The sequence below is a fragment of the Pyrinomonas methylaliphatogenes genome (assembly GCF_000820845.2).
GTDB lineage: Bacteria > Acidobacteriota > Blastocatellia > Pyrinomonadales > Pyrinomonadaceae > Pyrinomonas > Pyrinomonas methylaliphatogenes.
Map to the genome: position 1 here is coordinate 1 of NZ_CBXV010000008.1, position 57,671 is coordinate 57,671.

44 protein-coding genes and 2 rRNA genes (1 of these 46 running past the window's edge) are annotated in these 57,671 nt (G+C 55.8%); 2 read left to right on the forward strand and 44 right to left on the reverse strand.

The genetic code is table 11. The features are described 5' to 3' along the window. The 3 genes from PYK22_RS11230 to PYK22_RS11240 form a co-directional block, all read right to left on the reverse strand. On the reverse strand, positions 1-913 hold a 913-nt coding region (locus PYK22_RS11230; protein ID WP_162199844.1), incomplete at its 3' end, for a hypothetical protein. 78 nt (positions 914-991) lie between these two features. Then, positions 992-1,711, reverse strand: coding sequence for a YdcF family protein (locus PYK22_RS11235; protein ID WP_157770838.1), 720 nt, complete (start codon positions 1,709-1,711; stop codon positions 992-994). A gap of 69 nt (positions 1,712-1,780) precedes the next feature. After that, positions 1,781-3,094, reverse strand: coding sequence for a nucleotide sugar dehydrogenase (locus tag PYK22_RS11240; protein WP_041977403.1), 1,314 nt, complete (start codon positions 3,092-3,094; stop codon positions 1,781-1,783). A 131-nt stretch (positions 3,095-3,225) separates the two neighbouring features. Here PYK22_RS11240 and PYK22_RS11245 point away from each other — a divergent pair, with 131 nt between their 5' ends. Beyond that, positions 3,226-4,038: an FkbM family methyltransferase gene (locus PYK22_RS11245; protein ID WP_041977406.1), complete on the forward strand. Its 813-nt coding sequence runs from the start codon at positions 3,226-3,228 to the stop codon at positions 4,036-4,038. A 24-nt stretch (positions 4,039-4,062) separates the two neighbouring features. On the opposite strand, the gene PYK22_RS11250 is transcribed toward PYK22_RS11245, so the two are convergent. From PYK22_RS11250 to PYK22_RS11395, 28 genes are all read right to left on the reverse strand, one after another. Further along, complete coding sequence (locus PYK22_RS11250; RefSeq protein WP_162199845.1) at positions 4,063-4,434, reverse strand: polysaccharide deacetylase family protein; 372 nt, start codon at positions 4,432-4,434, stop codon at positions 4,063-4,065. 302 nt (positions 4,435-4,736) lie between these two features. Continuing rightward, positions 4,737-5,678: a class I SAM-dependent methyltransferase gene (locus PYK22_RS16770; protein WP_083437797.1), complete on the reverse strand. Its 942-nt coding sequence runs from the start codon at positions 5,676-5,678 to the stop codon at positions 4,737-4,739. A 1-nt stretch (position 5,679) separates the two neighbouring features. Next, positions 5,680-6,876: a glycosyltransferase gene (locus tag PYK22_RS11260; protein WP_083437798.1), complete on the reverse strand. Its 1,197-nt coding sequence runs from the start codon at positions 6,874-6,876 to the stop codon at positions 5,680-5,682. Between the two features lie 18 nt (positions 6,877-6,894). Next, a complete protein-coding gene (locus tag PYK22_RS16775) occupies positions 6,895-8,133 on the reverse strand; it encodes a glycosyltransferase (protein ID WP_060635586.1) in 1,239 nt (412 codons plus the stop codon). 37 nt (positions 8,134-8,170) lie between these two features. Then, entirely contained in the window at positions 8,171-9,079 is a 909-nt protein-coding gene (locus PYK22_RS16780) for an FkbM family methyltransferase (protein WP_083437799.1), read from the reverse strand. A gap of 187 nt (positions 9,080-9,266) precedes the next feature. Next, positions 9,267-9,923 carry a Uma2 family endonuclease gene (locus PYK22_RS11275; protein ID WP_041977411.1) on the reverse strand — a complete coding sequence of 219 codons (657 nt, stop codon included), beginning with the start codon at positions 9,921-9,923 and terminating at the stop codon, positions 9,267-9,269. Positions 9,924-10,191: 268 nt separating this feature from the next. Further along, entirely contained in the window at positions 10,192-12,138 is a 1,947-nt protein-coding gene (gene asnB, locus PYK22_RS11280; RefSeq protein WP_041977413.1) for an asparagine synthase (glutamine-hydrolyzing), read from the reverse strand. 55 nt (positions 12,139-12,193) lie between these two features. Further along, the gene (locus tag PYK22_RS11285) at positions 12,194-14,566 is read right to left on the reverse strand and encodes a heparinase II/III family protein (protein ID WP_041977415.1); all 2,373 of its coding nucleotides are present in this window, start codon (positions 14,564-14,566) and stop codon (positions 12,194-12,196) included. Continuing rightward, positions 14,563-15,762, reverse strand: coding sequence for a glycosyltransferase family 4 protein (locus tag PYK22_RS11290; RefSeq protein WP_041977418.1), 1,200 nt, complete (start codon positions 15,760-15,762; stop codon positions 14,563-14,565). Before PYK22_RS11290 ends, PYK22_RS11285 begins: the two co-directional genes overlap by 4 nt. A gap of 28 nt (positions 15,763-15,790) precedes the next feature. Continuing rightward, complete coding sequence (locus PYK22_RS11295; RefSeq protein ID WP_041977421.1) at positions 15,791-16,978, reverse strand: glycosyltransferase; 1,188 nt, start codon at positions 16,976-16,978, stop codon at positions 15,791-15,793. A gap of 13 nt (positions 16,979-16,991) precedes the next feature. Beyond that, on the reverse strand, positions 16,992-18,908 hold the full coding sequence (gene asnB, locus PYK22_RS11300; RefSeq protein WP_060635588.1) for an asparagine synthase (glutamine-hydrolyzing): 1,917 nt from the start codon (positions 18,906-18,908) through the stop codon (positions 16,992-16,994). Positions 18,909-18,946: 38 nt separating this feature from the next. Further along, positions 18,947-20,884 (reverse strand): asparagine synthase (glutamine-hydrolyzing), encoded by a 1,938-nt coding sequence (gene asnB, locus PYK22_RS11310; protein WP_041977428.1) that lies wholly within the window; start codon positions 20,882-20,884, stop codon positions 18,947-18,949. 844 nt (positions 20,885-21,728) lie between these two features. Continuing rightward, a complete protein-coding gene (locus tag PYK22_RS11320) occupies positions 21,729-22,787 on the reverse strand; it encodes a glycosyltransferase (protein WP_157770841.1) in 1,059 nt (352 codons plus the stop codon). Between the two features lie 64 nt (positions 22,788-22,851). Continuing rightward, complete coding sequence (locus tag PYK22_RS11325; protein ID WP_211197685.1) at positions 22,852-23,697, reverse strand: class I SAM-dependent methyltransferase; 846 nt, start codon at positions 23,695-23,697, stop codon at positions 22,852-22,854. Positions 23,698-23,995: 298 nt separating this feature from the next. Then, positions 23,996-25,027: a polysaccharide deacetylase family protein gene (locus tag PYK22_RS11330; protein ID WP_060635589.1), complete on the reverse strand. Its 1,032-nt coding sequence runs from the start codon at positions 25,025-25,027 to the stop codon at positions 23,996-23,998. 2 nt (positions 25,028-25,029) lie between these two features. After that, positions 25,030-26,646, reverse strand: coding sequence for a glycosyltransferase (locus tag PYK22_RS11335; protein WP_041977434.1), 1,617 nt, complete (start codon positions 26,644-26,646; stop codon positions 25,030-25,032). Positions 26,647-26,709: 63 nt separating this feature from the next. Next, positions 26,710-27,660: a glycosyltransferase family 2 protein gene (locus PYK22_RS11340; protein ID WP_041977435.1), complete on the reverse strand. Its 951-nt coding sequence runs from the start codon at positions 27,658-27,660 to the stop codon at positions 26,710-26,712. Between the two features lie 56 nt (positions 27,661-27,716). After that, positions 27,717-28,598, reverse strand: a complete 882-nt coding sequence (locus tag PYK22_RS16785; RefSeq protein ID WP_060635590.1) for a glycosyltransferase — start codon at positions 28,596-28,598, stop codon at positions 27,717-27,719. A 197-nt stretch (positions 28,599-28,795) separates the two neighbouring features. Further along, entirely contained in the window at positions 28,796-29,722 is a 927-nt protein-coding gene (locus PYK22_RS11350; RefSeq protein WP_060635591.1) for a glycosyltransferase, read from the reverse strand. Positions 29,723-30,119: 397 nt separating this feature from the next. Then, positions 30,120-31,421 (reverse strand): glycosyltransferase, encoded by a 1,302-nt coding sequence (locus PYK22_RS17335; RefSeq protein WP_083437801.1) that lies wholly within the window; start codon positions 31,419-31,421, stop codon positions 30,120-30,122. Between the two features lie 119 nt (positions 31,422-31,540). Then, positions 31,541-32,545 carry a glycosyltransferase gene (locus PYK22_RS11360; protein ID WP_060635592.1) on the reverse strand — a complete coding sequence of 335 codons (1,005 nt, stop codon included), beginning with the start codon at positions 32,543-32,545 and terminating at the stop codon, positions 31,541-31,543. 218 nt (positions 32,546-32,763) lie between these two features. Beyond that, positions 32,764-33,567 carry a glycosyltransferase gene (locus PYK22_RS11365; RefSeq protein ID WP_060635593.1) on the reverse strand — a complete coding sequence of 268 codons (804 nt, stop codon included), beginning with the start codon at positions 33,565-33,567 and terminating at the stop codon, positions 32,764-32,766. A gap of 73 nt (positions 33,568-33,640) precedes the next feature. Next, entirely contained in the window at positions 33,641-34,837 is a 1,197-nt protein-coding gene (locus PYK22_RS11370; protein WP_041977440.1) for an ABC transporter ATP-binding protein, read from the reverse strand. 23 nt (positions 34,838-34,860) lie between these two features. Beyond that, positions 34,861-35,712 (reverse strand): ABC transporter permease, encoded by an 852-nt coding sequence (locus PYK22_RS11375; protein WP_041977442.1) that lies wholly within the window; start codon positions 35,710-35,712, stop codon positions 34,861-34,863. Positions 35,713-35,740: 28 nt separating this feature from the next. Beyond that, the gene (locus tag PYK22_RS11380; protein ID WP_041977444.1) at positions 35,741-36,922 is read right to left on the reverse strand and encodes a glycosyltransferase family 4 protein; all 1,182 of its coding nucleotides are present in this window, start codon (positions 36,920-36,922) and stop codon (positions 35,741-35,743) included. Positions 36,923-36,934: 12 nt separating this feature from the next. Then, positions 36,935-37,933: a glycosyltransferase family 2 protein gene (locus PYK22_RS16790; RefSeq protein WP_083437803.1), complete on the reverse strand. Its 999-nt coding sequence runs from the start codon at positions 37,931-37,933 to the stop codon at positions 36,935-36,937. A gap of 43 nt (positions 37,934-37,976) precedes the next feature. Continuing rightward, positions 37,977-39,554, reverse strand: a complete 1,578-nt coding sequence (locus tag PYK22_RS11390; protein WP_083437804.1) for an O-antigen ligase family protein — start codon at positions 39,552-39,554, stop codon at positions 37,977-37,979. A 156-nt stretch (positions 39,555-39,710) separates the two neighbouring features. Then, the gene (locus PYK22_RS11395; RefSeq protein WP_041977450.1) at positions 39,711-40,886 is read right to left on the reverse strand and encodes a hypothetical protein; all 1,176 of its coding nucleotides are present in this window, start codon (positions 40,884-40,886) and stop codon (positions 39,711-39,713) included. A 719-nt stretch (positions 40,887-41,605) separates the two neighbouring features. Between PYK22_RS11395 and PYK22_RS11400 the strand changes: the two genes are divergently transcribed. Then, the gene (locus PYK22_RS11400) at positions 41,606-41,944 is read left to right on the forward strand and encodes an anti-sigma factor family protein (RefSeq protein ID WP_041977452.1); all 339 of its coding nucleotides are present in this window, start codon (positions 41,606-41,608) and stop codon (positions 41,942-41,944) included. A gap of 67 nt (positions 41,945-42,011) precedes the next feature. Here the strand turns inward: PYK22_RS11400 and PYK22_RS11405 are convergent, their stop codons facing one another. From PYK22_RS11405 to PYK22_RS11465, 13 genes are all read right to left on the reverse strand, one after another. Next, entirely contained in the window at positions 42,012-43,829 is a 1,818-nt protein-coding gene (locus PYK22_RS11405) for an AMP-dependent synthetase/ligase (RefSeq protein WP_060635595.1), read from the reverse strand. Positions 43,830-44,117: 288 nt separating this feature from the next. Then, positions 44,118-45,068 (reverse strand): UDP-glucuronic acid decarboxylase family protein, encoded by a 951-nt coding sequence (locus tag PYK22_RS11410; protein ID WP_041978773.1) that lies wholly within the window; start codon positions 45,066-45,068, stop codon positions 44,118-44,120. 50 nt (positions 45,069-45,118) lie between these two features. Continuing rightward, positions 45,119-46,669: an O-antigen ligase family protein gene (locus PYK22_RS11415; RefSeq protein WP_083437806.1), complete on the reverse strand. Its 1,551-nt coding sequence runs from the start codon at positions 46,667-46,669 to the stop codon at positions 45,119-45,121. Further along, on the reverse strand, positions 46,587-47,927 hold the full coding sequence (locus PYK22_RS11420) for a tetratricopeptide repeat protein (protein ID WP_041977457.1): 1,341 nt from the start codon (positions 47,925-47,927) through the stop codon (positions 46,587-46,589). The genes PYK22_RS11415 and PYK22_RS11420 overlap by 83 nt, the downstream gene beginning before the upstream one ends. A gap of 69 nt (positions 47,928-47,996) precedes the next feature. Continuing rightward, positions 47,997-49,802, reverse strand: coding sequence for a hypothetical protein (locus PYK22_RS11425; protein WP_041978775.1), 1,806 nt, complete (start codon positions 49,800-49,802; stop codon positions 47,997-47,999). A 21-nt stretch (positions 49,803-49,823) separates the two neighbouring features. Further along, the gene (locus PYK22_RS11430; RefSeq protein WP_041977460.1) at positions 49,824-50,804 is read right to left on the reverse strand and encodes a GDP-mannose 4,6-dehydratase; all 981 of its coding nucleotides are present in this window, start codon (positions 50,802-50,804) and stop codon (positions 49,824-49,826) included. Between the two features lie 26 nt (positions 50,805-50,830). After that, entirely contained in the window at positions 50,831-52,123 is a 1,293-nt protein-coding gene (locus tag PYK22_RS11435) for a glycosyltransferase (protein ID WP_041977462.1), read from the reverse strand. Between the two features lie 24 nt (positions 52,124-52,147). Continuing rightward, positions 52,148-52,330, reverse strand: coding sequence for a hypothetical protein (locus PYK22_RS11440; protein WP_041977464.1), 183 nt, complete (start codon positions 52,328-52,330; stop codon positions 52,148-52,150). A gap of 28 nt (positions 52,331-52,358) precedes the next feature. Continuing rightward, positions 52,359-52,919: a phosphatidylglycerophosphatase A family protein gene (locus tag PYK22_RS11445; protein ID WP_211197686.1), complete on the reverse strand. Its 561-nt coding sequence runs from the start codon at positions 52,917-52,919 to the stop codon at positions 52,359-52,361. A gap of 33 nt (positions 52,920-52,952) precedes the next feature. After that, positions 52,953-54,296 carry a 30S ribosomal protein S12 methylthiotransferase RimO gene (gene rimO, locus PYK22_RS11450; RefSeq protein ID WP_041977467.1) on the reverse strand — a complete coding sequence of 448 codons (1,344 nt, stop codon included), beginning with the start codon at positions 54,294-54,296 and terminating at the stop codon, positions 52,953-52,955. 4 nt (positions 54,297-54,300) lie between these two features. Then, a complete protein-coding gene (locus tag PYK22_RS11455) occupies positions 54,301-56,481 on the reverse strand; it encodes a transglutaminase TgpA family protein (protein WP_041977469.1) in 2,181 nt (726 codons plus the stop codon). A gap of 185 nt (positions 56,482-56,666) precedes the next feature. Then, positions 56,667-56,783: ribosomal RNA gene (rrf, locus tag PYK22_RS11460) — 5S ribosomal RNA — on the reverse strand. 89 nt (positions 56,784-56,872) lie between these two features. After that, positions 56,873-57,671, reverse strand: a 23S ribosomal RNA gene (locus tag PYK22_RS11465) (it continues 2,979 nt past the right edge of the window).

Sequence of the window (57,671 nt, forward strand, 5' to 3'; positions counted from 1 at the left end):
TTATCACAATGTTCGTGGGTATCAACCCGTTGATTGCCGGCATGGCCCCGCCAAACATCACGTTCTCACCCGCACCTTCGAGATAATTGTTCTCGATGATGTACCGCCCCGTCCCGTTCCACCCCAAAATAGCTTGCGAGTCCTGCCCCTGAACCTTGAAACCGGCAATGTAGCTGTTGATGATTTGCGTGTCGGACGAGTTCAAGGCCACTCCGCGCTTGAGTCCCTGATTTGGGAAGGCGTGTATGTAGCAACGGTCAATCACAAGATGATGGGGCACTTTGCTGAGGTCGTCTTGTTGGCTGTCGCCGAAGCCGAGCAACACCAAGTCATAAATGAAAGCGTTCTCATCGACAGGGCGCATCTCCAACCCCACCAACTTGTAGTGGTGCGCACCCAACTCTGTCTGAATAGTGGGAGCAAACCCGCCTCCGGCGGAAACTATCTTCGGCATCAACGGCGCGTGCTCGGGCTTCACATAAGACTGCCAACCGAACTGATGGCGCGGAAACCGGTCCAAATTCCACAGCCCAGTTGTCGGATCGGTGGCCGCAAGTATCTCGCTCGACGTGTAGGGGGCAGTGCCTGACGGTAGCTCACCGGCGCGCGACGAGCGGATGGTGATGTAGGCTTGCTCGTCGGTCATCCCCTGCGGCACGGGTCCCTTGTTGCGCAGGATGATGGGGCCTTGGAACGTCGCCCCAGCCTCGACCACTATCTCGTCGCCATAACGAGCACGATCGATCGCGCGCTGCAGATTCTCTCCGGCTTTGACGGTGATCGTCTTCGGCAATCTTTGATTGCTCGTCTCCGCCTGAGTCTCTTTTTGCGCCGTCACGCGCCGCAAGCGCTCCTGCTCTCCGGTCCAAAACAGACCGAAAGCGATCAGCACAGTCGCAGACACAATCACCATTGCTTTCATCACGTTGCTCCGATCGAATCTCATCGAAGTTTACCACCCCTTCCGCTCTAGCGACCACTTGCGGGCAGTTTAAATTTTCGTTTCACGAGGACGATTCCCGAAAAGTGAGAAGGGAGACGCATCGAAGACGAAACGCTGCTTCAAAGATTCGTTTTGCGGAAACCATCGCCCATATTGCCAGCGATAGTAGATGATCTTCAAGTATTCCGCCGCGACGGCGCGCCAGCCGCGCAAACTCGCCCACCAAACGAACGGCGATAGCGAAGGCCGTTCGGGCGAAACGATGGTGACGCGCGTTTCACTGCCAGCGAAGATCTGATTGAAAATCCAGCGCGCACGCCTCGTGTGATAAGCGGAAGTGACGATGAGAAGCGAGCGGATCCGTCGCTCCGCGGCAAGATAGCGCAGCGCGACCGCTTCCTCGTATGTGCTCGATACTCTTTGCGGCAAAACCGCGATTCGCTCTTCCGGCACTCCAGCGCGGCGCAAAGATTCGCGAGCGCGTTCGACGAAAAAAGGATTCCGTTGCTCTTTGTTGGACCATCCTCCACGCTGTCCGTCGTTGGTCAGGAACACCATCGGAGCGTACCCGGCGTGAAACAGTTGAGCGGCATACCGCGTGCGCTCGTCGTAGGCAGCGGAACCGGCCAAGACGACCAGCGCATCGGACGCGACCGGAACGTCGCGCACGATCAATGCCCGGGCCAACGCCCAGGCCGCAAACCAAGCGAGCGCGAGCGCGGCGGCGACTAACGCCGCACTTCTTTTGAGATTTCTGACCGCTACCAACGCCTTAAAAATCATCGCAAGGCGGATGCCGCGCTCGGTCCTCGCGCCTCTTGCAGGACTAGCCGACTGCTACCAGCAAATCCCCTCGTACCAATCGCCCGACTTTTTCTCTTCGAACAGCCGGACCAGATCGATGATCTTTTGCCCATCGCGCCTCATCTTCTCGATTTCACGAAACTCCGGCGAGCGATTGCCGACGACGATCACCTCGGCTTCGTCGATCACCTCTTTCAGATCGTTGCGCATGAGCTTCGAGATGTGCGGGATCTCGCGCTCGATGTACTCCTTGTTCGCCCCGAAAAGTCGCGCCAGCGACACGTCTTTATCATAGATCGCTAGTTGCAAGCCCTTGCCAATGAGCGTTTCGATCAGCGCGACCATGGGCGATTCCCGAAGATCATCGGTGCCGGCTTTGAAGCTCATGCCGAGCACGCCGATCCTCTTCTTTCCCGTACGAAGCACCATCTCGACGGCGCGCTCGACCTGCAGCCGATTGCTCGGCAGAATGGCTGACAGCACAGGCGCTTCGACATCCAGTTCTTTGGCCTTGTACATGATCGCGCGCAGATCCTTCGGCAGGCATGAGCCGCCAAAGGCGAAACCCGGCTTCAAGTAGTAAGGCGAAAGATTGAGCTTCGTATCCCGGCAGAAGATCTCCATCACTTCGTGACTGTCGATGCCGAGCGCTTTGCAGATGTTGCCGATCTCGTTGGCGAAACTGACCTTGAGCGCATGAAAACAGTTGCACGCATATTTGACCATCTCCGCCGACTTGATGCTCGTGACGAAAAGAGGCGCCTCGATGCGCGCGTAAAGACGACTGACCATGCGCGCCGTCTCTTCGTCGTCGGCCCCGATGAGCGTAAAAGGCGGTGAGTAGAAGTCCGCGAGCGAGGATCCTTCGCGCAAGAACTCCGGATTGATGCAGATCCCGATGTCGCGCCCGACCTTTTTTCCGGAGTAAATTTCCAACGTCGGGACGACCACGCCCTCGATGGTTCCGGGAAGCATCGTGCTGCGGATGACGACCGTGTGCGGACGCGATTTGCCTTCGATGGCAGCTCCGATTTCCTCGCAGACGCGCTTGACGTAGGTCAAGTTCAAGCTGCCGTTCGGCGCGCTCGGCGTTCCGACGCAGACGAGCGAAACGTCGGAGCTTTCGATCGCTTCTTTCGCTGCCGTCGTCGCTCGCAAGCGTCCGGCGGCAACCACCTCGGCGATCAACTCGTCCATGCCAGGCTCGACGATGGGGCTACGGCCGTCGTTGATGATTTCGACTTTGGTCGGATTGACATCGACGCCGACGACTTCATGCCCTTCCTTGGCGAAACAAGCCGCCGAGACGCAACCGACGTAGCCAAGTCCGAACACACTCAGTCTCATTCGTTGATTCCCCTTATTGAAAATCTGTACAAAATCGAACGGGCAAGATTAAAATCCTCTGTGGCTGAAGCTACCTTGCGAAGACGTTCTGCGATGCCTTGCGATGGCTTCCCCTGACAGGAGAAAAAGCGATGATCCGCTCCATAGCGCTCGCCGTAGCGCGCAAAATACCAACACCGATCAAAGATCTCATCCATCACAATCGCCACTTAGATCGACTGGCGCGGCGCGCTTTTTCGCTGCTGGCTCGCGCCGATTCAGAGATCGTCCACATCGAATCCGGCCCGATGGCCGGGTTGCGCTTGGCGATCAGCGAACATACATCACACGCCCACATCAGCGGAACGTACGAACTTGAGACTCAAATAGCGATCGCAAGGCTCGTCAAGCCCGGTTTCGTCTGCTATGACATAGGCGCGAGCATCGGCTATCTCTCGCTATTGATGGCCCGTCGCGCGAGCCACGTTTACGCCTTTGAACCTGCCCCACATGCTGCCGCGGAGATCGAACGGCAGGCGACAACCAACGGCTTTTCAAACATCAGCATCATTCGCCGCCCCGTGAGCGATCAAAAGCGTTCGGTGACTTTCGCCATCACGGACGTAGCATACGGATCGGCAATCGCCCGTGGCGACACCAAGTGGCCCACCATTCAGGTTGAAACGCTCACTTTGGACAGCTTCATCAAAGATCATCCGGCGCCCGATTTCATCAAGATCGATGTCGAAGGCGAAGAGGGACGGGTGCTCGCTGGGGCGCGCGAACTTCTCCGCCATAAACGCCCGATCATCTGCTGCGAAATTCATAACGAAGAGGCCGCACATGACGTACAAGAGATCCTCTCGCAAAACTCCTACGATGTAACCGATCTAAAAGGCAATCCTTTTCAACTGAAAGGCGCCATCGTGCCCGGAGAACTTCAGATCATCGCCTTGCCGCGTTGATCATCAAACTAGAATCACCTCGCTTCATGATGACCGTGCGCGACCCTCTAGAACCGCTTGCCTGATCTTCAAGTATGCATCTCCGCCGAGCATCTTCAGTCCCTTCTTCAGATTCCAGATCGCATATTGACTCATGCGCGGAAGCCGCTCTCCCCGCGCAAGGCGCGCGACCGCAGGGGCCGAGGTCCATCTTTGCACCGTGTAGCGCCCGAACAGAAGGCAGCCATCCACCGACCATGTTCGCGCGACCGGCTCCGACGTGAAAAGGTATCTGATGCCGGCACGCGCCGCTTCTTCGGCGACGCGCCGCGAATACTGCCCGCCGGGAATGGAAGCGACACGAACGGGCTCGCCGACGCTTCGCTCTCGCTCCTCGCATATCCTAGACAGAGCCAAGCTCACTATTTGCAACAACTATAGAACTGACGATCCTCCTTGCGCTTAAGAAATGTCGAATAACTGCTCGAATCCAACGAAAGACTAGCAAGAGATGCTATCCTCACCACACTCCCAATTATCTAACCAACGCCTTCAGATACTCTGAGTGCTGATTTGGATGCTTGTATTTCGTTTAGGTGATACTTAGGTTGATACGAAGATCTTCTTCGACAACCATCACGCAATGCGATATAACTCGCTTCTACTGCGACTTCCCTATAAATAGGGGATTCTGATGCCAAGTTGATATGCTCGGATCTTCATGTATCCTCAGAGAAACTTCCCATAATAGTAATGCTAGATGCAGCCAATTTTTCAGGCTCCAGACCACGAAATCTCTCATGCAGTTTGAAGCCATTCTTCAATATCTGCAGCGAATTTTCATCGATGGCCTGTTGCTCTCTTATGATCTTGACTCCAGCACACTTAAACAACTCGATGTACTCATACGCTCGTAATCGGTTGTGGTACATAAACTGATTACCCGCGAGTTTATTCCACTCAGCTTCACCGAACTGCAGGAAATTAATCGCTGAAATTGACTTATCGCCGTGAGAAAAATGATCAGAACAATCTATGTGATGCAAGAGCAAGCCATCCGGTTTAAGTAAACGCCGAGCTTCCAATAGGATGGCTACAATCACTTCCGGCGGGATATGCTCCATGACCGTATAAGAAATATGAAAGTCGAAACTGCCCGAATCCACACTAAGATGTGCAGCATCAGCAGGTGATACATATTCGATTTGGGTCATACGGAGAAGGTCTGCAAGACCGCCATTAAAGTTTAACAATCTATCGAAGCGGCTCTGAAATAGACTATCTTTCTCTATACTATCGAAAATATTGATGACCTGATCCCGATGGTCGTGCAGAAACTTCAAAGATTCTTTAACTATTGTAGAGGAAAGATACCGATTTAAATCAACCGTTAGTACTCGGGAAGCTCCACAAAGCCAAAGTCCCAATGGCAAATCAATAGCCCGTCCTGTACCAACCTCCAAGAAGCTTTTACCAGCTACGTCACGCCCATATGATCTAATCCAGTTCACCATCTGCACCGCAGCAGTCAACCACTCACGAGGATCACGTCTGCCGGGTCGTAAACTTCCCAAGCTTCGCTGCACCAGATAATAGGTCTCGTTAGAGAATGGTAACGATGCAATAATGTTTTGGACCATAGCCTTCAAACGCCAACCCATGTCAGCTTCCTCCTATGTCCTTTCGAGAGCGCTCCGTTGCAGACAGACGACAAGGCCGGCGGAACAGCCCTAGAAGAAAACTGCCTCCCCAAACAAAATGGAGTACGAAAAAGATTATTGGAAGCAAAAAAACTAAACGAAACTCGTTAACCTTTCGTGAGAGGCTTACGGCACAAAGAAGCGCGAGCAAAACGTACAAGCCGATGGCAAAGAGGAGCCCCACTTGAGCAGGAGACCAAAAGAGCCCGGACACAAGTGTAATAATCATGTATGCGACAAAAAGGGGGGCGATTATGTGCCGCCATCTTAGTGAACGCGGATGTCGTTTGATCATCTGCGCTTTCCAACTCCCATAACGAGCGTACTGCCGGGCTAGATCCTTAATGGTAGCACGAGCGAAGTAGTCACAGTGGGCTGCTGGATCCAGCAAAACACGCCCACCACGTAGGCGTGCACGATAGTTAAAGTCGTAATCTTCGTTCGTTAGCAAGTCCTCATTAAATCCACCGAGTTCGTACCACAACTCCTTGCGGAATGCGCCGAAAGGAACCGTGTCAACAATTTGTTCAGAGCAAAGCGAATCTATCAATCGATATTTAGCATCACCTATGCCGAAGGGGTGAGATACAGCCAACGCGATAGCTTGAGCTGTCAGGGTTTCCGCCCCAGCGCGAATACACCACGGCATTCCGACGATGGCCACGTCCCCGCGCTGTAACACCTCAACACAACGGCGGATATAATTATTTGAGGCGATAGAATGAGCGTCCAGTCTTACGATGATATCGCCACGAGCCGCTTTAATACCAATATTAAGCGCAACAGGAATATTCCTCGCATGATTATCAATCAAGCGTATTTTTATATCCGGGTGAGAACTTTTGAACTTTGCGACTATCTCGCGCGTGCAATCATCAGACATTCCATCAACTATTATGATTTCATAATATCTGCTATCATATTGCTTCGCAAGATTTTCAAGGACTTCACCAATGAAACGCTCTTCGTTGTAGCAAGGGATGACTACCGAAACAAAGGGGGGCGCCGCGTCAATTGTAGCAAAGAGCTTTTGAGGTGCCTGTGCGGCATTATCCTCTCTCAAATCTTCCCATCTGTCATTCTGTATCGCGCCTTCCATATCCTCTTCTAAATCGCTGGAAACGAACTCATGAGTACTGCGAGATAAATTTCCGTCCATTTTCGCTTTAAATAAGCATTACCCTAAAATTTCCAGACTATTACCCGACCGGGCTTTAATTGCATATTCGCAAAGCTCGGCAAACTTTCTGGCTACATTCGCCCAACCGAATTGTTCACGTACTAGCATCGCTCCGCGCCGTCCTAATTCTCGTGCAAACTCCCTATCAAATAAGAGCCGTACAGTGGCCGCAGCAAATGATTCCGGATCATCCGCAAGTAGCAAATGCAAACCGTCTCTCACAGGCAACCCTTCCGCACCAACTGTTGTTGAAACAATTGGCATTTCCATTGCCATCGCTTCGTAGATCTTCAATCTCGTCCCTCCCCCAATACGGATTGGTACTACATAGACAGCGGCACGCTCCATGTACGGGCGTACGTCATCTACACGACCTGTGACGATCACAGAAGGATCGCGTTGACTGAGTTCAATGAGACTCGGGTACGGATTGCGTCCGACAACAGTCAAAGTTACGTCGGGCACGATTCTCTTAATAAGAGGCATGATATTTTCAGTAAAGTATTTGATTGCATCCTCATTCGGCAACCAATCCATTGAACCAGTAAACACAAGGTTGTGTGGCTCGCGGCAGGCGTTATTGCGTGGCCTGAAGTATTCCGTATCAACGCCAGTTGGCACGTACGCAACCGCTTTTATGCCGTACTCATGCTTCATCAATTCGGCGTCTTCATGAGATACGGCAACGACAAAATCAAATCGTTGACAAGCTGCACGTTCATAAGCTCGAGCCTTTAACCACTGACCATATAAATAAGCTTTCTTTATAAGATCCTGCTGCACCTGATAATGCCGTTTCCAGATCACCGCCTCGACATTGTGTTGGAAGAGTACACTCGCACAATTGAGTTGCGATGGCACGTTAATGCTTGGTTGCAAGAAATCGCATACGAGCACATCGTAACGTTTACTAGAAAGTAAACGTTCGATCTCGTGCCGCATCTTTTCTGATGCATATTTCTTTATAAAGTAAGGGAGCGACGAAAAAAGGTTGATTGCAAGTTCAAAGTAAAAGCCTAAGGTGAACTTGGCGTGCGTTCGATGCGGGACGACGACGAGATCATGACAGTATTCAAACGCTTGCGCGCGCGCCCTCTCGCCCCCTGAACCATCATCGAGCGTGAGATAGGTGATGCGATGCTCGCGTTTGAGTTCGCGCAGCATCTGATAGGTGCGTATCTTGCCGCCTTTATCGACCGGATGAAGTAGTTCCGTCTTGAGCCATAGAATATGCATCTTCAAAACCCGGCTTGAATACCTACGACTTGATCCATCAAAAAGATTTTCCTAAACGAGCCATCTTCGCTTGCGGAACAGCCAAGATATTAGAATGTATAGGATGCGGTTTTTCGATTGGTGATAACCTTCCTCCCTCTTGAATCTCAAAGAATTTAAATCGAGCCGAGCTCATCCCCTCCAAGAACTCTTTAGCACTCGAGACAGTTAGGCCAAAACCGCGTGTTGTGTGTACGTTAGCTTCGAAGAGGATTATGGGAGCGTCTTCACGATTGAGCGTTTGCACTCCCCCTTCAAACACCATTAATTCGGCTCCCTCAACATCACATTTCACAAAATCAGGCAAAGGTATTGTGCCGTCCGAGACGAGATCATCCAATCTAACTTGCTTACAAACAATCTCTTTCACATCTTTAAAGATCTCGGCCCAATTTACCAAACTCGCGGTAGAATGGTCTTTAGGAACAAACAACACTGTTTCCGAAGATTGATTGGATAGGGCAAAAGGGTAGAGCTCTGCGTTGCCTGCCTCTTCGACAGTTCGACTGAGAATTGGAAGGAGATCAAGATTTGGCTCGAATGAATAGACTCTTCCTCTAGGCCCAACAAGCTTCGATAACAACAAAGTATACAATCCTATGTTCGCGCCGATATCGAAAACCTTATCACCCTCTTTGACGATACGACATATAACCTTCTGCTCATCGATTTCGCGAGGGCAACTATCCCAAGGCGCCCCTTGTAACCATTCGTGCAAGCTAGCGTCCCGCAAGTCGATATACAAAGGCGACCAATCAGCGATATTTACCGGAACGGCTTGCAAACATTTGCATTTATGTGCGAGGAGAATAGTTACACGATAGCTCCCCCTCAAACCACTACGAAGATACCATCTGATTAGCTTTGCCATTAGTGGAAGCTTAACTTTTCGCGTGGTCGCCTTCATAAAAAACTAGAAGTCATCCGAAAGATGTTCGCAAGAGGATCCCGTAGCATTCGAGTAGAACAAAACCAAGGCAGTTCTAGTGGAACCAAGCTTCCCAACTTAAATCATTCAAGTTATAGACTCCAACGAAGCTGCTGGTGCCAATGAAGATTTAGTGATTCGAATCCCACCGCAAACCAGTATCACCCTATCGCGCGCCGATCCATTCATCGAACGCGAGCAACGCTTGTAATTCCCCTTCACGCCGTAAACGCTCAAGAAATCCTGTCACCGCCTCGCTCGTCAGCACGGGCAATGCTTGACTTCGCTCGACCTCCTCATACCCCACACCCCGCAACACAAACATTCTCAACCGCTGCCCATCGTAACGCCAGACCTCGGGCACTCCCAGCGCCACATAGATCGACAGCTTCTCCTCTGAGCTATGATGCACATCGATCTCAACGGCAACATCGGGCGGTGGATCATGCTCGAAATCTAACTGCACCCGATTGCCTAACTCCTCAGCCCGCTGCACGTAAAAACAGGCGTCGGGTTCAAGACCCTTCCGTTGACTCGGCCTTTTGATCGTCGCCGCCCCGAAAGAGAGGATAACGATGCGCTTTTTTAGGCTCAAAACCGTCAAAAGCTTTTCTATGAAACGCGCGTATTTTTCACGTTCTGTGCCGAGAGTCATCGCCGTCAAGATCCCATCGTCGTAGCTCAGCCGCAAACCGCTCGCCTCGCCCACCTGTGCTAGCAACTCCTCGTAATCTTCCCACCCGACGTGCCGAAAAACCACCACCGCGTCGGCTGGCAGCCGCGTCACGATCTCAAAATAGTTTGTCGCCGTTTGGGTAGTCATAGGCGCTAATTTCGCTCTTCCAGAGCGATTTTCTTCCGTTATGTTACGCTATCTCGCTTCGCGCGCAAATATCCAACCGAAGCCTCCGGATCGAAAACCGTCCCTAATTGTAGCGTGATGCATTTTCCTCGCCGCAATCGCCGCTTATGCCGGAGAGAGTTTCAGCGGCAGAGGCAGGCGAACACACAGAATACTACCGAACTCTCTGAACTATTCATCGACAAAACGCAAGGGCCCTTTCTTCAAGACCACGGCGGGCCGTTTAGATTTATGCTGCGGCCTCCACCGAAACGGGAAGATGCGTTTCGACGATCTCACCATCCAAAAACCTGCGTTGCCATACCTCGAAATTGACGAGCGCCCACAAGCGCTCTTCGTGATTTGCGCCCGCTTCGTGTTCGGCGACCAAGCGGCGGACGAAATCCGGTTCGAACAGACCGCGACCGAGCGCGCGTTCGCTCAAAACGTACTCATCGACGATGTGACGGAACGGCCCGCGAAACCATTGTCCCACGGGCACGGGGAAACCCATCTTGCGACGCGACAGAATCTCTTCAGGCAGAATGCCTTTCATGCTTCGTCGCAAGACGTACTTCGTCGTCCAACCGCGCAACTTCAACCTTTCGGGCAACCGCGCCGTAAACTCCACCAGCTTGTAGTCCAGAAACGGCACGCGACTTTCGATCGAAGCGGCCATGCTCATCTGATCCTGCTTCATCAGAAGTTCGTGCAAATAAGTTTTCACGTCCACATAAAGCATGCGACCAAGCAAATCTGAGTTACTAGCGCGCTCGTAGTAGTCACGCATAATGCGGTAAGGATCAATAGTGCCAACACGTTCTTTTGTTTGCTGGGTCAGCATCTTGCTTTGCATCGTACGCGGGAAGACAGAAAAATTATCGAAGTAAAGCGTCTCTAAATCAGGTTCAAGAGAAAGGAAAGTGCGACGAAGCTTCTGTCCCACTTTCGACTGTGGCGGTAGGTGCTCAATATAGCAGCGAACCAAGTGGCGTAATGCAGTAGGCGTTAGCGAATGGTAGATCGTGCCAAATCGAAGTAGATAAAGTGCTTTTCGATAACGTTCATAACCGGCGAGCAATTCGTCGCTTCCCTCGCCCGTCAAGACGACCTTGACGTGCCGCTCGGCGAGCGCGGAAACGAAATAGAGCGCGACGCTGCTCGGATGCGCGATCGGTTCGTCTTCGTGCCATACGAGCTGAGGAAGCACGTCGAAGAACTGCGTCGGCGTGACGACGATTTCGTGATGATCGGTCTTGAACTTCGCGGCGACCAAACGCGCGTAATGCAACTCGTTCGCTTCGCGTTCGGCGAACGCGACCGAAAAGGTCTTGATCGGCTCGGCGACCATCCCGCTCATCACGGCGGCGATGGCCGATGAATCGATGCCGCCCGAAAGGAACATGCCGAGCGGCACGTCGGCCATCAAGCGCAGTCGCACGGACGTGCGGAAAAGTTCGAACCACTCCGCGATCAGGTCCTCTTCTTTGCGATGCGCAAACTCTTCGCTCGGCGCGAAGTCAACCTCCCAGTATTTCCGTATTTCGATCCGGCCATCGCGCCACAGGAGCGTGTGACCCGGGAGCAATCTTTTTACGCCGCGAAAGAGCGTCTCTTCGCCCGACGGCGCATGGTTGGCGAGATAATCGGGAAGCGCAGCGAAGTTGATCTCCGGTTTGACGAGGCCCGATTCGAAGAGCGACTTGATCTCCGAAGCGAACGCGAGCGAACCATCGTCCGCGTGGAAGTAATAGAGCGGTTTGACGCCCAATCGATCGCGCGCAAGGAGAAGCTCTTCTTTTCGTCGGTCCCAAATCGCAAAAGCGAACATGCCGCGCAGGCAGTGCACGCAATCCGCGCCGCGCTCTTCATAAAGGTGGATGATCGTTTCCGTGTCGCAGCGCGTTCGATACCGATGTCCACGCGCTTCGAGTTCAGCGCGATAATCCGCGTGGTTGTAGACCTCGCCGTTGTAAACGATCTGCACCGAACCATCTTCGTTCGCCATCGGTTGATGACCGGCGGCGACATCGACGATGCTCAACCGGCGATGGCCGAGTCCGACGCCATCTTCGATGAACAGACCGCAATCATCCGGCCCGCGATGCGTGAGCACGTCGCGCATCTGCACGAGCGTCGCTTCGTTCACGCGCCGCTCCACGCGCTTCGGGAAGACTATTCCGCAAATGCCGCACATCTTTCGTCTGGGCGACGATGCTCCGACATCGCCCTTTCTTACTCCGCCTATCGCCTCATTCAGCGACGAGTTGTGACGGAATTCCCTTTCCGGCAGAGGATCTTCGAAAATCGGACGTATAGAAACGATCCTCTACCGAGAAGCGCCGATCACCATCCACCGTCAACTCGCTGCCTGCCACTAGAACCACTTCTGCCAACTCCTCGCCCACAAACCGCAGCCAAGCCCAGCGGCAATCGGTCTCCATTCTCCTCCCATTGGTTGAAACTTTCAATCGTTCGGCTTCTCCGATCAACACGACGTCGCGTTTCGCGTCGCTGACGATCTCGAAAGCGCGTCCTCCGTGACACTCCACCTCGCGGACGATGGAACGCTCTTCGGTCTGCGGGATAAGCAAGGTCACGAGTTCGACTCCGTCGCGAATGCGCGCTTCGAACCGCACCGTCTTCGCTCGCTCGCGTGCGCCGTAACAACGCGATACCCAGCTATCTTCGCAGCGCAACTCGCCTTCGGCGCCGAAGATGAATATTTCGATTCCCGCTCGCCCACGAGCGCTTTCGCGAATGACAAACGCATCACCTTCGCGCTCTACAGTGGGCGAAGCGTCCGGCACGAAGTGGAAGTGGAGCGCGCAGAGGTGATCGCCAGCCGCACTCACCAGATCGCGCATGATCCAGTAATCGCCCTTGAGAAAGAACACACTGCGCCGATGTTGAGCGCCGACCGATTCGTACCCATCGTGCTCGCCTTCGAAAAGATCGAACCGCTGATCGCTGATCCACTCGATGGCGCGCGCCCGCGCGATGCTCTTCCATGTGAAGGGACCGTCCGGCTCCGATGAAGAGAGTCCATCGATGGTGAGCGCATTGTGCATCGCGGAAGAGCGAAAACGCCGGCGCTCAAGATCGGAGCCGGTGTAGGTGTAGGTTCCCGGATCGACCAGAAGCGTGCGCCCGCGCGCCGCGAGATCGAAAGCGAGCACATCTGCGTGCGCGTGGCCGCAATTGAGGACGCCGTGCGGCCCGCAATCGATGAGCATGTAGTTTGCATCTTGCGTCCAGCCGTCACGCAGAACGTAGTAGCCGCCCGAGGTGAAAGCGCGCGACGTCCCTTCAGGCGCGTGTGGCTCTAAGCGATCGACAGCACGTAGGCCTTCCGGCCCTAGTAACCACAGCGTCTCTTCGGCTGCTTCGCCCGCGACGAACTTGTAATCGCCGCGCCCGAAGATCGCCGCGCCGTTCGACAGAGCCGAACGGAAGTCATCCGGCGCGCGCTGGTCCAGAATCAAAAGCCTCCCGCCGTCGTCGTCGCCGAAAAGCGGCGTCGTCCCATCGGGCCGCGTGATGGCCATCAAATGGTCCAGCAATGCGGTCAATTTCTCTTCCAAAATGGCCGGCACCTTTTCGCCGTTTCTCTTTTTGAGCAACAGGAAGTGCGTGTAAAAGTCCGTCGTGTAACGATGATAGTAACTCGATTGCTCGAAATAGACTCCGTCGGGCCGGACGTGCCGATCCAGCTCCCGCATCAGTATCGCTTCACCTTTCGCTTTCCACCGCGCGGCGCAAGAGAATTCAGGTAGCAACGTGCCGAGGTAGAAAAGGCCCAGCGCTTCGCCCGTCAAGTGCGTGTTTGGGCTGAAGTAGGTCGAAAGGTAGGTTTCGATGTGGCGTCCGTGCAGGTAGAGGTATTTGAGCGTGCGCGCGAACAGATCCGGCGTCAACGACGGAGAGTCTTTGAAGAAGTGGAGCGCCCACAGCCACGAGATGGCGCGAAAAGCGACCTCCAGACTACTGGCCCAGTTGATGCCGATCTTGGGCGGATTCGCTTCCATCCATGAAGTGAGATGCTTGACGAAGGTTTGCGCGAAGATCTCATCGCGAGTGAGCCAGTAAGCGCGCCCGAGCACGGCGAAATACTGGTGCCGGTTCAACTCCCAAGTGATCTTCTTGTCGCCGGCGACGGAAGCATCCAAGTAATCTATTTTGCTCCAGTGCACGCGCGGCGCACGCTTGCCCGACGACGGTTCGAGGTGCCAGTCGGGCGGATCGCCGAAATTCAAATCGCGGTGGCCGAGAAGATCGAACCGCCCGGCAACGATCCTTCGCGCCCGCGCGATCGCCTCTTCCTCTTTTTGCGGCCAGCGCCGCCGAAACTCGGCGACTGTTTCTTCTGGGCATTCGAAAGCCGCGAAGAATCGAGGGACGCGCGACGTTTTGAAACGGCTTAACAGATTCTCCGTTGAACGGATCTGACCGCTAGTTTCCCCATTGAGCGCGCGGATCAACTGTCTATCGCTCGGCAAACGCGCATGCGAGGATAGCCCCCAACGCTCCGATAGAGCAGCCAGATACTGAGCTGCACGCCCGCGCAGCTCGTTGGGACTCTTTCCCCGTACTTTCTTCAGTTTATTGAAGCGCAAAACGATCATCTTTCTTGAAAGCTGGCAACCTCTTCGCTTTCCATTCCCTTGCTTTTCCGCAGGACCTCTCCGTATCCCGCTAACCTTTCATAGAGATTCAACCAATCATGCCGCACGTTCTCCCATACATATTTGCGACATTCATCACGGGCGTTGGCGATGATGCGCGAAGCCAGCTCTTGATCTTCGATCAATCGGATGGCGGAAGCTGCCAGTTTTTCATGATCGTTTTTCGGAACCAGCAATCCGGTCCGCTCGTGCGTGACTATGTACGGGATGCCGCCAGCATCTGTGGTGACCACTGGCGTGCCAGCCGCGAAGGCTTCGATTATTGAGTTGGGCATGTTATCCACATTAGGACTGTTCAGGAAAATGTGCGCCCGATCGTACAATTCCGGCATGCGGTGCGGCGGCACAGCTCCTAAGAATTCGACATTGCGCAGGCCCAAGCTGACAGCCAAATCATGCAAACGATCCCGTTCGCTTCCGTCTCCGGCGATTATCAACAAAGCTTCAGGAAATCGCTTTTGTATGAGCGAGAACGCGCGCAATGTACAAGCGACGTTGTAGTGTGGCTCGAAATTTCGGTTCGACAGGAAGATTGGCCGCAAAGGACTCCGCTCCCGGAAGATGAAGCGCTCCGTCTCCACCGTATTGTAGATCGCCCTCGCTTTCAAACCGAATTCGCTGAACACATCTACTAAATACGAAGAAGGCACGACTATTTCATCGGCGAGCTTGATCGTCGGGATTGCAGTCCGTCTCCAACGTCGAAGATGGTCTTTAGCTTGACCACTACGATAGTTGAGTACAACTTTTTTGCCGTAGAGCTGTGCAATGAGGATCGCTGGCGTCGGAGCCAAAACGAATGAAAAGTATGATGCGGAAAAAATATGCACTATGTCATAGTGTGGAATTCGTCGCAGCAACTCAGTCACGTAAAGAATAGATGTCAAGATCGTGCGTAGGTACTTAACTCTTTCTTGCAATCTTCCTATTGTTCCTGGAAACCGCGGATTGATTGGCAGAAAATCCACCTCTATATCGGGCTCTCGGCGAAGGTTATTCAATAATCTTTGCGCTTGCACGGCTTGCCCACCGAGTATGCCGAGCGAAGGAGCGATCAACAGGACACGCACCGCTTTCGCACTTATGCTTTCTTTGCTGCTGCGACTGGTCGAATCTCGGTTCAGGTCGCCTTTCATCGCCTCGTCAACCGTTGAGTCTTCGGAGTTAACGGAAAGAGCTTTCGTGAGACAAATCTTGCAATGAGTTAATGAAGCTGCCTTTATGCCTTGCCAGCAACTTTTCGTACAAATCTTCCACACATTGAAGCTGTGATTCGGCAGAGAACTTATCCCTCACTCTAGCGCGCCCGCGCTCGCCCATTCGCTTTGCTTTCTCCGGATCACGGAGCAGCTCGATGATCCTTTCAGCCATCGCGGCATCATCTCCGGGTCGAACCAAGTATCCCGTTTCACCTTCAATGATCGCCTCGCGCGCGCCGCCGACATCGGTCGCCACCACCGGCTTTCCGGCAGCCATATATTCGAGTATCGAATTAGAAAAGCCTTCCGCGCGCGAACTCAACACACACACGTCGGAGATGGCGAGTAGCTCCGCCACGCGCTCGCATCTTCCGAGGAAGAAAGCTCGCCCTTGCAGACCAAGCTGCGACGCATACTCTCTGAGTGAGTCCATCAGTTCGCCTTCACCTGCGAGCGCGAATCCGACATCAGGCACCGCCTCGGCCACGCGCCGTGCTGCACGCAAGAAGGTCCGGTGATCTTTCACCTCGTTGCGCATGTTAGCAACAATCGAAACGAACCTCATGCCATTCGGAAGCCCTAAAGCTAGCAGCACACGCTCTGGCGAGAAGTCTTCTGGGATCGCAACCCTGCGTAGATCTAAGCCATTGTGGATAACGGTTATCTTGTTCGCCGGCACGCCTTCCTCGATCAACTTTTCTCGCACCGCTTCGGCGTTGGCTACCACTGCATGGGCGAGACCGAAGACTCGACGCTCGACCCACTTTTGGGCCGGGGTGCGAAAACCCTCCGTTTCTCTCTTGGCAGCTATTCTGACCGGCACTCGAGCCAGCGTCGCCGCCAGCATACCGAATACGTTCGTGTAGAAATCAAAGGTCTGTACGATCTCAATCCTGCGCTCGCGCATGAACTTTGCCGCGCGACGAAGTTGCCGCGCCATGTTCAGATCGTAGAAGCTCGATAATTTGAATTCCGGTATTTCTCCTAGACCCAATTTCTCGACCTCGGCGCGCAACACACCACGCCCATCAAGGCAAGCGACGCTGAGGTCGTAACGACCGCTCTCGTGCAAAAGGCGCGCAAGCTGCACCGCTTGGCGTTCGGAGCCGCCCTGATCGAAGCTTCCGATGAAGAGCAAAACTCGCCGTTTCATCAGTGAAGTTCACTTACAAGCTTTGAGCCGTTTCTGAAGCGACCACCTCGCTGTGCTCGATGTCTTGTTGCCGCTCGCGCCGCAACCAAAATTCAAGCACGAGCAGATACCAGAGTTGATTGGGAGCAAGGCCCACCTTTACGGCCCTCCTCAACTGATCGATCACGGAAGCGGCTCTGATCCATCCCTCGCGTTCGAGAACGGAATCGCTGAAGACCTCTTCCATCAGCGCGCGCCAACGCCCGACCAACCATCTTCCGACGGGTATACTGAACCCTCTCTTCTTTCCACGCGCAACTCGCTCGTCGATGTGACGGCGAGCTAGCTCGCGAAGCACAGCTTTCAGAGTCCAGCCATGTAACCTTATTTCGAAAGGCAAAGATGACGCGAATTCCCACAGTTGATGATCCAAGAAAGGAGAACGGGCTTCGATCGCGTAGTGCATCGTCGCTCCATCCACTTTGGTCAAATACTCTCCGGTGAATCGGGTTCGACGATCATAGCGCAAGAATTCTTCGAGCAGATCGCGCGCTGAGTCGAGCGAGCGTGGCAGTTGGCGTTGAGGAAGACGTTGGCCGATCAGCCGCTCGCCTAGAATCCCGTGAATCTCATAAAAGGGCAGCCCGTCACGAACGCATGCGACCGCCCCCAAGCCTCCAGTCGCGTAATCGAGAAAAGAGCCTGCGCGCTTGATGATCCCCGTTCGTGGCAACAGAGGCTTCATCTTCTTCCATAGATCCGGCGCTGAAGACGGAAGATGACGAGCTATCCTTTGCGCGGCGTAGAAGTTCAGGTGTTCGGGATAACCGAGGAAGACATCGTCTCCGCCGTCGCCCGTCAGCATCACGGTCGCCGATTCGGCGAAAGCGCGCGAGATGCGCAGCATTCCAAGGGCCGAAGCGGCGCTGAAAGGCTCGGAAAAAGCTTCAGTCAACTCATCGACGGTGGGCGAATCGTCTGGCGACAATTCGAGTATCTCATGCTTGATCCCGAGACGACGCGCAGTCGCTTTCGCATCCGCCGATTCATCCGACGGATCGTTGGGCGTCGCGACGGTGAAAGCCGTCACGTCTCCGCCGAGCTTCGTGATCGCCCAACAGACTAGACTTGAGTCAACTCCGCCGCTCAGCAACGCGCCGACCGGCACGTCGGCTTGCAACCTCTTTTCGACTGCGCGCAAGAAAAGCTCTTCCGTGCGCTTCACGGCTTCCGCGAACGAGATGCCTTTCGCCTCGTTGTCCTTCGGCGTTGGAAGATGCCAGTACTCGCGCGTCACGCAAGTTCTATTTGCGCCGTTCCACTCGAGGATGGTTGCGGCGGCGACCTTTTTTACTTCCTTGTAGATCGAACGAGCGTCGGTGATGAAGCCGAACTCCAAGAATTCAAGAACGGCGCCGTCGTCGATCTCGTCGGCGAATCCTCCGAAACGCAACGCGCGTGCAGTGGAAGCGAAAGCGAGCGAACCATCCGGCCCGACATGGTAGAACAAGGGCTTTACGCCCAAACGATCGCGCACGAGGAAAAGTTTCTGCGCGTCTTCGTCCCAGAGGCCGAAGGCGAACATGCCGTGTATGCGCTCGACCAATCCATCGATTCCCCAGGCACGATACCCATGCAACAAGACTTCGGTATCGGTGCGACTTTTGAACTTAAAACCCAAATTTTCAAGTTCGCGCCGCAGGTCCATGAAGTTATAGATCGCGCCGTTGAAAACGACGCCGAGTCTACGATCCGCAGTTACCATCGGCTGCCGCCCAGCTTCGCTTAGATCGAAGATGGCCAATCGCCGATGTCCCAAAACGGCGTTCTGCCATAGCTCCAACCCGGCGCCGTTCGGGCCTCTTCGTTCGAGCGCACGCCTCATCCGAACGACCGCGCAGTGCGCGGCCCGCCTATCTTCGAAACCGACCACTCCGGCTATCCCGCACATATCGAATCAGCCAGCTCCGTGTTCACCCTCGCCGCCCTTCACCCTGAACTCGCAACCGGCGCAAAACGCTCAAAGGACGCCCGCGCCCGATCACCTTCCCCATCAACGAACAAACGCGCCCACTTCTCAAGCATGAATAGCGCCCACAACCGCGTGGAATGATCACGCCGCCCGTTTTCATGCTCTTCGAGAAGAGTTTGCACGTAGCTCAGTGAAATGTAACCGCGCTGCCGCGCGCGCGATGACATCAGCGTGTCGCGAATCTGTTCGCGCAATTGCGCGTTGATCCACTCATCGATGGGCACACCGAACCCTTGCTTCGGGCGATGAAGTATCTCCGGCGGGACGATCCCCTCCACCGCACGCTTGAAGATGTATTTCAGCTTTCCGTCCTTGAGCTTCAGTTCGGGTGGGATGCGTCCGACGAGCTCGATCAAACGATGATCGAGCAATGGCGCGCGCGCTTCCAGCGAGACCGCCATGCTCATCCGATCGACCTTGACGAGTATGTCACCGGGCAGATAGGTCTTGCTATCCAAATAGAGCAATCTGTTGATCGAATCATCCGCGCACATCTTCGCCGCGCGCTCCCGGAAAAGAGCGGTCGCATCGGCACCAGCTTGTCGCAATCTGGCTTTTAGATCATCACTGTAAAGCTTTTCTTTCGCGAGTGCCGTAAAAACCGAGACGTTGTCGATGTACCGGTCCAGAGAGTCTAGCGCGATGTTGTACAAATAATTTCGCCCCCAAAAACCGTGAGGGAGAAACCGGCTGACGGGCTGCATCACACCGCGCCGCAAAGGTCGCGGCAAACGTTCGAAAACGGCGCGTCTACTATCGACCGCGTAGCGCGTATAGCCAGCGAAAAGCTCATCGCCGCCATCGCCCGACAACACAACCGTTACGTAATCGCGCGCCATCTTCGACACCATGTAGGTCGGGATGGCCGATGAATCGGCGAAAGGCTCATCGAAATGCCACGCGAGATCATCGACTATCTGGCAGATGCTCGGCGTGACGATGAACTCGTGATGATCGGTCTCGAAGCGTTTCGCCGCGAGGCGCGCGTACTTCAACTCGTTGTAGCTGTCTTCATTGAAACCGATGGAGAAGGTTTTGACGGGACGCACGCCAGCGCGTGCCATCAAACCGACCACCGTGCTCGAATCGACCCCGCCCGAAAGGAAAGCTCCGAGCGGCACATCGGCGATCAATCGAACTCGCACCGCATCTTCGAGACACGCGCGAAGCTCCTCGATCCACTCCTCTTCGCTTCTCCCTTCAATGGGGCAGTAATCGAAATCCCAGTATTGCTCGATTTTTATCTCACCGTTCGCGAAGATCAGGCGGTGGCCTGGCGGCAATTTCCGCACGCGACGAAAGATGCAAAGCGGGTCTGGAACATAGCCGAAGGTCAAATATGCATCGAGAGCCGCGTAGTCAATCTCGCGCTCGACTTCCGGATGTTCCAGAAGAGCCTTCAATTCGGAGCCGAAGATCAAGCTTCTCTGCGGCGTGAGCGTGTAGTAGAGCGGCTTCTTTCCGACGCGATCGCGCGCGATGAAAAGCCGCCGCGCCCGCTCATCCCAGATGGCAAAGGCGAACATGCCGCGAAAATGATCGACGCAATCGAAGCCGTACTCTTCGTAAGCATGGACGATGGTCTCCGTATCGGAGTTGGTGCGAAAACGATGGCCGCGCGCCTCGAGTTCGCGTTTGATCTCGCGGTAGTTGTAGATCTCGCCGTTGAAGATGACCGCCACCGTTCCGTCTTCGTTGAAGATGGGCTGATGCCCGCCAGCGAGATCGATGATCGAAAGACGCCGCATCCCCAAGGCCACTTGATCGGTCACCAGCACGCCTTGATCGTCCGGGCCGCGATGCGTGATGACGCGACACATGCGATCGAGCGTCTGCGAAGCTTCGGCGCGATCGAAGCCATTCTGTAGATTGACGAATCCGGTGATGCCGCACATTTCATCAAACCCTGTCTTCTAAACTGAAACCAGAAACGGAATTCGCCGTGATCGCACGCCGCGCCTTGTACCGCGTCCATCCGAACGCAGCCCCTTCGGGGAGAAAAATTCCGAGAACACGACGACACGCAGATTGTCGCGATCGCCGCGCCCATTCGCCCTCCTCTCGCCTGAGGTTCCACGCTTTCCCGTAAATGCGCACGACCGCGCCACTTTGAGCGATGCAGAAGCGTTTCGCAAAAGGCATGTCAAGGTTGGTCCATCACACTTCCGACGCATCTCCAATCCCCACTTCGTAATAAATGTCAATCAGGAGATCTCTTCCAGCGGCGCTTGCAGTCCGTCGTTCGCTTCGGCCACGAATTTCAAAAACATCGGCGGGAGTTATCGCTGTGCTCTCCTTATAACGCTTGAAGTCCTGTGCGCCGAAGGTCAGCAGGTGATGCCGTGTGTTCACATCACAACCACGACGTGCGCATCGTAGGCTTAACCCCTTGGAACCTTGCATTCGGCCACTAAACGTCACCACCTCGTGTAAATTCTCGCATCGTTGAGCAATAATGAGAACAAGATTTCGAGAGGGCGGCTTCTTGCTCGGTCTGTTAGTGATGGATGCCTCCCTGACGCCCCCGCTCGAAAGAAAGATAACATATCGAAGCAGCCAAAGTTAACGTTCAAATCCACTTTCGCAAAGGGTTTGAGAAGATTTGGGAAGATTCGGCCAAGAAGCTCCGCCGACCTGTTAATACGAAAGGTTGATGATCTAATCCCCAACTGCCCGTCAAAACGAAGGATCGAAGATTTTCTTATGAGGCATTCAAGATCTTCGCTGGCGATCACGGGATCACTTTTTCGGAGTCTCCGCTTCGCCGCTTCTTCCGGTCCGGCTGCTGAGCAACGAACGCGCAAATCGCAGCGCTTCGGCGAGTGCACCGCGTTCCCGTTGCGCCGCGTACTCGGCCCGTCGCTGCTGGAAGAAGCCCCAGCAGAAGCGCAACTGGCACTCGTGCCAGAAAGCTTCCGCCTCATCGCGCGCGAGCGTCTGCCGCAACCATCCCCAAGCGTGTCCCATCGCTTGGCGGTAAAGATGCGACGGAACGTCGAACAATCGCGCCTTGGAACGCTCGAAATCCTCATCGCGCATGATGGCGTAGAACCTACCATGTCCCGTATGCCAGCGACGATGATACCGCTTGGTCAAACGGCCCGCGCCGACCTTGTGGTAGAAGTATATGTGCGGAAGATAAATACCTTTCCGCCCAGCTTTCCATAGCCGTTGCAAAACTTCCAAATCTTCTGTTCCACCGATCATGTCTTTGGAGACGCCCAACGCAGTGGAATAACCGCCAACGGCGCGTACATCCGCCGTTTTAAAAGAACATGCCAGCAAACAGATCTGCCGTTCCGCGTCTGCGTAAAACGGCTCGTCGCCGTAATCCGCCATCGCTATCACCGACCAATGCTTTTGAGTCAACCAAGATGGCGGTTCAGCTTCCCAGTGAGGGAGGACTTTGCCGCTGACGCAGGAGACTTCCGGGTGATCGCGAAAAGCCTGAAAGATCTTCAGTAACCAGTCATGCGGCAGCAAAAAGTCATCGTCGGCGATCGTATATATCCAACCCCGAGCAGCCTCGAGTCCGGTATTGAGCGCGTACGATTTGCCTTGCCTGCTTTCGAAGATATAACGGACATTATCATGTCCTGCATCGATGAACGACTGAACTGTCTGACGGGTTTGATCAGTCGAATTATTATCGACAACAACCACCTCGAACGTGAAGGCGCCTTGAGTCTGCTGCGCAAGCGCCGTCTCAAGCATCTCGCGCAGATCCCGACAACGGTTGAACGTGCAAGTGAGCAGCGTGATGTCTACCGCCTCTTGGAATCTCATTTTGTGAGTCAACGCGAACTCCTGGCTTTTGCTCGCTGCCTGACTGGTGGCTTTATCCGCCGTTCCCTTTACCAAGTCACATCTTCCTCAACCAAATGCTCTGCGCAGAAGTCGGCATCATGCTGTAACTTGAATGCTTGGTGCATAGCGGCATGTGATGAGCGAAGAAGTCGCGGTGGAACTTTTCCAGAAAAGAATTGAAAAGCACTATTTCGAACTCGTTGTTGTATTGCAAAAATGCCCTCAACATATAAGCCTCGTTCCATGCACGCCCTTGATAGACCCATTCTTTGGGATACTCGAAGGGATAAAAGACGTCGTGAAAGTGAACATATACGCCCTCGTTGAGGACTGGCAGAACCTTGAAAAAGATGTGATTCACATCACTGCCCGTTTTAGCTACATGCGAGGAATCGACGAACAGGATATCATTTGCTTCCAACTCGCGGAACAGACTCACATCCACATCTTGTATTTTGCTCGCCAAAATAGTCGTTCTATTCTTATCCTCGTCTTTGAGCAAAGATATCAGCAAGTCCGGATATGGCTCGATGAAAGTCAGCGAAATAGAATTGCCAAGGAAGCGCTCATCAGTATCTAGGAAAACGCATGACGAATATCCGCAACCGACTTCGATCACCCTCTTGGGCCGCAGGTATCGTAGCATAGAGTACAACAATATGGCATCGAAATAACTGAAAGCACTATTCTCGAAGAAATACCGACAATCATCCCGCTTCTGCTCTGGGAAGGGTTGTTCAGCGTAGTACTGTTTCAAAATCTCAAGCAAGGCCAGTTGTTCGTTCTCGTTCAGATCGACGCCGCCGAGTTCTCGCGACTTAGCATCGAAGAGTCTCTTTCGTACTTTCTCACCTCTTCGATGGAAGGTATTGGCGAGTAGAAGTGACCCGGCAATTCCCACAATTGATTCACGATGGCTCTTAGCTCATCTCTTTGAACGTAGGCTTTACCGATCAAAGGTATCCCCTTCGCAATCCGTCGCAGCCGATCTTTCATCGTGCGATCTCCGAAAACGTGCAATTGACCCAATCACCCGAGAGCCTCAAGCAGGCTTGAACTGCAAAGAATTCTATGCAAGCAAAGAAATGGCAACCAAAGCCACGCTTTTTCCAAATCATGCATAGTTCGCTGCCAGCCCCAACTGTTCAGCCATGGGTAGAGATAACTGACCACAACAACGCCTCAAAGATCCTCTGGCCTCAAACATAGAACATATCGAAAAGTTGCCGATCGAATTCTTCGCCATCCCAATCGAAGACGAACAACCGCGGCAACATGTATGGGTTCGTGTTCTTTCGGACCAACCCAGAACCTGTGCTGCAAGCGCAATCGAAACCGGTGCTCTTGACCGCAGAGATCGTCTCTTCCGCATACGCGCCGTATGGATAGGCAAAACTGCGAACGCGACGCCCGCTCAACTCTTCCAAAAGGCGCTTGCTGCTGCTTATCTCTGCGCGCTGCGCTGCGTCGTCCAACGCCACAAGCAAAGGATGCGTTTCGGTATGCGCCCCTATCTCGATCAACTCGCAATCAGCCAAGGCGGCAACCTCTGGCGAAACAATGAACTTATGAGTCCGGCGACATTCCGGCATCGAACCGATCTGTTTATGCAACTCGTCGAGTGCTCGTCTTTGCTCCGCTGCCGACAATGGTTGCAGCAGACGGTAAAGCTCCAGGTAAAGGGCATGGCGGGCGTGTGGCGGCGGCTCGCGCCAAGCGTCCCAAGAACGATGATGCTCATGCTCCTCTTCCGTGTAGAGCGCTCCCTCACCCAAATTCCATTCGCGGACTTCACCTTTGAGACTCAGACGCAGCACCTGTGGCAAAACGCCCGGATGCAATAACATCTTTTCCAGCTCATCCCACCAAGCCTCGCGCTCGTTCTTCATCAAGCCGGTGGCGATGAAAAAAGTCGCCGGCACATCATGCTTTTCGAGCAGAGGTTTTACGCAGTGCAAGTTATCTTCATAACCGTCATCGAACGTGATGACCACCGACTGCCGCGGCAAACGACCGTAGGCAAGGCCATCGGCGATCCGCCGCAGCTCTGACACCCTGTAATGGCGACGAAGAACTTCCAGATGTTCGGCGAAGTGCCGCGGCGCGACGGCCAACTTCCAAGGGTCCACGTCTAGTTCCGTGACGCGATGGTAGACCAGTATGAGCGCCTCGCGACGACTGTGCAGATAAAACCTCTTCGCCGTTCGTTTGAAACTTCGCAAACTGAACATTCTCACTTCACAGCTCTCACCGCAACGATGACTGGATAGTGAGGGTCATAGGCTTCCAGTTCTTCGCGCCGCAACTCCTCTTCGGCCAAACCGTAGAGGAACGCCGTCGCCGCCAGCACATTACCGTAGGAGCATACTTCCAAACGCTCCGCGCTGAAGATCTCTTCAAAGAGCTTCTCCGCCGACAACGTAGTTAAAGACCAATACCAAGAGCTTTTCCATTCGTAGCGGTCTATCCGACTGATCCCCGGGAAGGTGGCAAGCAAAACACCGCCCGGTTTTAGGATCCGGTACAAGGTCTTGACGGCAGCCCGCATGTCGTAGATCAAATGGAGCGTCTGCGTCAAGATTATGCAGTCGAACGCATCCGAAGGGATGTGATCTGCGCTGGTCAAATCGCCAACGATCGTTGCCCGCGGGTTGGCATCTGACACATGCAAGATGTCGCTCTGCGCGACGCGCGATCCACCATAGCGCACGGTATAAGCGTTATCGCCAATCTCCAACACGCGCCCCTTTATGTCGGCGGCATGCTGAGCGAGGAAGTTCTCTATGTAGTAACGGTCAACCGGTCTTCCGCGACCGAAACCGAAAGATTCGTCTATTGGCTCTGTGCGCCGCAAGTCGCCTAAGTTTACGCTCCCCAGCGGCGGTACATCATCGGATTTTCCGAGCAGATGCAGTTTGATCCATCGCCGCGCGCCGACCGGCAGGAGAACGCGTGCCACGCTTTTTGCAAACTCTTTGACACCCGGCGATCGCTTCTTCTGCGTGCCTTCACCATCGCTCATCGTCTCACGCAAAGCGGACCAGATATGTGGATCTTCGACTCCGCGAGCGATCAGATAATCTTGGCACCAGCTCAGATAGAAGAGACGAATCTCATGATACTTCAGCCTCGCGCGGGCCATGCAGGACGCATCGTGCACCCGATATTTCGTCCACGTTCGACTCGAAAGATAAACGGGCCACCTCAGATAGATTTTGGTCAAAAAGGCTTGATCCTCGTAAAGCTGATATGGACCATCAAAGCTCTCTTCAAATCCGCCCACGCTCTCTATGGCCTCTTTGCGCAAGAGCAGATCCGAAGGGCAGGGAGCATGCTCTTTCCCCAAAGGATATAGCGCCGTCAGCAGCGCGGGCGGATCAAATGATGCGTCTAGCGCGATTCCGTATGCGGGCACATAATCGCGCGCTGAGCTTTCTGCATCGCCCGCCCAACTGTGCCAGTAGAGACTGCGTCCAGCGACCATGCCAACTTGCGGATTCGCCCGCATGATTGAAATCTGCTCTTCCAGCTTCCGCGGAAGCCACACATCATCGCCGTCGAGAAGCGCGACGAACTCGCCGCGCGCTCGTCGCACCCCGAGATTCCGCGAGGCGCAAACGCCCCGATTGAGGTGTCCTTCATGCTCCAGGTAGAAGATCTGTTCCGGGTATTTGGCCGCATAGCTTCGCGCGATCCTCGTGCTCTCGTCGTTCGAACCATCATCGATCAAGAGCAACTCCCAATAACTATAAGTCTGCGCCAGCACGCTCTCGATCGCTTCGCTGAGGAAACGCCCGGCGTTGAAGAAAGGCGTGATGATTGAAACTAGCCGCCCGTCGCTCCCATCCATAGATGCACTGAGTGTGCTTGAACCCTGCCAACTTTCACCGGTGCGGTCGAATCCCCTGTTCACCTATGAGAACAGGAACCTGTTCAGCTTCTCCTCGATCGGGAAGATCAACTTTCTTTCCAAAGGTTCGGCTCTTCGACCAGCAAGCCGCTCCAGCCGCCAAAGTATTGGCAACAAGGACAGGCGGCGATATTCGCGCCACCACTCCACTTGATAGTATCCGACCTCGACTTTTCTCTTCTCGCCGAAAGCTTTCATGCTCTCTTCCCCCCAAGCGTCGGACCAGCGGAGCAAGAAATAGGGGAGATCGGACAAAGTGACCCGCGGCGGCTTCCGAAACATTATCCTCGATTTCGGCTCAAGGTAGATCGTTCCGCCAGCTTCAACCACGCTCATGCAGAAATCGACGTGTTCCAGAACGCTCTTCAGTCTTTCATCCAAGGGGCCGATCTTTTGAAAGACGTCTCTGCGCACCAAGACAGTGTGAAACTCTATCAGATCACACTGAATTCGGCTTCGCGGCACTTCAGGATCATCCACGCGCCGCTCATATGATGAGTGTTCCTCGACGAAGATGCGCTTGCCATCCTCTTCCGTTATTCGCCACCATCCGCCGGCCATGTGAACGCGCGGATCTTCCCACGACCCTTCGAGATACAACGGCGCGACAACCCACGCATCTGTCTCTTCAGCACACGCAACGAGATTCTCCAGCCAACCTGGGGCGACTAGCACGTCGTTGTCAACGAAGACCACGTATTTCGCGTCAGCGTGCTGAAGCCCGATGTTGCGCGCTTCATTAGGAGCGAGGTAACGATCAAACCTGACCAACTTGAATCCTTTATCGGCGGCCTCTCGCTCCAACCAGCGCCTGATCCCGCGCGGTGAATTCCCATCAACGTAAATCAATGAGAACGGGTACTGTGTGTTTTCATAAATGCTCTGTAGCGAAGTCCCAGCTCGACAGAAGCATTCGCGCGGCACGACGATGATGTTGACTTGTGAGCCGGTCATTTAGCACCTCCTTTCGGCAATGTCCACTTATTCGCACGTGTTTCGATTACTGTTCCTCACCACAGAAAGCGAATAGCCTGCTTCGGAGCGCAACGAAAAAGATCGAAGATCCGGCGCAAAGCGCTCGAATCCATCCCCCTTCTCCTTACATCATCCTTTATCTCGCGAACGCACAGTTGGCCGTAGTATCGGCGACAAAGATCCAATCCGCAATCCAACGCCCGCTGTAGATGGGGCTCGTCCCGCACATGCTCATCCTGATGTTCGAACACCTTCAAGATCGCGCGAAGCATCTTCAACGAATCGGATGACATGTTCGCGTGATGCATTCTGTACTCCGCCACAACGCTGGCGTGGCAACGAACGGGCCATCTTCTAGCGAGCCGCAGATAGAGCTCGTAATCTTCCGCTGGAGTGAAATCTGCATTGAAACCGCCGGCAGTCTCGAGCGCGCTTCGACGGAACATGACGATCGCCGTATGCCATATCGGACAGGCGTATTCGAGTAAAAAGGCGTAATAGTTTTCGATGTTCTCGGATTGGAACTGCGCGGGCGTCGGGATCGGTTGCCCACTGGCATCGATATACCGGCACTTGCCAAAGACGAAGGCGCAATCGGGATCGACAGCCATCGCCTCCAAACCTAGTTTCAAGGCTTGCGGCAGTAACCGGTCGTCGGCATCGAGAAAGACGACGTATTCCCCGCAACTGGCTTCTAATCCGGCATTGCGCGCCATGGAGACTCCGCGATTCTCCTGCCTGATCAACTTCACCGCGGAGTAACGCGATGCGACTTCCGCTGTTTCATCCGGCGAGCCATCATCGACGACGATCACCTCGACGCGCCGATGAGTTTGCCCGAGTGCGCTTTCGATGGCTTCAGACAGAAATCGAGCCTGTTTATAGCAAGGGATGACGATCGAAATCTGCTCGCTCATAGCCAATCGGATGCTAAGCCAATCTATCTGAATTTGAATTTTCGCCTTGTAGGACAATTGGCGCGTCATCCAACCTTAGACGCTTATTCATAAAGCCTAAGTCTAATTGTGATCTGATTAGAACTTTACGACTTTCTTCCGCCCCTCCACTCTTTCTCACAAGCTCAAATAAGCACACTGCTCGTGAGACTAAAAAATCATATGAGTTTTTCCATGAATGTACATCTTATTTTGCGGCAACCGTGATCTATAATCCCCTGTGGATAATAACGAAGCAGAACGAATAATCGCCCGAGCGATTGCACTAGTCCTAAATAACCGTAATCCCTAAACCGACATCTGATTTCTTCAACCACTCGCTCACCATATAGTTCTCGCCATCCTCTTATCCCGGCCTCATAAGCCTTTTGGTATTGCTCTTTCCCTTTAATGAATTGCCGTTGCAAATGCAATGCACGAATGGCCGATTTCAACATAAGACTGCTGTCGCGCGACAAAGATTCAGCATGTAGGCGATATTCCGCAACCAAATTGTCGTGCTTTCCTATCGGGAATTGCCGGCAAATGCGAAGATATAATTCATAGTCTTCGCAAACCATGAATGTCTCATCGAATCCATAGAGCCGCTCAAGAACTTCTCTCCGGTACATTACCGTACCGTGCATGCCGATGAAATTTCGAACGAGCATCTCCTCATAACTATCCCCACAGTCCTCAACGGAAACGGATCCTTGCTGTCCCTGCGGAAGCGGAGCGCCATTTACATCTATGTAGCGATAGCGACCATAAACAAAGGCCCACTCCTGATTTAGATCGAGTTGGCGTGAGCCAATCTCCAGTGCCCCTGGTAGAAGACGATCATCCGAATCTAGGAAGGTCACGTACTCCCCACAGCTCGCCGCTAACCCTCTATTACGAGCCCCGGCCAATCCACGATTGCTTTGCCTGATTAAGCGCACACGATCGTAACTAGCAGCAACATCAGACGTCTCATCTGTTGAGCCATCATCTACAACGATCAGCTCAAATCGCGGATGCTCTTGATACAGGACGCTCTCGATGGCTTCCCGCAGAAACTTAGCCTGGTTGTAGCAAGGGATGATCACTGATACCAGCTTAAGCATTTTGACCTTTCCCTTGAAGTACCTAGAAGTTATCTAAAAAATAGCAGAAGCTGAGATGAACTGAGTGGTAAACGCTATTATGAGATAGCTTCTAGATTATTTTTGAAGAACACTTGGATCTAATTTACCTTATTCGCTGAGATAGAGTTAAGACCGACGTCATTCACGAAGTCAAGGTTTCTATACCTAGCCTAACAGTCCGTTCATTCTCCCTCTTTTGCATTCGCCGATAACGCGCATCAGCTTTCGAGTTGGCAAACCTCAACTTCAATTTATCACTATCAATCACGCCTGTATCTATTACTCCGAGTTATATTTGATTGTTTCAAGCTTATCAGCTTAGATTCTTAAAATTCTTAACGTCGAAATCTCAGGATCGAAATTAGTGAACTAGCCCTCACCCCTTGTGAGGACAGGTTTTTAGTGCCGAGTTCGTCCGTATCCCGAAATATCTACTTAGACACCCTGCCAACGTTGAAGCAACGACAGCGCGACTTTGGTGAGTGACGTAGAAATCTCGCCCTTTCCTTGAAAGCTCATCGAGAATATTCGGGGAATGTAGCAATCGAGACAGCTGGGCGACAAATTGCTCAGCATCATCAGCAATTAAGAGATGCTCATTGGGTTGTAGCCCAGCAATACCGCGCGCCCCAATCGAGGTACTTAAAACCGGCAGGCCATAGGCAAAAGATTCGATAATTCTAGTGCGTAACCCAGCGGCATCAGTGGATGCAACGAGTTGCAAGTCACAAGCCTTGTAATATGGGGTAATATCTTCAACGAAACCAATGAAAGACACGTTCTTGTAAGCCGAGGCCAGAGCCAACACTCTTCTCGACCGCTCGTCATCATCTATTTTCCCTACTACATGCACCGCAATTCGATCTAACACTTGCGGAGGCAACAACGGGAACACGTTCTCGAAAAGAAACTCGAGCGAACGGTAGCTGGGCAAGTGGCTCAACCGACCCAAATGTAACAAGTGCAAGCGTCCATCTTGCATCCAATTACCTACCTTCCTGTCACCGCCGTCGCCCGGAATACTCATAGGAAGATACTCTACGCGGCAAGATGGAATTTCTGAACGTAAAAGGTCCCGGTCATAAGCTGAAATGCACAGTATCAATGGAGCACGTCTTGCCATCAAGCGTTCCGCCCGTTTAGAGAACCTCAACTCTCTCTTTTCAGCCACACTCAGGGGACGACGATCGATCTCGCAAGCGATTTTGGCAGTAGCTTTAACAACTGCCGAGGGTAAGTCGTGAAGACTCCAAACAACGCGCGCCCTCCTATAAACCCAAGGAATAATGTTGGCCAACGATTCGCCTTCGAACTGATGAATTGCCTCTGGATGCAATCTATATCGAGCGGCAAACTCGCGGGCGACAGTGTCATGATAAGGGAAATAGTGGCGCATAGCAGAGCGATACGGGAAACCTACTCTGAACATTAGCCGCCCAAGGAGCGAATACCTCCCGTTCTCTCTAGGTACACGAACCCAACTAATGGGGCGAAGATCATCGGAAGGTATGGATTCATCAGCAGCGCTAGCTATATGAATTAGTTCTACCTCAAAACCCAGATCTAAGTAAGCTTGTATATTCGAGTAGAAGCGAAGGCTGGCACCGCTCCCTTGTTTTTGCGGCATCGTCTCAAGATAAATAAACACCCGACGTGACGATTCAGTAACAGAACGCATGAGCAGCCACCTTTACAGACTGTGTATTAAGAACCGAACTGATGCTGTTTCAACACAGAACCACTAAAGCTACGTAGGGCTTCAAGGATCAAGACCTACTGAGACAAGATGTTAAGTGATTAACTATCAAGGTCATTCCTAGCTATCTCTTCGATTGATCCCTGATTACGAGATATCGTTGAGCTAGAGTACAAACTGTCTATGTCGCTTGGAATTCCAGCAATCAAGCAATAGATTTTCCGAAAAACGTGTTTAGGGATGCTTTGTGGATACCACCGCAGTAAAGCATACAAGCCTTGAGCTACTACCTTCCAATCATGCTTTCGCAAGCCGCATCTGATGCTGTTTACCACCCTCTCTCCATATATCTCTTTAGCACTTCTCCAACCAATACCAAACGCTTCTTTCAATCTTCTATCTTTTTGAACATATTTTTTCTGAGACTTCAGGGCAGCTAAAGCCCCTTGAAACATCAAGCTGGCTTTGGTACTCATACTTCCCTCATAAATACGATACTCTATAACATCCTGATGATGACATAAAATCGAAAACTGTCGTGCTATTCTTAGATACAACTCCCAATCTTCAACCGCGTGCTGGGACTCATTGAAAAAACCAACTTCATCTAACACTCCACGCCGAAACATCACCGCTCCTGGGGGATATATGTAACAACTCTGCAACAAGTGAAAGTAATGATCTTCCTCCGGACAGCGAGGTTTACTCTGCGGCGATATCTGCGATCCGTCTAGGGCCATCAATCTATGGTGCCCATAAACAAAAGCACACTCCGGATGTTTCAGCAAACACTCAAGATGGCTTTCAAGCGCATGGGGCAGCAGCCTATCGTCTGCGTCCAGAAAGACCAGATATTCGCCTTTGCTCTCTGCTATCCCGCGATTTCTCGCTCCGGACAAGCCGCGGTTCTCTTGTCTGACGCACTTCACCTCGGCGTATCTCGCAGCCACTTCCGAAGTATTGTCAGGCGATCCGTCGTCGATGACGATCGTCTCCACATTGCGGTACGTTTGACGGAGCACGCTTTCGATCGCTTCGCTTAGAAAATGAGCCTGCTTGTAGCAAGGGATGATGACCGAAACCAATGGATTTTCCTTATCGCTCATAGCAACTCTCCGAGGAGAAGATGATTTGCAATTCAGCAGTGCTGCCACTGAACTGCTGGTGTTTCTATACAGAGTTAGACAGAGTCATAGAAACTCTTCAAGTCATCGTCGCTTCTCTCGACGCCGAGAAGTATGCAACGACATTTGCGAAACACATGGCGAATGAATCCATGAGGATATAAACGAACCAGCGTCGGCAGATCTTTGCCGATCTGACGTCAATGCTCGTTTCTCCAAGCGCGTCTGATGTCGTTGACCAACTCCTCGCCATACAATTTGTGAAGTCGATCGTACCCGGCTTTGTAAGCTTTTCTTAAAGTTTCATCCTGTCTCACATACTTCCACTGATCGACCATAACCTTGTGTGCTTGAACAAACAACAGCGCCGTCTTCCGGCTGCTATTCATCCCATGAATTCTGTATTCGGCGACTATGTGATCGTGAAAGACCACCGGATATGAACGAGCGATGCGCAGATACATCTCCCAATCTTCCGCCGGGGCATAGCGTCCATCGAACAAGCCAACTAAATCGAAAACGCCTCGACGGTACATGGCCATAGCGGGCATGAAGATGCTGTTGCCTTTGAGCAAATATTCATAGGGTGTACCATCAAGACTTTTTCTAGTGTGGACCTCAAACACCTCGCCATTTTTGTTGATCATTCTAGCAAGTCCGGCGACGATCATGGCTTCTGGATGAGAGCCGAACTGCTTCAATCCGATCTCGACAGCATCCGGCAAAAGGCGATCATCTCCATCCAACAAAACGATGAATTCGCCGGAACAGGCGCGCACTCCGGTGTTTCTCGCTGCAGCGACGCCCTGGTTTTTCTGCTTGATGTACTTGATCCCGCTGAATCGGGCTGCCACCTCTTCTGATCCGTCAGTCGATCCATCATCTATCACAAAGATCTCCAGATTGCGGTGACTTTGCCCCAGCGCGCTCGCGATCGCTTCGCCGAGATACGGCGCTTGGTTATAGGTGGTGATAATGATGGAGACTTTCGAATCTTTAAACACCGCGATCTTTCTGCGAGCAGTTTTCTCGGGGCGCTTTTAAATGAGCGCGCCAAGAGCTACCTGCCGGATGCTTTCAAGACTCAGCGAATATCTTTCCAGTTACAGCTTCTTCCACTTTCTCCACGAAGCGCCATGTGTGAGGCAGGTAGAACCGTCCGCGGAAACTCTTTCCGGGATCAACACGAAACGTCGCGCAACGGAACTTCCAATCTTTGTCGAACGTCACATCTATAAAGTACATTCCGGGAGCAAGACCCAACTCCGGACAGTGGAATTCAACATACCCCTCACTCTGCTCCGCAAAGACGCTCCTATCGGTGAAAAGTTGGCTGGTTAGCTCCCCCTCAGGAGTGTAGAAGAAAACTTCAATCGAACTTTCGACGGGTTTGCAATAGACTCGGTATTTAACTTTGACGATCAAAGCATCTCCCGTTTGTAGTGAAGCAACGAGATCTCCTTTTTCGTTGTGAAAAGACACGGAGACGATTTCAGCTCCGCTTTTCTGAGCCCCCTTCTGCCCAGTCAATGCCACGAGATCGGCCGCTCTTCTTTGATATTCCGCAATCACCTCGCGCGGTTCACCTTCTGCGACCAAACGGCCCCGCTCCATCAACAGCACGCGATCGCACAACCTCTCGACCGCCGCCAAATCATGCGAGATGAAGACGATGGTTTTGCCGCTTTCGCGCAGTTCGCGCACGCGCTGTAAACACTTCGCTTGAAAGCTCGCGTCTCCGACGGCGAGCACTTCGTCGAGAAGCAGCACGTCCGCATCCAAGTGCGCGGCGATGGCAAATCCCAATCGCACATACATCCCGGAAGAGTAGCGTTTGACGGGAGTATCGATGAACTCCCGCACGCCAGCGAACTCGATGATTTGATCGAGCTTGGCTTCGATCTCGCGCCGCTTCATCCCCAAGATCGAACCGCTCAAGAAGATGTTCTCGCGCCCGGTGAGTTCCGGATGGAACCCCGAGCCGACTTCGATCAGAGCGGCCAATCGCCCGTTGATCGTGATCTCGCCTGAAGTCGGCGTCGTTATATTAGATAGAAGCTTCAATATGGTGCTCTTTCCAGCGCCGTTATGCCCGATGATGCCGAGCGCCTCGCCGCGCTTGACTTCGAAAGAGACGTCGCGCAGCGCCCAGAAGTCTTCCGACCGCGTGCGTAACCGGTTCCACGCCCGAACGAGCGGGTTACGCGAAACCGTGCCGTCTTCGTGGCGTATGCGGTAACGCTTGGATACCTTATCGAAACGAAGATCTATCATCCCCTCACCGACCGATACGGAGATTAAACCACATCAGCCAAAGTCGCTTCCAAACGTTTGAAGAAAACGTAGGCCACGGGAAGCAACGCGAAAGAGACCAAAGCTGCCACGATCAAGGCGTAAAGATCAGGCGCCGCGCCTTGAAGGACAACGCGCCGGAAGTTCTCGACGATCCCGGCCATCGGATTCAAAACGTAAAAGGGATACAACCTTGCTGGCACAGCGCTCAGCGGATAGACGACGGGCGAAGCGAAGAGCCACAGTTGCATCAGAAGCGGCATCGCCATGCCGATGTCGCGAAAGTAGACTTGAAGCGCCGAGAGCACCAGCGTCACGCCGAGCATGAAGACGGTCAGCACAGCAACGATGGGCACGACCCAAAGGATCAACAGGGTCGGCACGATCCCGTAGTAGATCATCATCACCGCCAGCACGCTCGCTCCAACCGTCAGGTCGAAGAGCGAAGCGACGACATAGGTCGCTGGCAAAATCTCGCGCGGGAAATAGACCTTTGTCACAAGGTGCGAGTGACTGACGAGCGAGTTAGTGCCGCTCGTCAACGCGTTCGAAAAACTGGTCCACGGAAGCAGCGCGGCGTAAGCGAAGACGGCATAGGGCATCCCTTCGCTTGGCATGCGCGTGACGATCGAGAAGATCAGCGTGTAGATCAACATCAAGGTGAACGGTTGCACGATGGCCCAGGCGAAGCCGAGCATGGACTGTTTGTAACGCACCTTCACCCGATGCGCGCTCAGCGTGTAGAACAGATCCCGGTATTCGACGAGCGCGCGGACGCTTTGCCACAAGCCGCGCCACGAAAGCGACGGCGCGCGGATGACCTTGATGCGTCGTTTATCCTCGGCCAATTCAAGCATTCGACAGACCCCTCTTCCCTGAAAGCCTCTACGCTCTCTTCAACTCAACGCCGCACTCGCAAGAGCCCCTAGCTGAATCTTTCAAGCCCAACGCCCGGCTGTAAACGGCGATCATATCACGAGCGAAGCGGTCTTTGCTCCATCTCTCCCTCACTTCGCGCTGCGCTGCCGCTCCCATCCGCTGCCGGCGGCCATCGTCACGCAAAAGATCGAGCATCTGCTCTGCAAACGTTTCAGCGTCGCCGTGAGCGTGCAACAAGCCTGTCACGCCATCCTTGACGATCTCCGGCAAACCGCCGACGGCAGTTGCGATCACAGGCTTGCCATGCGCCATGGCTTCCAGCACGACGAGCGGGAGCCCTTCACCGTGTGTGGAAAGGACGAAAAGGTCCATCGCGGCCAACAAGCGAGCAACGTCGCGGCGGAAACCGGTGAAGATGAACGCGCCATCGAGCCCCTGTTCGCTCAGCATCTTTTTGACCAACGCATAGTGCGCGCGATAAGCAGGCAGGCTCTCATGATCCCCGACGATCAAAAATGTGACTTTGCCGTATTCGGCGATGACCTTGACTGCGGCTTTCGCAAGAGTTGAGAAGTCTTTCGCCGGCGCGACGCGCGACACCATACCGATGATCTTGTGATCGTCTGGAATACCAAACTCGCGCTTGACTTCGTCCGCTCGCGCGTCCGCGCGTGCGCAGTCTATGCCGTCATAGACGACCGTGCCGCGTCGTTCATCGACCTTGTGAGCGAATCTTCGCCACGTATCCCTTGAGACGAAGATAAAGCTGTCGATGGGCCACAGGAAGCTGCGATCACGCCACGACAACTCGTCGAAAGCGCACCGAATATGGCACACAACGGGCAGCCAGGCCATCTTTCCGGCGAGCGCGGCGTAGTACGCGGCGAGCAGATCGGCGCAATGGACCAGATCGATCTTGCTTCTTCTGAACTCGCGTGCCAACTGCCACGAGTAACGAAGGAAAGGCCAAGCGCGTCGGTAGCTGTGCTCGACAGGGTGGTAGGAGACCGTCTCGAATCCGGCGGTGGCGAACATCTCGTGCACGGGCGACTTCTCGCCGGGGCAAAAAGCTACGCTCTCGAAACCGTACGGGCGCACCGCTTCGGCGATGCGCAGCGTAGCCTGCTCCGTGCCGCCGACGGTCGGCCAAGGCATGATGTGCGCCACTCTGTAGTTTCGCTCCCGCATGGGTCGATAAATTCATGCATCTGCGAACCGCGGCATGAGCCGCTGACGCGCCCTGTACAGGACATGGAGCAAGCGTGGCGCGAGCCTCAACCCGGCGAGCACGCAGGAGAGTTTTCGGCTGCGGTAGAAAGCGTTGGCCCTCTCTATCTCCGCCGCCGCTGTCTGATAGTCGCCGCTGGCAAAGGCCCTTTTGCCGCGCTCAAGCGCGACCGTCGCCGCACAACGTTCGAGTTGCGCATCGATCAGACGGCTGAGGCGCTCGTCGGGATTCAGGATCACCTTCAGCTTGCGATAGACGTTCGCTTGCCCTTCGAACAAGCGCGTCGAATCGTAAGCCAAACTCACTCGATGTATGCGGTGCCGCGCAAGCTGGCGGCGCGTGTACTTTATTCGTCCCCCACGGCGCGCGACGCGCACCCATAGATCGAAATCCTCCGAATGATAGAACTGCGGATCGAAAGCCCCGGCCTTGACGAGCGCGCTCTTTCTGGCAAGGATGCCGGAAGTGACGAGCACGCTCTCGACGCCGAGCAAGCTTTCGAGCGTCACGGGTTCGCGCGTCGGCACCCTTTCGAAGAACGTCTTACCGGCAAGCGGCGAGTCGCCGAAAAGAAGCGCGTCGGCGCAGACGATGTCGAGCGCCGGATCGAGCATGAGCGCTTCCGTCTGCACGTCGAGGAACTCCGGCTCCCACGCGTCATCTCCATCAAGGAAGCCGACATACTCGCCGCGCGCGTGATTTAATCCGGTGTTGCGCGCTCCGCCGGGACCGCCGTTCTTCGCGTGTTTGATGTAAACGACGCGCTCGATGCAAGGTTCGATCGCCCGTTCCAGCTCCGGCGTATCGGGCGACGCATCGTTTATCACGATCGTCTCATAGTCGCCGAATGTTTGCGCGAAAACGGAAGCGAGCGCTTCTTGAATGTACGGAGCGACGTTGTAGGCCGGGATGATGACGCTCACGAGCGGATCGGCCTTGACCAATGCTCCCTTGTGAACGGACGTGATCAACTCTGTCCCCCCCTTTTTGCAACCGAGGGTCTATTTTGAATATTCAATTGCTCGCTTCGCTTTTCTTTACTGCACTATCCTGTGCCTCTTGTGAGATAATATAGATGCGGCGCAAAGCGATAGAATAACCTATTATGTAGTATATATACCATTGATAGGCAACCGAACCGAAAAAACTACTGACCATGTACGCAATAATACTAGCTTGCAATCCAACAGTTAGGTGGTAGAAGCATGAGGTGCGTCGGTCCGCAAAAGTCCTCTGTTCTATCTGCCACAGCTTTTTGAGTGGTGCCACAATGAAGCCAATGTACAGAATGAGGGCTGGGAAACCAAGCTCAGCAGCGACTTGCGTATAAGCGTTGTGGCTCACTAATTCATGGGAAGATACGATATGAAAGTTTTCCATTCCGACGCCGAATATTGGATTATGCAATGCGACAAAGAGCGAACGCCAAAGAAGATCCCTACGAGCAATGGATGAACCGACTGGATCAAGTTCAGGGATGAAGATTGAAAGCAATCTGAGACCGTAATTGCCCGGCGCAAAGATCAGAAAGAGCAGTAAGACCAACAGGGCAACGGCCATCACGCTGAAGCGTTGGCGTCGTCCGAGCTTCCACATCAAGACCAAAAAAGAGACGACAAATCCTAAAAAGGCGCCGCGCGAGTAGGTGACGACCATCGCCATCGTCATCAACGCGGCGCACGCGGCATAGAGGATTTTGCGGACGGGGTTGCGCGTACCGAAAAAGAGCGCGACGGCAATAGGGATCATCATCACCAGATGAAGCGCCATGTCGTTGGGGTTGCCGAACATGCCGCCGAGCGCGCCTTTCACACGGAAACCGTTCACCGTCAAATTCCCGCTCTGAAAATCGCTGATCGCACGGTAGCTCAAAAAGACGCCGACGCCGAGCGATAACCACATCAAACCTTTGAGCCGCCGTTCGGTGCGCACCACGTTGACCAGCACGATGAACATCAGGACGACTTTGATGAAGGAGTCGCTGAAGGCCGCCCAAGCCTCGCCCGGATTGATGGCCAGTGGCATCCCCAGAAGCGCCCACAGGCAGAAGAGGAGCAAAAAGTTGACTTCGCGCGGGCGCGCCGTCAGATTCCCTTCGAGCGCGAATTGCGTCGGGATGAAGACGACCAGCGTGAAGGCGGCGAGCCAGAAGGCGAGCGAAGTCAGCGACGAAAACGCTGGGATCCACTCATAGGGGCGAAAATAGAGAACGGCGGTGAAAAGAAATAGCCCAATGTAACTGATCGCATGGCCGCGCCGCGCCAACCATGGTTCGCCCTTGCCGATCTCCTCGGAACTCTTCCCGCGATCTGCAACCTCCAGAGAAGGGTGAGCCTCAATTTTCGACCCGCTTTCGGCAGATGCTGCGCCCGACTCCGAATGCGAAAAAGGGAGAGTTTCCCCTCCCAGCTCATCTTGCGCTTTTAGTGATCGAGGCGGCCTGATCGCCTCATCGTCGCCACCCGCCCGCGAGAGATCCTTTCCCGCTGGCGTGATCGTCTCGTAATCAAGCACCGGACCGAATTGATCTTCGCCCCTGTTCATTTCAGCTTCCGCGCTGCACGGTGTCCAGATCCGTACCGACGCAGCCATCTTCCTTCACGCGCCTCCATGCGCCCAACCTCTATCCTCATCCCCTCGACGCAGTTACCCCTTCGCCTCGCGCATCACGCTCGAAACGAGCGAAGGCGGGATCTGGATTGAAGGCGCTTTTCTGGCCTTCAGCTAAAACGGCCTATGCCACCCCTCTCAGACGGCGACGCTCTCCTCGTCATAGACGATGGCCCGCACCCTCTCGCGCAAGGCGATCTCGAATTGGCGCGCCTCTTCGACTTCGGTAAAAGCTAGGGCGCGCAACTGCTGTTCTATGCGCCGCCGATAATCCGAAACGAGCGAATCGGAGACGCCCAAACGCGCCGCCGCCTCAAGTTGCGTGATATGTTCCGGGCTCAAGTAGCAGTACCACAAAACGCCAAGAATGCGATTGTACTGTTTGCTCTTGCCGCGCACGGCTTCGTACAACCCCTGAAGGAAACGATCGACACAACGGGCCGCTTCTCGCTCAGCCTCGCGACGCAACAGTCCCTGCTCAGGGTTATCGCGCCCATCCACCGGCTCGAAAGGACGCCCGCCATCCTCCACCTCATCGCTCCCGAGCGGGACCAAGTAGATGTCCATGACGGGCAGACGCGACATGACGAGACTGCGCAAGGTTCGAACATCGACCGGAGAATCGACCGCTTCGAGGACAGAAACGATCAGATCTTCCAGATCCGAGTTGCTGATGATGATCTGCGCGTCTCCCGTACACCCGACCATGCGCGTATCGCGTTGGCGCACTGGGACCATCTGCACGCGCTGCTCCAACTCATGCGTCGGACGGCGCGCTTTACTATCGGGCCATTCGCGCAACCCGTAGACGCGATCGCCCAATCGACGATAGGGGTCATCGGAGCCTGCCCCATCGAATCGGCGGAAATTCGGACTCGACTGGATGATGGTCGAAATCCGCCGCGCCAAGCGGTAAGATTCCGGATGTCGTTTGCGCAATTCCGCGGTCAATATATTGGTCAGTTCGATCTGCCCGATCTCACACTCGATCTCCGCATCGCTCATCCCGGTGTCGAGATAGTGCTGAAAACGACCTTTGCTCAATAAGGCGACGAAGAGCTCTTGTGTTAAATCCGTATAAGCGCTGGCGCGTCCCTCACCTTCCGTAAGCAGACCGGCGCTTTGCGAAGCTCTGACTAGCGGATGCTGACAAACGATGCGATGCAACTCGGTCCATAATCGCCCGACATCGGAACGGGTCAGCCAGTCGCGCCATTGGCCCGGCTGACGCGCCCCACCCTCCCCTGCGCTGTACTTGTTGCTGGTCGCAGAGTGCTCTGAATGGTCGTTGTGCTCGGCAGATATGACAACCATATTTGACGATGAAATCCCTTGAAGGCTCAGCTAGGCATGATCTATACGAACAGCGACGTGCAAGCTGGATTTAGGTCAAAGCCTTGTGAGAGGTTCTCGCCGAGGGTTCGGGGTCCTCGCGCCTCCAAAAACCTTTGAACAGCAGCAAACATCGAGAGCGATCCTCGTCGTTAGCCGCCTTCCATATCTCGCGCCTTCACACCAAATCCTTTATTAAAGATTTTCAACGAAGCACCGCTCTAGGTAGGGTCTCGTCTGGCTAGAGCGATACCTGTCTGATGTTCCGAGGAGAGCGGCGTTTGACGGAACTCTTCGCTTTCAAGCCCCGCTATCTCCGCTCAAGGTCCGCGCCCAACAGCCGCAAAGGGGAAAGGGAGCGACTCACTAACTGGGGAGCCGAAAGGGCGCGGGCCCCCACGACGCGAAAGATGTTACCAATAAATCCCCAAATGAGCAACATTTTTTTACACCAATCGCGCCGAGAGAGTTGACTGGGGGCGAAATGGACCAGCGTTCCGCTATTTTCGCCCGAGATTATGGAAATGGGTGCGCATTAGTTTTTTCTATCTGTTGGCGGAACGAAGCGCGTCTATTGTGCTCGCGGCTAACACTTGTCTGTCCCCCTTAGCTACAGCCACACAGGCGGCGCGTGGTTTGGGTTCTGCCTTTAAGGCCTGCGTCTTGCGACCTATTAAAGAGTCCTCGGGGAGAGACTAAAGATGCGCCCTTTTAAAACGGCGGCGTTTTGCAAACAACGGACGTGCCCTTCTACGGATGCTCTGCTCTCATACATAAATGATGCGCTCTCTCCGGAAGAGGGGGCGGAAATCGCTAAGCACGTATCGACCTGCGATTTTTGCGGCGCGGAACTACACCTTTTGAAGCGCTTCCCCCCAAAATCGAGAACCGCTGCCGATAATTGTCAGCAGAATCCGATCCCTCTCTATCTGCGCATCTATGCTGAGCGGCAACTGCGACCGGAAGCGGAGCTAGTGGTGAGTCGATCTCACTTGCTCGAATTTTCCGAGCATGATTCGCTGATCCTCCTAGAGACGTGAGCGCCTCGGGGCGAAAGCAGGGGCTTCCTGATCGGGATGGCCACCGGAGCCATGAGATTATCACGCATCAACGATCTTTCTCTTCGTTATATAGCCTATCGATCAAATGGGCGTAACGCTCTTCTATCACTCGCCTTCTGAGTTTGAGCGTCGGCGTCAGCTCGCCGCCCTCGATCGAAAACTCTTCCGGCACGATCGCGGCGCGACGAACCCTCTCATGCTCGTTCAATTCAGCCGTCCATCGCGCGATCTCGCGCTGTAAGATGCGCCGCGCGACGGGATCGCCGCTCCATTCCGCGGGCGAGTTCGGCGGGACGGCCCGTTCTCCCGCCATCGCCTCGGCCAACGCTTCCCAATCTGGCACAACGAGCGCCACGGGGAATTTCCTTCCAGCGCCGACCACTGCCACTTGATTGACGAGCGCGCTTCGTTTGATCATGCTCTCGACGAGCTGCGGCGCGACATACTTCCCATTCGAGAGTTTGAACAACTCCTTCTTCCGATCGGTGATGTAAAGATGGCCGCGCTCATCCATATGCCCGACGTCGCCCGTCCGGAACCAGCCGTCTGCGGTGAACATCGCGCGCGTCTCTTCGGGAAGGTTGTAGTAACCGCGCATCACGCTCGGACTTCGGACCAGGATCTCGCCGTCTTCGGCGATGCGCACCTCGACGCCCGGGAAGGGCAAGCCGACCGATCCGATGCAGTTATCTTCCGGCCTGTTAGCCGAGACGATGCACGTTTCGGTCATCCCATAACCTTGCAGGATCGGGATGCCGGCGGCGAGAAACGCGCGCGATAGCGACGGCGCAAGCGGCGCACCGCCCGAGACGAAATAGCGCAGGCGACCGCCGACGCCAGCGCGCCATTTGGAGAAGACCAGCCGATCGGCGAGCGCGTGTTCCAAGCGAAGCGACGCCGGAACGTTCTTTTCGTCGCGATCCAGAGCCTCAGCGTAACGCTGGCCCACTTCAAGCGCCCAGGAGAAGATCCTCCGCCGCAAGGCGCTTCCCTGCATCCCGCGCTTGACGATGCGATGATAGACCTTCTCGAAGAGGCGCGGCACGGCGGTCATCACAGTGGGGCGCACCTCGGCCAAGAACTCACCTACCTGATCGAACGAAGCGGCGTAATGGACGGCAACGCCGTTCCAGCAGAAGACGTAAAAGACCGTGCGTTCGAAGATGTGCGAAAGCGGCAGGACGGAGATGGCGACGTCTTTCGCTGTGATCGGAAGTGCGCTCGAGATCGAAAGGACGTTGGCGACGAAGTTCCCGTGGCTGAGCATCACGCCTTTGGGTTCGCCGGTCGTCCCCGAAGTGTAGATGATCGTCGCCAGATCATCGGGCTCCACTTCGCCGACGAAAAGATCGAACCGCGCCGGATCGCGCCGGTCCATCTCTTCGCCGCGCTTTTCGAGCGCGGCGAGCGATAGAGCATCTTCATCCGCCTCCGCATCGAAGATGCTGATCCGTTCGAGCGATTCGATCCCCTCCAAAGCTTGGCGCGCACGCCGCAACAGACGCGCATTCGAGACGAAAAGGACGCGCGCCGCCGAATCCTGCAAGATGAAGCGGATCTGATCGGGCGTCTGCGTCGTGTAGAGCGGGACGTTGACGGCCCCCAAACTCAGGATGGCGAGATCGACGATGGACCATTCGGGGCGATTCTCCGAAAGGAGCGCGATGCGGTCGCCTTTGCGTACTCCGAGCTCGGCGAGTCCGAGCGCGATCGAACGCACGCGACGCGCGAACTCGCGAGCCGAAACGCGCCGCCAGCGCCCGCCCTGCTTGTAGTTGACGGCGTCGGCTCGATTGTGCCTGCCGAGCGCCGTCAGACACAATTGCGGCAGAGTCCGCGGCCTCTCTTCCGCTTGGGCTTTCACGATTTGCGCCCCCTTCGCGACTCGTTCAGCAGGATTAGGGCGAGCTTCCGCTTCATCCTACAATTAGCCGCGACCAAATGGGAAGCGCGAGGAGATCGATCTTGAACTTGAGGAAGGCGCGCCGCCCTCAGAGGTGAGATGATCGGCACATCCGCGGTCACATGGCGGCCTTATGGTCGCTCTCCGTCCTTGGACAGATGATGAACCGTTCGCCTTCCCAATCTTTCCGGATTCCGCTTCGGGAACGAGGAGGTGTGCGGCACGGCGCTGCGCGATTCGACGGGCGATTTACGCCCGTCTTTCGCGGTCGATGCGTTCGGCGAAATAGGCGATCGTCTTCTGCAAGCCTTCCCGAAGAGGCACGGTCGGCCTCCAACCGAGAAGCCGCTCCGCGCGCGTGATATCGGGGCGACGCTGTCGAGGATCGTCCTGCGGCAATGGGCAGTACCGGACGCGCACTTCGCGACCGCACAGGCGAGCCACTTCTTCGGCCAGCTCGCGGATGGTGAACTCGCCCGGATTGCCGAGGTTGACGGGAAGATGTATGTCTTCCGCTTCGGTGTTCATCAAACGGATTAAACCCTCGACGAGATCATCCACGTAGCAGAAAGAGCGCGTCTGCGCGCCCGAACCGTAAACGGTGAGCTCCTCGCCGCGCAGAGCCTGCACGATGAAGTTCGAGACGACGCGCCCATCGTTCTCCAACATGCGCGGGCCGTAGGTATTGAAGATTCGCGCGATGCGCGTATCGACCTTGTTCTGTCGATGGTAGTCCATCATCAACGTTTCGGCGACGCGCTTCCCTTCGTCGTAGCAACTACGGACTCCGATCGGATTGACATTTCCCCAGTAGTCTTCCGTCTGCGGGTGGACCTGCGGGTCGCCATAAACTTCCGAAGTCGAAGCCTGAAGGATGCGCGCTTTGACGCGCTTGGCCAGCCCGAGCATGTTGATCGTGCCCATCACGTTGGTCTTCACCGTTTTGACCGGATTGTATTGGTAGTGCACGGGCGAGGCGGGGCAGGCTAAGTTGTAGATCTGATCGACTTCGAGCAGAATCGGCTGGACCACGTCGTGCCGAATCACTTCGAAGCGCGGGTTACTCATCAAGTGATAGATGTTCTCCTTGCGCCCGGTGAAGAAGTTATCAAGACAGATGACCTCATGACCTTCGTTGAGCAATCGTTCGCACAGATGCGAACCGATGAACCCCGCGCCGCCGGTGACGAGTATTCTCATTTTGCCTTCGCCTCTCTGATTTTGAAAGAGATGTTCGCCGTGGACCCATTTCAAACGCTCGCTGCCACCTCGCCCGATGATTCAATCGATCGCGCGTCGCTTTCAGCCTTTGCCTGTTCGAGCGCCTCCGCAGAACTCGAACGGCGTCGGCGGCGCCGCTTCTTCTTTTTGGGGGCCTCTTCGACGCGCCCGTTGACAGTAGCCAGCGCCGCCAGCAGCAGGAACAAGAGCGCGTTAGCCGTCGTGTGGAGCGTGAAATCGAAGAAGCTGTGGACCAGCACGGCGAAGCAACCGGTCATCGCGCCCGTCGCCACGGCGCGGCGGAAAGGATCGCGCGATTGTCGCCTGATGAAACCGAGCCGAAAGAGAGCGATGATGAAGACGAGGCCGAGCGCCGCGCCGACTATTCCGGCATCGGAGAGTATCTGCAGATAATCGTTGTGCGCCTGTTCGACGCGGAACTGACCGCCGCGCGTATCATACCGCGTGTAAGCGAGGCTGTAAGCGCCGAGCCCCGCGCCGAGCAACGGATGATCGCGGATGATTTCGAGCGTGACGCTCCAGAAATGGGCGCGCCCCGTGGTCGGATCCTGCGAATTGACCGTTCCGAAGAAACGGCTCAAAGACTCTTCGCCGCCGTACAGGAGCGATCCGAAGACGATGGCGAGGAGCAGCGCGAAGGCCAGACCGAGCCTGATCGCGACGGGGCGCAAGCCGGATCGCTCTTCAGTCGCGTCGCCCTCCTTTCGCGCGCGGAACTCCGTCAACGAGATGAGGAAGACGATCTCGGCGACGAGGCTGACGAGCCCGCCGCGCGAATTGGTCATGATCAACGCGATCCCCATCAATCCGGCAGCGAATCCGTAAAGGAGCCTTCGGTCGGCTTCGACCGCGCCGCCGGCGAGCGCCAGCGCCAGCGGCAGAGCGAGCGCCAACTCCATATAACCGGCGAAATGGTGCCGGTTGATGAACGGTCCGAACGGGATCGCATCCTTCAATTCAGCGACCCAGAAGATCTTCCCCTGACTCGTGAACGCCTGCATCATGCTGAAGAGCGCGAGCAGGAAACCGAAGATCGTGATCGTGCGGACCATTAGCCGCAAACGGCGCGGGCTATCGACGAAGGCGAGCGTCGCGGCGAAGTAGATCGTCAGCGAAACTATCTGGATGATGGCGATGCGCGTCCAGAAAGGATCGAGCGAAAGCGTTTTGACCGGTTCGACCGACAGCGCGTCCGTCCCGATGGCCGCGCCGATCGGCAACAACTGGACCAGTCCGATCAAAGCCAAGCCGATGAGCGGCAGTTGCAGCGCGTTGCGACTTACGCGCAACCAGCCGGTCCGCCAAGCGTCAACGGCCCAGAAGAAGACGATCGCCGCCGCGCCCGCTTGAAAGAAGGCGAGCGACCAGGTGTGAACCGTGCCGTAGGCGAGGGTCGAAAGGACCATCGCCAGACAGATGATGAGGATGACGAAGCGGCTCGCGATCGTATGCGGCAGTTCGGCGACCAACTCCAGTTTAACCGGCGCTTCTGCCGCCACCGCTTCTTCTTTCGCCAGAGCCTCCGCTGTTGCCGATCTGTTCAAGGATGAACTTGTCATACCATATCTTCCCGAAAATCGGACACACGGCTGAAAAACATGGTTCGCGCACGATGCGCACGGTGACCGCTTCGGTCTGCGGCGCGGTGGTGAAATCGAGCGTCACGGGTTGCCATTCGTTCGTCCCGTCGGGCACGGGGGCTGATTCGGCGAGCACGCGATCGGGATTGCCCGCATCGACCACCTGGGTGACGAGCGTGCTCGCGCTCTTCAGAGCTTCGGTGCGGAAGAAGTAGGTCAGACGGTAGCGCGTCGCCGGTTCGACGACGATGAATTGCGAGACGCCGCGAAACTCGATCGTCTTCGGCGCGTTGAAAATGAGCCGGAGACTCCGCTCCCCGCTATAAGCGACGCGCGCGTCGAGGCGGATCTGCGGCTGCGAGGTTTGGGCCACCTGCCACCCGAAAAGGTCCGCGCCGTAAGTGGCGACATCTTCCTCGAAATCCCCGTTGAGCAATCTGCCCACCGCCGCCGGCGATTCGGGTTCGAGCGCGCGATGAATATCGAGCACGAGCCTAAAGCGCTTGGCTTCAAATGACGATCTGATCAGCGCTTCCCCGGCCTCGCGTTGGTCGCGTTTTTCGTCGGCGCTCAAACTATTCCATAGCTGCAAAGCATCATCGAGCCGCCGCAATCCCAGCAGATACTGGACCAGTTGCGCGCGCGCGCCAGCGGAGCTGCCGACCTTCGCGATCACCGTCGGGATATCGCCATCGTAAACGTGCCATGCGAGGTTGAAGATCTGCGGGCGCAAGGTCGGATCGGCTTCGCCAGCGACCTTCAACTGCTCGAACGCCTCGTCCGTCCGCCCCTGTCGCAGCAGGAGGTTCCCCAGCATCCAACGCGGTTGCGCGTAGTGAGGGGCGAGTTCAACCGCGCGTTTCAATGCCCGCTCGCCGCCCGAAGGATCGCCCGCTTGTTCGCGCGCGCGCCCAAGTTCCACCCACAGGCGATAATCGTGCGGCGAGAGCGCGACCGCTCGTTCGTAATCCTCAAGCGTTGCGGCGATCTCTTCGGTCGTGAGCGCTTCGCGCGAGCTTCGCACGGCGAGGCTGTAGTAAGGCTGCGGATCGAACGGCACGAGCCGCGCGGCGATGCGCGCCGTTTCCGAGTCGGGAGCGCGTTCGGCCATCGTGTGGCCGATGCACCAACGCGCGACGATCCACGCTGCCGCGAGCGCGCCCAAGCTCAGCAGGATGAGCGATGCGCGCCGCCACGCCGGCAACACGTTGATCAGAACGAGTCGATCGGAAGACATCTTCTCCGGTCCGTGGTTCGAGCTTGACGAATTATCCATCAACATGCCGCGCCGCTTCAAATGGGAAGCTCATTCATCATCATCGCTTATCTGTTCGATCTGAATCCGCAAGCGCTTCAACTTGACGCGCGCCTCTTCGCAATCGCGCTTGATTTGGCGCACGCGCTCCTCCGAGATCTTGCGACTCGAGATCAAAACCTCTTCGATCCCTCGCTCTTTGCAGATCGCCCCCAACATGCCGTTTCCACCGAAGACCGGAAGGCCGTGGATCACCTTCCCCTTCTTCAACGGATCGTCATCGACGAATCCGATCGGCGCGTAATTGAGTTCGGGGTTGTTGAGTATCTCGCGCAGAAGCAACTCGCCGGCATCGCCCGCGCCGTAGATCAACACGCGCCTTCCCTGACGCGCGCGCGGCGCCGGCAACAGGCGGCGGAAGAGGCGAAAGGTCAAACGGCTTCCGGCAAGCATCAAGAAGAGCAGCAGACCGTCGAGCGCAAAGACGGCGCGCGAGAATCCGGCGAAACGATAGACGCCGAGGATCGCCAGCACGCTCGCCACCGAACCGAGGATGACGGCCTTGGCGAAAACGACCAGATCATTCAAGCTCGTGTAGCGCCAGATGCCGCGATAGACGCCCATGACGAGAAGAGCGGCCATCTTGACGAAGACGATGATCGGCAGCGTCTGCAGAAAGAGGCGCCAAGCGCCGCTTCCCGTAAACGGCCCGAACATCATCGCGTAAGCGCTGTAATAAGCGAGGATGATGAGCAACAGATCGAGCAGCACCTCGAAGATGCGCCGCTTGTAAGAGAGATCGACGAGGAAGGCGAAGATGGCGCGTTCGCGCGCCGCCTTGATCTCCTCCTCGTCGTAAACTTGCACGCGCGCTAAATAGACGCCGAGCAGCGTGAGGATGACCGTAAAACCGAGCGTCACGGCGATGCTCACATCCAGCTTGAGATCGCGCGCAAGCAAGGCGAGCGTCCCGGACAAGGCGGCGAAACCGTAAAGCATCAGCACCGCGCGCCTTTCCGAAAGACCCAGCGCGACCAAGCGATGTGACGTGTGATCGCGCCCGCCCTGCGATGCCGCGCGTCCGAAGAGTTTGCGCACGATGGTCACCAGCGTCGTATCGAAGATCGGGATGAACAGGATCAGGATGGGAACGCCGAGCACGGCGAACAGACTGCGCGAACGCCCACCGGCAGCGCTCATCAACGCCGCGCTCGCCAGAAAGAAACCGATGAAAAGCGACCCGCAATCGCCCATGAAGATGGAGGCCGGATTGAAGTTGTAGACGAGGAATCCCAGCAGCACGGCGGCGAAGATCGCCAGCATCAGCGCCTCCGCCTGTTGCCCATTCGCATGAAAACTGGCCGCGAGGAAGATCGCGGCGATCGCCGCCACCCCAGCCGCCAACCCATCCATGTTATCGAGCAGATTGAGCGCGTTCGTGATCCCGATCAACCAGAAGATCGTGAGCGCCATGTTGATCGTCGCCGAACCGGTCCAGGGGAGTTGCAATCCATAGTAAACGACGAGCGTCGCGCCCATCACTTGCCCGATCAGCTTTTGATAGGGCTTGATGTGCAAGAAATCATCAACCAGGCCGACGGCGAACAGAAAGGCGCTCGCCGAGATCACGACCCATCCATAGGTCGTCGGCGGGACGAAGAGCGCGTAGGCGATGAGGACGCTCGCGAAGATCGCCACTCCGCCCAGCATCGCCGTCGGCTTCTTGTGCCATCGATCGGCCTTCGGCTGCGCGACGATGCCGCGATGGCGCGCGAAAGTCCGTACAGCGAGGGTGGCGGTCAACGCCAAACCGAAAGATATCGCGATCGCCGCGAAGAGATACGTTCCGGGGAACATATCCATTCCAACTGCCGCACGCTAATCGCCGTGCGCGGTTGTCCGTCCAGCATAGAAGTCGATCACCGTCTGCAATATCTCATCCAACGATTTCGTCGGACGAAAACCGACCAGAGCGTTGATCTTCGAGATGTCGGGCACGCGCCGCGGCATATCCTCAAACCCTTGCTCGTAAGCCTCATCGTATGGCACGAAGACGATCTCCGAAGGCGAGCCGGTTAGTTTGCGCACGCGCTCGGCCAGTTCCAAGATCGTCACCTCTTCGTTCGACCCGATGTTGAAGACTTCGCCGACCGCCTGTGGATGCTCCATCAAACGCATGAGCGCGCCGACGACGTCGCTCACGTGGCAAAAGCAGCGCGATTGACGCCCGTCGCCGTAAACGGTGATGGGGCGCCCGGCGAGCGCCTGTTTGACGAAGGTCGGGATGACCATGCCGTACTGGCCCGTTTGCCGCGGCCCGACCGTGTTGAAGAGCCGCACGATGATGGTCGGCAATCGCTTCTCGCGCCAATAGGCGAGCGCGAGGAACTCATCGATCGCTTTCGAACAGGCATAGCTCCATCGCCCTTTGGTCGTCGCCCCGAGGACCAGACACCCATCTTCGCGAAACGGCACGTCGGCGCTCAGGCCGTAGACTTCCGAGGTCGAAGCGATCAGCACCTTCTTCTTCTTCTTGTTCGCCTGGGCGAGCACGACCTCCGTCCCGTGCACGTTGGTTTCGATCGTGCGCACGGGACTTTCGACGATGAGACGGACGCCGACGGCGGCGGCGAGATGAAAGACGACATCGCACTGGTCCACCAGCTCGGCGACTATAGGTGCGTTGTGGACGCTATCGATCGTGTAATGGAAGCGCGGATGGGCCTTCAGATGCTTGATGTTCTCGATGCTGCCCGTGGACAGATCATCGATGATGTAGACTTCATCTCCGCGTTCGATATAAGCATCGGCAAGGTGCGATCCGATGAACCCTGCTCCTCCTGTGATCAAAACGCGCAAAGCTCAATGCTCCTTTCAGCGGAAGTTCATGCGCGCCGTTCTTCCCGCGCGCAAGCCGCGCTTCGCTCCTCCGCCAGCAACTCGGCGTAAAGGCGCGCGACATCGGCCAGAAGCCTGTCGAGCGAGTGGGCGCGTTCGACGAACAGGCGCGCGCGATATCCCAACTCGCGCCTCAACGCCGCGTCCTCGATCAGCCGATCGAGCGCGAGGCTGAAGCCCTGCTCGTCATCCGGTCGAACGAGCACGCCACGCTCGCATATCTTGTATCCCTCTTCGCCAAGTTGCAAGTCGCGCGCCGTCCCGAGGAGATCGCCTACGCCGCCGACCTCGGTGGCGACGACCGCCCGCTCGCACGCCATCGCCTCGATGAGCGTCAACGGCGTCCCCTCGTTGCGCGAAGTCAAAGCGACGATATCGAGTGCCGCGTAGAAATTCTCCGGATCGTTGCGCGTGCCCGTGAAATGGACCGCCGGACCGATGCCGAGCGCACGCGCCTCATCCTCAAGATCGCGCCGTAGATGCCCATCGCCGATGATGATGAACCTCACGTCGCTCCGCCGCTCGCCGCGACACAAGGCCAAATAGCGCGCCGCCGCGCGAAGGAAAAGGCGATGATTTTTTATCTCGGTCAAACGCCCCACGATGCCGACGAGCAGAGCGTCTGCCGCCGCCCCGCTTCTTAATAGCAACTCGCGTCGCGCCCCTTCACGTCGCGCGCTCCAATCGGCGAAGGCGCCGAGATCCAATCCGAGCGGAATGATGGCGAACTGTTCGGCACGCCCGACGCCAAAACGCTCGTGTATCTCACGACGCTGCTGCGGACTGATGACGATGATCCGATCCGTCGCCCAACGGGCCAGCGCGCGCTCGATCGCGAGAAAAAGGCGCGTCTTCGCTGGACCGTAATAGCTATGGAAGATGTGCCCGTGATAGGTGTGGACGAACCGGCAACGACGCGGCCTTCCGATCAACGCGGATGGCGTCAAGTACCGATAGAGCAGACCGGCAACGCGCCCCACCGTTCCCGCCTTGGCCGTATGCGTGTGCACGATATCAGGCCGCACGCGACACAGCAGGCGATAGAGCTTCCAGATCGAGATGAGATCTTTCGGCGAGATCTCGCGACTCATCTCCGGAATGCGGACCGGCTCGACGCCGAGCGCGCGCGCAAATTCGCTCATATCATCTTCGCCGGGCGGCACCGTTCCGCAAACGAGCGTCGAATCGTACCCGTACCTCCCCAGTCCAGCCGTCAACCACGCGACGTGACGCGCCGGCCCACCCACGTTCAATCGAGCGATGACGCGAACGATCTTCATTGGATCTTCGATGAAGACCGGGCGTCAAAGCACCGGCCCTTCCGTTTCCGGGGATGGCTTTTCGGGAAGATCCTCCGATGGAACCTCCTCGACATCCTCGAGTTCGGGCACTGTCTGCGTCGCGCCCCACTCATGCCCTCGTTCGCGCTTTACTCCCGTATCGCCTGCCACATCTTCAGCCGGTTTCGGATCCTTCTCCTCTCTCATCCCCTCGCCCCCCAACACAGAAGATCGTTCACCACAGATGCCAGAAGGGAAGCGCCCAGAGCGCCGCTCCCGCGTAAAGGCCCGCGATCAGATCGTCCGCCATGATTCCTGTGCCTGACGCTAGACGTTCGACGCGCCGTATCGGATAGGGCTTCCACGTGTCGAAGAGGCGGAACAGAATGAATCCGGCTAGCGCCATCCGCCAATCAACCGCTCGCGCCGCGAAAAGGAAGACGACGAGCTGGCCCACGACCTCATCGATCACGACCGGTCCGGGATCCTTTCGCTTGAGGATCGCTTCGGTTTGCGTCGCCGCCCATCTACCGACGAAAGCCAAGACGATGATGAGCGACACAAGGATGACTCGCGCCACCTTAGCGCCACATGCCACCTCAGAAGCCTGCACGGCGAAGTAGAGCGCAACCCCGAGAGCCGATCCCCATGTCCCTGGCGCGAGTGGAATGAATCCGACGCCGCAACTTGCGATCGCCAGCGCGACCGCGTCGCGCGGCCCACGCCAGCTCATTGCGCGTTCGCCATCCTCGGCGCCTCGCGCAAACGACACATCGCTCGTCTCTTCGACCTTCATAGCTTCTCGAACTTTCGAACCCTGGCACACGTGTTAGACGATGCGACCGACCAGATCATGCGGGTGCGCATCGGTGATCTCTACGGTGACGAACTCGCCCGGCTGCGGTCTGCACCCATCGGGCGCTTCGTTGATCAGCACGCACCCATCTATCTCCGGCGCTTGCGTCTCCATCCTCCCTTGCCACAGAAGATCCGTCTCCGATGATCTTCCCTCGAAAAGGACGCGGACGGTCGAGCCGATGCGCGCGCGATTCTTTCGCAGCGAGATGCGCGCTTGCTCGCGCATCAGACGCGCTCTTCTTCGCTTCGCAACGCGCGCGGCGACCTTGTCAGGTAGTGAGTAAGCCGGCGTGCCTTCCTCATCAGAGTAGGTGAAGACGCCGACGCGATCGAATTCGACGCTTCTGACGAAATCGAGCAGTTCGGCGAAGTCCTCCTCCGTTTCACCCGGAAAGCCGGTGATGAAAGTCGTGCGGATGGCGATGCCGGGGACGCGCCGCCGCACGCGCTCGATCAATCGCTCGAGGCTGCGGCGCGTCCCACCGCGCCGCATCAGTTTCAAGATGCGCGCCGAAGCGTGCTGCAAAGGCAGGTCCAAATATTTGACCGCTTTCGGCTCCTCGGCCATCACGTCAAGGAAAAGATCGCTGATGTGCGTCGGGTAGGCGTACATCACGCGCACCCACTCGACCCCATCGAGCCGCGCGAGCGCACGCAGTAACTGGGCCAGTCCATCCTTCATTCCCAGATCCTCGCCGTAACGCGATGAGTCCTGAGCGACGAGGATCAGCTCTTTGACGCCGCGCGCGATGAGCTGTTCCGCCTCGCGCAAAACTGAGCCGAAGCGGCGGCTGCGAAATCGACCGCGCATCCGCGGAATGGCGCAGAAAGCGCACGGTCGATCACATCCTTCGGCGATCTTGATGTAAGCGAAATGCTTCGGCGTGGCAAGCAAGCGCGGCGTCTCATCATCGTAGAGATAAGAGATCTCGCCCATCGGCAGAACCGGCAAGGCGCGCGAATTCGCCCGCTCATCGCAAACGGCGATGATATCGCGCACTTGATCCGTCCCGATGAAGGCATCCACTTCGGGCAATTCGGCAGCGAGCTCAGCGCGATAGCGCTCGACCAAACAGCCCGCGACGATGACGCGACGACAAACCCCTTGCTCCTTCAAGCGAATCGCTTCCAAAATGGCCTCGATGGACTCCCTCTTCGCCTCTTCGATGAAACCGCAAGTGTTGACGACAAGGGTCTCCGCCTGCGCCGCTTCGTTCGTGATCTGGTAACCAGCCGCGCTGAGCTGGCCCATCATCACTTCGCTATCGACCAAGTTCTTCGGACAGCCTAAGCTGATAAATCCGACCTTCTTCATTCGATCACCTCAAATCGCGCCTCGCCGCGATGATGCTCAAACCTTTACCCACAACCAACTCCTCTTCGAGCCTTCGAAGCCAGTTTTCGACCTGCGCCTCCTCTTCCGCGCTCAGACCGCGCCCGCCATAACGCACGCGATTGTAGGCTCGCGTGAGCATGACCGCTTCCGGCATCCCGATTTCGGCGGCAAACTCGAGCGGCGTCTGATGCGGCGTGCGTTTATAACCGCGCTGCGCCAAGATTTTCGTCATGCGATCGTAGAAGTCGATCGTCGTCCGTTCGCCGCGACGCGCCTTCCACCATCTCGCGATCCGCAACAGGCCTCGCCCTTTGAAAGCCGCCAGAGCGATAAACATCAACAAGACTACCATCCACAACGCGCGCCGCGCCTGCGCATCGGTCCTCATTCGACGCAGAACCTCATCGCCCCACGCCGCCAGATCGTCGCGCCCGTTGCGAAGCTTCCTGTTTAGGACGCGCGCCAATTGGCGTTGCTCCTGCTGATCATAACCGATGACATATTGCCACCAGAGCAGGTCCAACGCCTCCGCGTATTTCCGCAGATCGCTCGACCAACTGCCGCTCGGCGCCCCATCTTGAAAAGGGACGAAAGGCGTCGGATCGAAACTGGCCCAGAAGTTGGCCGTCGGGAAATAGACCTCGACCCACGAGTGCGCATCGCGCTGGCGGACGACGTAGACATCCGCCGCGTCGTTATACTCGCCCCTCTTGAAGCCGTTGACGACGCGAGCGGCGATCCCTTGTGTTCGTAACATGATGGTCATCGCCGACGAGAAATACTCGCAGTGTCCGGCGCGCACGCGGAAGAGGAAATCGGCGAGCGGATCCGGCCCGCTCGCCCTCATCTCCAACGAGTAACGGTAATTCGTCTGCAAATAGCTCTCGATCGCGCGCGCCGCATCATAAACGTTTTGAGCGCCCGCTTGCTTTATCACCGTACGCGCCAAAGCCGCAATGCGCGGGTCGAGATTGGCTGGAAGCTGTAAATACCGCGCATAGCCGGCGGGATAGTCGAGCGCGCCGAGCTTGTCCGCGCGTAAGGTTTGCGCGTCCGGTTCTTCCACATCCGAATAGACGCGGTAGGTAAGGCGTTCGAACGGATGGGCCAAACTCGACAGCCCGCCTTCGGCATCGACGCGCACAAAAGGCAAAGCCCCTTGGACGGCCACCACCCGCGGCGCGGCGAAGAGCACCGAGGTATCGATCGGCTCTAAGAAGAACGTCTCCGTCGTCAATTGATGTAACGACTCGACCGTCCCCAACTGGAAGAGATTGCGCTCGCTCCCACGCACAATGAGCGCCGCGGTCGAAGAACGAGTCCAATCGGTGCCATCGAATCGGTCCAGTGCCACGCCGCGCCAGCGCAGCGGCGTAAGGCGTTGCCCACCCCCCTCTACCCTGACGCGCATGACGATGCGATCGCTCTGCTGTAGTCGCCCTATATCGCCGAGCCGCATCCCCTCGGCGAAACCGACGAACCCGGCAATCCCACCTCCCGCACGCGCGAACGCGCCCGCTTCAAAGCGCGGAACGAAGAAGAAGATGGGCAACGCCAACGCGAAGATCAGAACCGATAGGGCAGAGGCGACCGCCAGTAGACTCCAACCGTTGACGCCCCCCAGTAAGCGCCCTCCCCTCCGATCCATTCGATAGAGTAACTCTGTGCCATCACGCCAACCGCGCCGCTTTGCGCTTCCGAGTTCGAAACAGATGGCCGCCATCAACGCCGCTAGGATGTAAAGGCAGAAGATGGCGAGAAAGGCAGGGCGCGTCGTCAACCCGGCGGCGAGGAAAACCTCGAAGAACGAGATGAGATAGAGGAAGATCCAATCCCGATTCCGTTTCTTCTGCAGGAGCCTGATCGCCGAGAGAGAGAGCAGAAGGTGAACCAATACTCTCATCCCAGCCGCTCGCTCGTCGCCCTCGACGATGGCCATCTGCTGCCGCCAATCGAGATAGAGGAGAGGGAGGACGATGAGGAGCAACAATAGCCCCATGCGCTCGGAGAGCTGCCAGCGGCGCCCCTCGAAAGATATGGCGATGCCGAGAAGGGCCATGAAGATCAAGCTCAATTCCCATCCGATGGCCCCGGATAGAAGCAAAGCGACGCTTCCCAAAAGGACCATCGCATAGGATGAGATTTTAAACGGCCTCTCGAGCATCAAGCGCCTCTTATCGGCGAATTTACGAGGAGTATAATCAGCGAATCGTGCCAGACAAAATTGACGCCATCGCGAATAGGGCGCACCTTTAGGGCAAGCAGCCTCGAGTTAGTCTCCGAGGAGATCCGCTCTGTCGCTAAAAACGACGAAAGCCTACGCCGCGAAGCGTAGGCTTTCGATTCAAGACCCGGCGACTTCCTACTCTCCCACACGGTGTCCCGTGCAGTACCATCGGCTCCAGCAGGCTTAACTTCCGTGTTCGGGATGGGAACGGGTGTTTCCCTGCCGATATGATCACCGGGGGAACTTTTCAAATCTCGTTTGAAGCCCTTTGAGAATCGAATAGCGCGCAATTCTAGCCGTAGCGCGGCATTGCTAGCGAGTAAATTCGACGGTCAAGCCATGGGACCGATTAGTACTGGTCAGCTAAACGCATTGCTGCGCTTACACTTCCAGCCTATCAACCTGGTGGTCTTCCAGGGGTCTCACGGGCAGGACTCATCTTGGGTCTGGCTTCACGCTTAGATGCATTCAGCGTTTATCCATGCCCGACTTGGCTACCGAGCGCTGCCGCTGGCGCGACAACTCGTACACCAGAGGTCGGTCCATCCCGGTCCTCTCGTACTAGGGACAGATTCCCTCAGTCCTGCTACGCCCACGCCAGATAGGGACCGAACTGTCTCGCGACGTTCTAAACCCAGCTCACGTACCGCTTTAATCGGCGAACAGCCGAACCCTTGGGACCTTCTTCAGCCCCAGGATGCGATGAGCCGACATCGAGGTGCCAAACCGGGCCGTCGATGTGCACTCTTGGGCCCGATCAGCCTGTTCACCATGCCTCCAGTTACCTGAAGGGGCAGACTATATCTTCACCCCAACTCAAGGTCGGGGGCGCGGCGTCTTGACTCCATACCGGAGTCCTCGGGCAACTCGCCCTCAGTCGTTACGGGGTCAAGAGGAGTTTTGTACTTCATGCTCTCGATGACATGCTCGCCGATGATGGCATGCAACCGAGCAGTTTCTGACCGAGGGAAATACAGGCAAGGGTGACCCCTTTTGTAAATCAGCTTTGGTTCTACGCCGAAGTTCAGGCCAAGAGCTTTACATAACCTCGATAGCTCTTCCTCTGTGTAGTTCGGCAAATAGATGAAAGCGACCTTATCTCGCGCATAGTAATGCCCGTCATCCAT

Coding starts and splice junctions, on each gene's coding strand:
- PYK22_RS16780 (WP_083437799.1), bottom strand. CDS start 9,079: ATGAAGGCGACCACGCGAAAAGTTAAGCTTCCACTAATGGCAAAGCTA.
- PYK22_RS11375 (WP_041977442.1), bottom strand. CDS start 35,712: ATGCTTGAATTGGCCGAGGATAAACGACGCATCAAGGTCATCCGCGCG.
- PYK22_RS11350 (WP_060635591.1), bottom strand. CDS start 29,722: ATGCTTAAGCTGGTATCAGTGATCATCCCTTGCTACAACCAGGCTAAG.
- PYK22_RS11275 (WP_041977411.1), bottom strand. CDS start 9,923: ATGACTACCCAAACGGCGACAAACTATTTTGAGATCGTGACGCGGCTG.
- PYK22_RS11410 (WP_041978773.1), bottom strand. CDS start 45,068: ATGAGAATACTCGTCACCGGCGGCGCGGGGTTCATCGGTTCGCATCTG.
- PYK22_RS11290 (WP_041977418.1), bottom strand. CDS start 15,762: ATGAAAGGCGACCTGAACCGAGATTCGACCAGTCGCAGCAGCAAAGAA.
- PYK22_RS11370 (WP_041977440.1), bottom strand. CDS start 34,837: ATGATAGATCTTCGTTTCGATAAGGTATCCAAGCGTTACCGCATACGC.
- PYK22_RS11380 (WP_041977444.1), bottom strand. CDS start 36,922: ATGCGGGAGCGAAACTACAGAGTGGCGCACATCATGCCTTGGCCGACC.
- PYK22_RS11330 (WP_060635589.1), bottom strand. CDS start 25,027: ATGTTCAGTTTGCGAAGTTTCAAACGAACGGCGAAGAGGTTTTATCTG.
- PYK22_RS11245 (WP_041977406.1), top strand. CDS start 3,226: ATGATCCGCTCCATAGCGCTCGCCGTAGCGCGCAAAATACCAACACCG.
- PYK22_RS11285 (WP_041977415.1), bottom strand. CDS start 14,566: ATGATCGTTTTGCGCTTCAATAAACTGAAGAAAGTACGGGGAAAGAGT.
- PYK22_RS11360 (WP_060635592.1), bottom strand. CDS start 32,545: ATGAGCGATAAGGAAAATCCATTGGTTTCGGTCATCATCCCTTGCTAC.
- rimO (WP_041977467.1), bottom strand. CDS start 54,296: ATGAAGAAGGTCGGATTTATCAGCTTAGGCTGTCCGAAGAACTTGGTC.
- PYK22_RS11400 (WP_041977452.1), top strand. CDS start 41,606: ATGCGCCCTTTTAAAACGGCGGCGTTTTGCAAACAACGGACGTGCCCT.
- PYK22_RS11415 (WP_083437806.1), bottom strand. CDS start 46,669: ATGACAAGTTCATCCTTGAACAGATCGGCAACAGCGGAGGCTCTGGCG.
- PYK22_RS11440 (WP_041977464.1), bottom strand. CDS start 52,330: ATGAGAGAGGAGAAGGATCCGAAACCGGCTGAAGATGTGGCAGGCGAT.
- PYK22_RS11340 (WP_041977435.1), bottom strand. CDS start 27,660: ATGACCGGCTCACAAGTCAACATCATCGTCGTGCCGCGCGAATGCTTC.
- PYK22_RS11445 (WP_211197686.1), bottom strand. CDS start 52,919: ATGAAGGTCGAAGAGACGAGCGATGTGTCGTTTGCGCGAGGCGCCGAG.
- PYK22_RS11435 (WP_041977462.1), bottom strand. CDS start 52,123: ATGAAGATCGTTCGCGTCATCGCTCGATTGAACGTGGGTGGGCCGGCG.
- PYK22_RS11425 (WP_041978775.1), bottom strand. CDS start 49,802: ATGTTCCCCGGAACGTATCTCTTCGCGGCGATCGCGATATCTTTCGGT.
- PYK22_RS16775 (WP_060635586.1), bottom strand. CDS start 8,133: ATGCATATTCTATGGCTCAAGACGGAACTACTTCATCCGGTCGATAAA.
- PYK22_RS11240 (WP_041977403.1), bottom strand. CDS start 3,094: ATGAGACTGAGTGTGTTCGGACTTGGCTACGTCGGTTGCGTCTCGGCG.
- PYK22_RS11335 (WP_041977434.1), bottom strand. CDS start 26,646: ATGGATGGGAGCGACGGGCGGCTAGTTTCAATCATCACGCCTTTCTTC.
- asnB (WP_041977428.1), bottom strand. CDS start 20,884: ATGTGCGGCATCACCGGATTCGTCAATCTACAGAATGGCTTCGATCGC.
- PYK22_RS11420 (WP_041977457.1), bottom strand. CDS start 47,927: ATGTCTTCCGATCGACTCGTTCTGATCAACGTGTTGCCGGCGTGGCGG.
- PYK22_RS11455 (WP_041977469.1), bottom strand. CDS start 56,481: ATGCTCGAGAGGCCGTTTAAAATCTCATCCTATGCGATGGTCCTTTTG.
- PYK22_RS17335 (WP_083437801.1), bottom strand. CDS start 31,421: ATGCGTTCTGTTACTGAATCGTCACGTCGGGTGTTTATTTATCTTGAG.
- asnB (WP_060635588.1), bottom strand. CDS start 18,908: ATGTGCGGGATAGCCGGAGTGGTCGGTTTCGAAGATAGGCGGGCCGCG.
- PYK22_RS11295 (WP_041977421.1), bottom strand. CDS start 16,978: ATGAAACGGCGAGTTTTGCTCTTCATCGGAAGCTTCGATCAGGGCGGC.
- PYK22_RS16770 (WP_083437797.1), bottom strand. CDS start 5,678: ATGGGTTGGCGTTTGAAGGCTATGGTCCAAAACATTATTGCATCGTTA.
- PYK22_RS16785 (WP_060635590.1), bottom strand. CDS start 28,598: ATGAGCGAGCAGATTTCGATCGTCATCCCTTGCTATAAACAGGCTCGA.
- PYK22_RS11390 (WP_083437804.1), bottom strand. CDS start 39,554: ATGGCTGCGTCGGTACGGATCTGGACACCGTGCAGCGCGGAAGCTGAA.
- asnB (WP_041977413.1), bottom strand. CDS start 12,138: ATGTGCGGCATTTGCGGAATAGTCTTCCCGAAGCGCGTGGAGCGGCGC.
- PYK22_RS11395 (WP_041977450.1), bottom strand. CDS start 40,886: ATGGTTGTCATATCTGCCGAGCACAACGACCATTCAGAGCACTCTGCG.
- PYK22_RS11260 (WP_083437798.1), bottom strand. CDS start 6,876: ATGGACGGAAATTTATCTCGCAGTACTCATGAGTTCGTTTCCAGCGAT.